This window comes from Collinsella sp. AF20-14LB (assembly GCF_003459505.1).
Lineage (GTDB): Bacteria > Actinomycetota > Coriobacteriia > Coriobacteriales > Coriobacteriaceae > Collinsella.
Genome location: NZ_QRWD01000021.1, coordinates 1 through 43,507 on the forward strand (window position 1 = coordinate 1; position 43,507 = coordinate 43,507).

The 43,507-nt window shown below is 57.2% G+C and carries 34 protein-coding genes and 1 tRNA gene; 13 read left to right on the top strand and 22 right to left on the bottom strand.

The features are described 5' to 3' along the window. Positions 1-82: 82 nt before the first annotated feature. Positions 83-2,611, bottom strand: a complete 2,529-nt coding sequence (locus tag DWX63_RS09680; RefSeq protein WP_117735687.1) for a phosphoketolase — start codon at positions 2,609-2,611, stop codon at positions 83-85. Between the two features lie 204 nt (positions 2,612-2,815). Then, a complete protein-coding gene (locus DWX63_RS09685) occupies positions 2,816-3,844 on the bottom strand; it encodes a LacI family DNA-binding transcriptional regulator (protein ID WP_055252182.1) in 1,029 nt (342 codons plus the stop codon). A gap of 183 nt (positions 3,845-4,027) precedes the next feature. Between DWX63_RS09685 and murB the strand changes: the two genes are divergently transcribed. Next, on the top strand, positions 4,028-4,990 hold the full coding sequence (murB, locus tag DWX63_RS09690) for a UDP-N-acetylmuramate dehydrogenase (protein WP_117843598.1): 963 nt from the start codon (positions 4,028-4,030) through the stop codon (positions 4,988-4,990). Between the two features lie 228 nt (positions 4,991-5,218). Here murB and DWX63_RS09695 read toward each other — a convergent pair whose 3' ends face one another. Continuing rightward, on the bottom strand, positions 5,219-6,424 hold the full coding sequence (locus tag DWX63_RS09695; RefSeq protein WP_055252180.1) for a hypothetical protein: 1,206 nt from the start codon (positions 6,422-6,424) through the stop codon (positions 5,219-5,221). A 266-nt stretch (positions 6,425-6,690) separates the two neighbouring features. On the opposite strand from DWX63_RS09695, the gene galE reads away from it, so the two are divergent. Further along, entirely contained in the window at positions 6,691-7,752 is a 1,062-nt protein-coding gene (gene galE, locus DWX63_RS09700) for a UDP-glucose 4-epimerase GalE (RefSeq protein ID WP_117843599.1), read from the top strand. Positions 7,753-7,840: 88 nt separating this feature from the next. Here galE and DWX63_RS09705 read toward each other — a convergent pair whose 3' ends face one another. Continuing rightward, positions 7,841-8,152, bottom strand: a complete 312-nt coding sequence (locus tag DWX63_RS09705) for a hypothetical protein (protein WP_117564855.1) — start codon at positions 8,150-8,152, stop codon at positions 7,841-7,843. A gap of 294 nt (positions 8,153-8,446) precedes the next feature. On the opposite strand from DWX63_RS09705, the gene DWX63_RS09715 reads away from it, so the two are divergent. Then, positions 8,447-9,745 carry an ATP-binding protein gene (locus DWX63_RS09715; RefSeq protein WP_035137751.1) on the top strand — a complete coding sequence of 433 codons (1,299 nt, stop codon included), beginning with the start codon at positions 8,447-8,449 and terminating at the stop codon, positions 9,743-9,745. 142 nt (positions 9,746-9,887) lie between these two features. Further along, positions 9,888-10,406, top strand: a complete 519-nt coding sequence (locus DWX63_RS09720) for a hypothetical protein (protein WP_124786586.1) — start codon at positions 9,888-9,890, stop codon at positions 10,404-10,406. Between the two features lie 899 nt (positions 10,407-11,305). Here the strand turns inward: DWX63_RS09720 and DWX63_RS09730 are convergent. From DWX63_RS09730 to DWX63_RS11690, 10 genes are all read right to left on the bottom strand, one after another. Further along, positions 11,306-12,940 carry an ABC transporter ATP-binding protein gene (locus tag DWX63_RS09730; protein WP_084591801.1) on the bottom strand — a complete coding sequence of 545 codons (1,635 nt, stop codon included), beginning with the start codon at positions 12,938-12,940 and terminating at the stop codon, positions 11,306-11,308. Beyond that, complete coding sequence (locus DWX63_RS09735) at positions 12,924-14,222, bottom strand: radical SAM/SPASM domain-containing protein (protein WP_117638255.1); 1,299 nt, start codon at positions 14,220-14,222, stop codon at positions 12,924-12,926. Before DWX63_RS09735 ends, DWX63_RS09730 begins: the two co-directional genes overlap by 17 nt. Before the next feature lie 66 nt (positions 14,223-14,288). Next, a complete protein-coding gene (locus DWX63_RS09740) occupies positions 14,289-15,077 on the bottom strand; it encodes a hypothetical protein (RefSeq protein ID WP_035137757.1) in 789 nt (262 codons plus the stop codon). After that, positions 15,074-15,892 (bottom strand): hypothetical protein, encoded by an 819-nt coding sequence (locus DWX63_RS09745; RefSeq protein ID WP_117564851.1) that lies wholly within the window; start codon positions 15,890-15,892, stop codon positions 15,074-15,076. The genes DWX63_RS09740 and DWX63_RS09745 overlap by 4 nt, the downstream gene beginning before the upstream one ends. Then, complete coding sequence (locus tag DWX63_RS09750; RefSeq protein WP_035137759.1) at positions 15,892-16,812, bottom strand: ABC transporter ATP-binding protein; 921 nt, start codon at positions 16,810-16,812, stop codon at positions 15,892-15,894. Before DWX63_RS09750 ends, DWX63_RS09745 begins: the two co-directional genes overlap by 1 nt. A 702-nt stretch (positions 16,813-17,514) precedes the next feature. Then, entirely contained in the window at positions 17,515-17,844 is a 330-nt protein-coding gene (locus DWX63_RS09755; protein ID WP_158548972.1) for a helix-turn-helix transcriptional regulator, read from the bottom strand. A gap of 8 nt (positions 17,845-17,852) precedes the next feature. Then, a complete protein-coding gene (locus DWX63_RS09760; RefSeq protein WP_035137761.1) occupies positions 17,853-18,389 on the bottom strand; it encodes a hypothetical protein in 537 nt (178 codons plus the stop codon). A gap of 120 nt (positions 18,390-18,509) precedes the next feature. After that, the gene (locus DWX63_RS11430) at positions 18,510-19,001 is read right to left on the bottom strand and encodes an ATP-binding cassette domain-containing protein (protein WP_233505134.1); all 492 of its coding nucleotides are present in this window, start codon (positions 18,999-19,001) and stop codon (positions 18,510-18,512) included. Between the two features lie 2 nt (positions 19,002-19,003). Then, a complete protein-coding gene (locus DWX63_RS09770) occupies positions 19,004-20,113 on the bottom strand; it encodes an ABC transporter ATP-binding protein (RefSeq protein ID WP_158559678.1) in 1,110 nt (369 codons plus the stop codon). 94 nt (positions 20,114-20,207) lie between these two features. After that, positions 20,208-20,567: a DUF3784 domain-containing protein gene (locus DWX63_RS11690; protein ID WP_117843601.1), complete on the bottom strand. Its 360-nt coding sequence runs from the start codon at positions 20,565-20,567 to the stop codon at positions 20,208-20,210. A gap of 83 nt (positions 20,568-20,650) precedes the next feature. Here DWX63_RS11690 and DWX63_RS11170 point away from each other — a divergent pair, with 83 nt between their 5' ends. The 3 genes from DWX63_RS11170 to DWX63_RS09785 are packed head-to-tail and all read left to right on the top strand — an operon-like array spanning position 20,651 to position 22,101. Continuing rightward, a complete protein-coding gene (locus DWX63_RS11170) occupies positions 20,651-20,860 on the top strand; it encodes a hypothetical protein (protein WP_147324162.1) in 210 nt (69 codons plus the stop codon). After that, a complete protein-coding gene (locus DWX63_RS09780) occupies positions 20,860-21,906 on the top strand; it encodes a radical SAM/SPASM domain-containing protein (RefSeq protein ID WP_117743778.1) in 1,047 nt (348 codons plus the stop codon). The genes DWX63_RS11170 and DWX63_RS09780 overlap by 1 nt, the downstream gene beginning before the upstream one ends. A gap of 12 nt (positions 21,907-21,918) precedes the next feature. After that, positions 21,919-22,101, top strand: a complete 183-nt coding sequence (locus DWX63_RS09785; RefSeq protein ID WP_117564844.1) for a hypothetical protein — start codon at positions 21,919-21,921, stop codon at positions 22,099-22,101. Between the two features lie 319 nt (positions 22,102-22,420). Here the strand turns inward: DWX63_RS09785 and DWX63_RS11175 are convergent, their stop codons facing one another. After that, positions 22,421-22,801 (bottom strand): hypothetical protein, encoded by a 381-nt coding sequence (locus tag DWX63_RS11175; protein ID WP_147325427.1) that lies wholly within the window; start codon positions 22,799-22,801, stop codon positions 22,421-22,423. Positions 22,802-23,420: 619 nt separating this feature from the next. On the opposite strand from DWX63_RS11175, the gene malQ reads away from it, so the two are divergent. Beyond that, positions 23,421-24,998, top strand: coding sequence for a 4-alpha-glucanotransferase (gene malQ, locus DWX63_RS09800; RefSeq protein WP_255413248.1), 1,578 nt, complete (start codon positions 23,421-23,423; stop codon positions 24,996-24,998). Between the two features lie 128 nt (positions 24,999-25,126). Next, entirely contained in the window at positions 25,127-27,394 is a 2,268-nt protein-coding gene (gene glgP, locus DWX63_RS09805) for a glycogen/starch/alpha-glucan family phosphorylase (protein ID WP_117843603.1), read from the top strand. Positions 27,395-27,930: 536 nt separating this feature from the next. Here glgP and DWX63_RS09810 read toward each other — a convergent pair. From DWX63_RS09810 to DWX63_RS09830, 5 genes are all read right to left on the bottom strand, one after another. After that, a complete protein-coding gene (locus DWX63_RS09810) occupies positions 27,931-29,130 on the bottom strand; it encodes an ABC transporter ATP-binding protein (RefSeq protein WP_117843604.1) in 1,200 nt (399 codons plus the stop codon). Positions 29,131-29,198: 68 nt separating this feature from the next. Continuing rightward, positions 29,199-30,038, bottom strand: a complete 840-nt coding sequence (locus DWX63_RS09815; protein WP_117584245.1) for a carbohydrate ABC transporter permease — start codon at positions 30,036-30,038, stop codon at positions 29,199-29,201. Next, positions 30,038-30,892 (bottom strand): carbohydrate ABC transporter permease, encoded by an 855-nt coding sequence (locus DWX63_RS09820; protein WP_099432301.1) that lies wholly within the window; start codon positions 30,890-30,892, stop codon positions 30,038-30,040. Before DWX63_RS09820 ends, DWX63_RS09815 begins: the two co-directional genes overlap by 1 nt. A gap of 87 nt (positions 30,893-30,979) precedes the next feature. Then, on the bottom strand, positions 30,980-32,296 hold the full coding sequence (locus DWX63_RS09825; RefSeq protein WP_055252173.1) for an ABC transporter substrate-binding protein: 1,317 nt from the start codon (positions 32,294-32,296) through the stop codon (positions 30,980-30,982). A gap of 309 nt (positions 32,297-32,605) precedes the next feature. Further along, on the bottom strand, positions 32,606-33,325 hold the full coding sequence (locus DWX63_RS09830; protein WP_117799369.1) for a GntR family transcriptional regulator: 720 nt from the start codon (positions 33,323-33,325) through the stop codon (positions 32,606-32,608). A gap of 257 nt (positions 33,326-33,582) precedes the next feature. Here DWX63_RS09830 and DWX63_RS11320 point away from each other — a divergent pair, with 257 nt between their 5' ends. From DWX63_RS11320 to DWX63_RS09850, 4 genes are all read left to right on the top strand, one after another. Continuing rightward, positions 33,583-36,000, top strand: coding sequence for a PTS transporter subunit EIIC (locus DWX63_RS11320; protein WP_255413249.1), 2,418 nt, complete (start codon positions 33,583-33,585; stop codon positions 35,998-36,000). A 127-nt stretch (positions 36,001-36,127) separates the two neighbouring features. Next, positions 36,128-37,141 carry a polyprenyl synthetase family protein gene (locus DWX63_RS09840; protein ID WP_117735677.1) on the top strand — a complete coding sequence of 338 codons (1,014 nt, stop codon included), beginning with the start codon at positions 36,128-36,130 and terminating at the stop codon, positions 37,139-37,141. A gap of 139 nt (positions 37,142-37,280) precedes the next feature. Continuing rightward, complete coding sequence (locus tag DWX63_RS09845; protein WP_199406666.1) at positions 37,281-38,186, top strand: peptidoglycan-binding protein; 906 nt, start codon at positions 37,281-37,283, stop codon at positions 38,184-38,186. 38 nt (positions 38,187-38,224) lie between these two features. Then, positions 38,225-38,299, top strand: a tRNA-Gln gene (locus DWX63_RS09850). A gap of 497 nt (positions 38,300-38,796) precedes the next feature. On the opposite strand, the gene DWX63_RS09855 is transcribed toward DWX63_RS09850, so the two are convergent. Then, on the bottom strand, positions 38,797-40,974 hold the full coding sequence (locus DWX63_RS09855) for a hypothetical protein (protein WP_117843605.1): 2,178 nt from the start codon (positions 40,972-40,974) through the stop codon (positions 38,797-38,799). 184 nt (positions 40,975-41,158) lie between these two features. Continuing rightward, positions 41,159-43,048, bottom strand: coding sequence for a carbon starvation protein A (locus tag DWX63_RS09860; protein WP_117743784.1), 1,890 nt, complete (start codon positions 43,046-43,048; stop codon positions 41,159-41,161). Positions 43,049-43,507 lie beyond the last annotated feature (459 nt).

The window sequence follows — 43,507 nt, forward strand, 5'->3', positions numbered from 1 at the left end:
TCCCCTGAGAAGTTCGCGAAGCCCACTTCTCAGGGGAAGGCGCCCGCCCGGAGGCGGCCCCAGCGCGAGACCGTCCCGGATGCTATTCGTTGTCGCCGGCAGTTAGCTGCGTTGCGGAGAGCACGCCGTCGGCTGCGGTTGCGGCAGCGGCGTCGGGCCAGACCCAGTCGGTAAAGGCCGGGTGATCGAAGCCCTCGTCGCACGCGAACTCAAAGGCCTCGGTGCGGAAGGCCTCCCACTCATCAATCTGCTCGGCAAACTTATCGGCGTCGACCATGCGCAGCACGTCGGCGGCCAGGGCCCAACGATCCATGTTGTTCAGGCGCAGCATGTCGAACGGCGTGGTCGTGGAGCCCTTCTCCTCGTAGCCGTGGACGCGGAACGCGTCGTGTCCGGGGCGGTTCCAGATCAGGCGGCGAATCGTGCCGGCATAGGCGTGGAACGCGAAGAGCACGGGCTTCTCGCCGCAGCCAAACAGCTCAGCCCAGCGCTCGTCGCTTATAGCCTGGTCGTTCTCGCAGACGTTCTGAATCTTGAGCAGATCGACCACGTTGACGAACCATACCTTAATGCCCAGCTCGCGCAGCATATCGGTTGCAGCCAGAGCCTCGAGCGTCGGCACGTCGCCACACGTGGCGACCACGACGTCGGCCTCGCCGAGCGAGTCGGCGGTCGATGCCCACTCCCAATTTGCGACGCCCTCGGCGAGCTCGGCCTTTGCCTCGTCGACCGTCTGGAAGGTCGGGGCGGGCTGCTTGCCGCAGAAGATGGCGTTGACGCAGTCGGTGGACTGGTAGACGCGCTCGGCCACGGCGAGAGCCATGTTAGCGTCGGCCGGATAGTAAGCGTTCACGATATGCGTGTCGTTGGCCTTGTTGAGCAGCAGGTCGATAAAGCCAGGATCCTGGTGCGAGAAGCCGTTGTGGTCCTGACGCCAAACATGGCTCGACAGCAAAATGTTGAGGCCGCTGATGGGGGCACGCCACGGAATCTCGCGCTTGGTAGCCTCGAGCCACTTGCAGTGCTGGTTGACCATGGAGTCGACCACATGGACAAAGCTCTCGTAGGAGCTCCACACGCCGGAGCGGCCGGTGAGCACATAGGCCTCGAGGAAGCCCTCGCACTGGTGCTCGGACAGCTGCTCGACAACCTTGCCGGAGCCAGCGAGCAGCTCGTCGTTGGCCTCGTCCTCGTAGAAGCCGGCATCCCACTGCTTCTTGGTCACCTTATAAGCGGCCTGCAGGCGGTTGGACGCGGTCTCGTCGGGACCGAAGATGCGGAAGTCGTCCATGTTCTTGGCCAGAACGTCGGCAGTGTACTCACCAAAGACGCGGGCAGCCTCGGTGGAGCCCCAACCATGGCCCTTCTCGGCGACGGGAATCTCGTGGGCGTGGATATCGGGCAGCTCGAGCTCGCGACGCACCTTGCCGCCGTTCGCGTTGGGGTTGGCGCCAATACGCAGCTCGCCGGTCGGCATAAAGGCCGTTACCTCGGGGCGCACCTGGCCCTCGGGCGTAAAGAGCTCCTCGGGCTTGTAGGAGCGCAGCCACTCGCGCAGCACGCGGAAGTGCTCGTGAGTGTCCTTGGCGCTTGCCAGCGGCACCTGATGGGCGCGCCAGGAGTCCTCGGTCTTCTTGCCGTCGATCTGCTTGGGGCAGGTCCAGCCCTTGGGCGTACGGAACACAATCATGGGATAGGCCGGGCGGACCACGGTCTCGCCCGCGGCAGCCTGGGCCTGCGCGGTGGCCTTGATGTCACAAATCTCGTCAAAGACCTGCTCAAACAGGGCGGCAAAGCGCTCATGGATGCTTGCGTGGCTCTCGTCGTCAAAGCCGGCGATAAAGAAGTGCGGCTTATAGCCCATACCCTCAAAGAACTTGGTGAGCTCTTCGTCGGACACGCGGGCGAGGATGGTGGGGTTGGCGATCTTGTAGCCGTTGAGGTGCAGGATCGGCAGGACGATACCGTCGGTTGCCGGGTTCACGAGCTTGTTGGACTGCCAAGAAGTCGCGAGCGGGCCGGTCTCGGACTCGCCGTCGCCCACCACGGCCACGGCCAGCAGGCTCGGGTTGTCCATGACGGCACCGTAAGCGTGGCTGAGCGTGTAGCCGAGCTCGCCGCCCTCGTGGATGGAGCCGGGCGTCTCGGGCGCAAAGTGGCTCGGGATGCCGCCGGGATAGGAGAACTGGCGGAAGAACTTCTGCAGGCCGGCCTCGTCATTGGTGATGTCGGGGCGGATCTCGCGGTAAGTACCGTCGAGCAGCGACTGGGCGGTGCCGGCGGGGCCACCGTGACCCGGGCCCATCAAGAAAATGGCGTTCTGGTTGTGATCGGCAATAAGGCGGTTGACGTGGCCGAACAGGAAGTTGATGCCGGGCGTAGTGCCCCAGTGACCAACCAGGCGATGCTTGACGTCCGGACGACCGAAGTCGCGCGCCTCGCCAGTCTTATCGTCGACAAAGTCAGCGCGCATCAGCGGGTTGGAGCGAAGGTAGATCTGACCGACGGACAGGTAGTTCGAAGCGCGCCAATACAGATCGACACCCTCGAGCTCGGAAGCCGGCACCTCGTGCCCCAGCTTTTGCCACGGCGTCCCCAGTGTTTTAGCCATTGTTTATGTCCCTTCGCTGCGCGGTCACCCTCCGATACGGCAACCATTCGTTGGGACTAGTATATTTGCTAAAACGTTTTATCATGGTGAAAAAACGTTTTACCATCTCTATCAAACACGCCAATTGGCAAAACGCAACATTCACCTGCGGCATTGCCTGTCACAGATGCTCCACATTCGATCTTCTCGAATTGATAAACATGTTTAGTTGTATTTAGTAAGTTCTAGAACGCTGCCCTTCACAATGAGAGCAGGCTCCAGAACCACTTCTTCGGCACGCCTGCCGCCCTTGCCGGCAAGACGTTTGGACATGCAACCAAAGGCATGCTCGGCAAGCACGCCCGGATCCTGCTCGATCGCGGTCAGCGCCGGCTCAAAGAGAACGTCGGCAGCCGAGTTGTCATAGCTCACCACCGAGATATCGCCCGGGATGCTCTTCCCCATCTCGTGCAAGCGCTTGAGCAAACCGAGGGCGATGTTGTCCGAACTTGCGAACACGGCGGTGGCATCGGTTGCGAGCACCGCCTCCGAGGCCTCGTAGGCACTCGGAATGTAGTACTCGCTCTCGAACTCCAAGCGCGCGTCGATGGGCAGGCCAACCTCGCGCAGCGCGCGTTCATAGCCGGCAAGTCGCTTGCGGCCCGTATTGGAGCGGCGCGCGTTAACCAGGCAGGCGATGCGACGGTGGCCCTGCTCAATCAGATATCGGGTAGCCATGTAGCCACCCATCTCGTGGTCAAACATCACCTTGTCGCACTCGAGCCCCTCAATGGCACGGTCGACCATTACAGCCGGGATGGGCAGGTGGCTGACTTCTTCGCGCAGGGCGCGGTCGTCGGAGAACTCGTCACCTACCACCAGGAAGACGCCATCAACGCCGCGCGTCACCAGCTGGCGCAGCAGCTCCAGATCGTCATCGGCGCTTCCGCCCGAGCTGGTAATAAAAAGCGCGTAGCCGTCCTCGCGGCAGCGCTTTTCCAAGCTGCCGGCGAGCGAGGCGAAAAAGCGGCTCTCGATGTTGGGGACGATAAGGCCCAGGGTGCGCGACTCGCGCATGACCAGGCTGCGCGCGATCTGGTTGGGAACATAGTGATTGCGCGCCGCAACCTCCTTGATGAGTTTGCGGTTTTCTTCCGAGATGCGACAGGGCCGATTATTGAGAACAAGCGAGACCGACGAAGGGGAAAGCCCCACCTCTTGGGCAATCTGCTTGAGGGTGACTTTGTTGGCCATCTCGCTCCTTCCGGGTTTACGCGCAATCTCTTGAAAGTATAGCGACTGCCCCTCTACCTCGATGATAAACACTTTATCAATCCGGTGGACGGCAGTTTTATCGCCGCCAGCGCACCAAATACATCCGGGTGGGGTATATTGCAATCGATTGATGAGAACGACCACCAAAAGGCGGATATTCGTATGCACGAGAACGACTTTTTTAACGAGGACCTGCTGTGCGCGCTCGCTGGCGTTGCCGGCGAGGACAACGTGTTGATGAGCGAGCCCATGCGCGAGCACACCACGTTTAAGATCGGTGGCCCGGCCGATGTCTTTGTCACGCCCGATACCGAGCAGGGCCTCGTCGCCACGCTTGACACCTGCTATCGCTGTGATCTGCCGCTCACCATCGTGGGCAACGGCTCGGACCTGCTCGTCGGAGACAAGGGCATCCGCGGCGTAGTCGTGGCGCTGGGCGAGGGCCTCTCCGACATTACGGTCGACGGCACGCACGTCACGGCGGCAGCCGGCGCCCTGCTTTCCGATGTCGCCGCGGCAGCAGCCGAGGCCGGCCTCACCGGCATGGAGCCCATCTCGGGCATCCCCGGATCGGTCGGCGGCGCCTGCTACATGAACGCCGGTGCCTATGGTGCCTGCATGGCCGATGTGCTGGAGTCTGTGCGTGTCTACAAGCCCGCCCGCATGTTCGACGACGGCACCCGCAGCAGCGGCAACATCATCGAGTTCGATGTCGATGAGCTCAACCTGGGCTATCGCAAGAGCCGCATTGCCGACGACGGCTTCATCGTTCTTTCGGCCACCTTCAATCTCGCCCCGGGCAACGCCGCGATGATCAAGGCCGACATGGACGACTACCGCCAGCGCCGCGAGGACAAGCAGCCGCTCGACATGCCGAGCGCCGGCTCCACCTTCAAGCGCCCCGAGGGCTACTTTGCCGGCAAGCTCATCATGGACGCCGGCCTGCGCGGCCATGCCGTCGGCGGTGCGCAGGTAAGCGAGAAGCACTGCGGTTTCATCGTCAACGCCGACCACGCCACCGCCGCCGATGTCGACGAACTCATCCGCCACATCCAAACAACCGTCAAAGACCAATTCGGAGTAGACCTAGAACCCGAAGTCCACCGAGTAGGCGAATTCCTCTAACAAAGAAGGCCCCGAAAGGGGCCTTCGCCATATTTATTCAGATAAACCAGTCCGGTATGTGACGTATTGGACCCGAGAGGTCCATAGCTGCCCGAAAGACATTAGGTTGATCGCAAGTTCCGCACGAGCCGGAGAGCACTTAATGTGCTCTCCGTGCGAGCAGGACTGTCCAAGCAGGCAACCTAATGCCTTTCGGGCAGCCACGGACCAACTTACTTCAAACCGCAGTTACGACAGCACCACGCCGCCAAGCCAGCCCCAACGCACGCCAGAGCCAGTGCCATAGAAGCTAATAAACGAGTCAAGCGACTTAGACGTAATGGCACCCTCGTTGCTCATAACGATGCCGCCGCCAACGTAGATACCCACATGACCGTAGATAAGACCCGGAGCACCCGTGCCGCTGTGCGAGGAGTCGGCCACGATCATGCCCACCTGCAGCGCCGAGCGGTCGGAGCTATAGCACCAGGCGTTAAACATATCGCACGCGTTACCGCCAAAGTAGCCAACGCCGGCGTTGCGGAAGACGTTGGTAACCCACGCTGCGCACCAGTTCTGACCCGGGGAAGGCGTGGAGTAGCACGCGTTGACGACGGCCTGCTGCTTGCCCGATCCGGCATTCTGCTGCGGAGTTCCGGGAGCATACGATCCGCCACCCGAGCTCGAACCGCCCGAGTAGGAATTGTTCTTGTTCGCGGCGGCGGCAGCGGCGGCGGCCTTCCTGGCAGCCTCCTCGGCCTGGGCGGCAGCGAGGATCTCGGAATCGCGCTGAGCCATGAGCTCCTTGACGTCGTCGGAAAGACCGTTCAGCACGGTCTGGACTTCTTGCTGCTTGGCCTGCATATCCTGCATCTGAGCCGTCTGCTGGTCCTTGAGCTTCTCCAAGTCGGCCTTTTGTGCTTCGAGCTCGGTCTTCTGTGCGTCGAGCTCAGCCTGAATCGTCTGGATATCCTCGATGGCATCGCGGTCGCTCTTGTTAATCTTCTCAACGTAATGCGCGTTGGCGACGAGTTCCTCAAACGAGCCTGAGGCCAGCAGCAGCGACAGGATGTTCGTGCCGCCGGACTTGTAGCTGGCGGCAACGCGATCGGAAAGATCGCCGCGTTTCTTTTTGAGCTCGGCCTTCTTCTCGTCAATCTGCGCCTGCGTGTCGTCGATCTGGCCCTGTACGCCCTCGATATCGTTGAGGGTCTGGGCATTCTTGCTGGCCAGCGCCGCGTATTCATTTGCGATGCTGTCGAGCTGGGCCTGAACCTCGTCGAGCTGGGCCTGGGCGGCATTCAGTTTATCGGTGGTTTCTTTGGAAGCCTCCGCCGCATGGGCGCGAGTGGGCAAGCCAAAAAGAACTGCCGCAGAAGCGGCGCCGAACAGGGCCTTGAGGACAGTGCGGCGCGAGAGCTCCTGGGAAAGGATGGGATCGCTGTTTGGTGACATATGTACTCCGTTACATGCTTATTTATATGTCGCTCAACTCATACATATTAGCGTACATATGGCGCGTCCCAACGATTTCCACGAACGGCAGGAAACTGCAAGGTCGACGGCTCGTAAGCAAATGCCAAAGATCAGGTTATGCGTACGCAAGCTCTTGTATGAGTACGTTAACATAATCCTCTGCTTTTCCTGCCGCGTACGTTTTTGGAACAACTGTCTGCGCTATACTCCCCTGAAGAAGTGTTCCTGATTCGATAGGAGACTACATGTCCAAAGCACTCGACCCCAAAGACACCTGCGTCCTCGTTACCGGTGGCGCCGGCTTTATCGGCTCGCACACCGTCGTTCAGCTGCTCGAGGGTGGCTACCAGGTCGTCATCGTCGATGATCTCTCCAACTCCAGCGCCGTCGCCGTCGACCGCGTCAAGACCATCGTGGGCGACGAGGCCGCCAAGAACCTCACCTTCTACGAGGCCAACGTGCTCGACCGCGATGCGATGAACAAGATCTTCGATACCCATCAGATTGACCGCGTCATCCACTTTGCCGGCTTTAAGGCCGTCGGCGAGTCGGTGAGCAAGCCCGTTGAGTACTACCACAACAACATCGAGAACACCCTGGTGCTCATCGACGTCATGCGCAACCATGGCTGCAAGTCCATCATCTTCTCGAGCTCCTCGACCGTCTACGGCGACCCGGACAACCCGCCCGTCACCGAGGAGGATCCTAAGAAGTCCGCGACCAACCCCTATGGTTGGACTAAGTGGATGATCGAGCAGATCCTTATGGACGTCCACACCGCCGACCCCGAGTGGGACGTCGTGCTGCTCCGCTACTTCAACCCCATCGGCGCCCATCCGTCGGGCCTGATCGGCGAGGACCCCAAGGGTATCCCCAACAACCTGGTGCCCTATGTCGCGCAGGTTGCCGTGGGCAAGCTCGAGGCCGTTCAGGTCTTTGGCAATGACTACCCCACTCCCGACGGCACGGGCGTGCGCGACTATATCCACGTTTGCGACCTGGCCTCGGGCCACGTTGCCGCCCTCAACTGGATGAACGGCAAGACCGGCGTCGAGATCTTTAACCTGGGCACCGGCACCGGCACCTCGGTGCTCGAGGTCGTTGCTGCCTTCTCCAAGGCGTGCGGCAAGGAGCTGCCCTACGTGATTCGCGAGCGCCGCGCCGGCGACATCGCCGCCAACTGGTGCGATGCCTCCAAGGCCGAGCGCATGATGGGTTGGAAGGCCCAGTACGATATCGCGGACATGTGCCGCGATAGCTGGAACTGGCAGAGCCACAACCCCAACGGCTTCGCCGACGCCGAGTAGCCACTCCCCCGTGCTAGGTTTTGTGGCATGCCTCAAAACCTAGCACGCGACATGCTCGGCACATGCCGCTTCCCGCATGGGTAGATTTCTAGACATGTCCCAAAAATCTACTGGCCCCGGCCTCCAATGTGAGGTCGGGGCTTTTTAGGAACTCGTTCTCGAGCTCGAGCTCGCGCATGCACTTGCGGGCGGCCCTCATCTCGGCGGTCTCGGTCTTGGCCGCGGCCGCCGCGACCGGGTGGTTGGCCAGTTCCTTCTTTCTGACCGTCACCCATCTTCCCAGGATCTTCTCATTGATGCCGAGGTCGGCGGCCACTTGGGCGATGGGCTTCCCCGACGCGACGGCGAAGTCTGCGGCCTCGGTGCGGTGCCCCGCTGTGCAGGAGAGCCTATCTGCCATGACTGAACACTCCTTTCTTTTTGGCGCTGAAACGATTATCGCCGCTCAACGCCATTCCTCTAAGTCAAGTGTCCTGGGATACAATACAGTTCAAATGGACGAGGAGGATCCGGCGCTCCTCTTGATGAGCCCGGAGAGGCCCCTGGTCGTCACCCTTCCCCGCGCGAACGCAAAGCGGACGGCGGCGAGCCATGTCCTCCCCGCGCGTTCCATTTAGGGAGTCCTCGAGAAGTCGATCTCCCTGTGCGATAATCGAGCTATTGAGTCTCGCGAGTTTAGAGCTGGTGATATGCATTGAAAATCAAGGTGAAAAACATCGGCAGGGTCGCTGAGGCCGATATCGAGATTAATGGCATTGCCGTGATCGCCGGGGAGAACGGGACGGGGAAAAGCACGGTTGGAAAAGCGCTTTATGCGGCCTTCAACAGCATGTCCGATTCGGAGAACAAAATCGACCGCATGAGGCGCAATAGTGTTGAACGCGCCATCAGGAAGGCATATGTGGGAGGCCCTCTCGACTCCACGTCTCGCCACAGGCGAACTGCTGGAAGAATGAATGGTTTCATCGACAGGGTTTTTTCGGGCGAGTGCACGAGGGACGAGCTTATTGATGAGATAAAGGAGTATTACGGGGAGGAGATCTCCCGTGAGATCGAATCCGATTTCACGAATGGCGTAGCAGGAGTTGCCGATCAGATTATCGAGATCATGGATATCTCCGATGATGAGGTATTTCGTGCGATTGCGACAAACAGGTTCCAAAGCGAGTTCAACGGCCAGATCAATTCGGTTTTCGGCGAAGAGCCCGGGAAGGTCGAACTCCAGATAAAGGACGCATCTACGGTTTTCTCGGTTGCAGGTGACGAGGTGGCGGAGGTGCACGATAGGAGGGTTTTGCGATTCAGGGCGCATTATCTGGACGACCCGTTCCTGATCGATTCTCTCGGAGGGCCCTACGGCCCCGCTTTTCGGTTCAGGCCCCTCCTTGGACACCAGGAGGAGCTGCGGCAAGATTTGATTCAGGCGACCATCCGTAACGATGACAGCGAGTCCTCGCTGTTCGACGAGATCGCGAAGGAGCGGCACCTGAAGGTTCTCATGGACAAGGTCTCCTCCTTATGTCCGGGGTATTTCGAGAGGAGCGAAAGTCGCGGTCACCTTACGTATCTCGAAGAGGGCTTCGCTCGGGGGTTGGAGCCTGGGAACCTTTCTGCTGGCTTGAAGACGTTCGCCATCATGAAGGTGCTCTTGAAGTCCGGCGCGCTAGATGCCGGAGGGACTATTATCCTCGATGAACCCGAGATTCATCTTCATCCTGCATGGCAGCTGGCCTTCGCCGAGATAATCGTGCTGCTCCAGAAAGAGCTCGGGATGCACGTCTTAATGAGCACCCATAGTCCATATTTCTTGAATGCGATCGAAGTGTATTCTAAGAAGCACGCTGTTGATGGATTGTGCTCATATTATCTTGCGGAGACCTGCGCTGATGGACGCTCTCGCTTTGCCGAAATAACCGGCTCGACTGAGGTCGCCTACGAGAAGCTGGCGGCTCCTTTTGATACGCTTGAGAGGGAGGAGTACGGCCTTGAGTAGCGACCTGTGCGCCTCCTGCCCTCATCCGAACTCTCCCGTGGTGCCAGATGGCAGCGATGGTTGCTCCCGTTGCAGGACCTGTATCCTAAGGGACTGCACGTCGACCATCTCCAAAACATCCAGAGACGGGAGCGTCTCTCTTGTGGATGACGATTTGCCTGTTGTCAATTTTGACTCTGTTAAAGAATGCTACTGCAAGAAGGTCAATAGGTGGATGCAACTCCCGCGCTCCGCCGATGCGCTGTATTGCGATCGGGAAACGTTATATCTAGTCGAATTTAAAAACGGCAGTCTGAAGGAGACGCTGGGGAAGAGGCTCAATCCCAAGGATGACGAAGAGCTTGGTATCAATCTTGGCCAAAGGGACGCCCTCATCGAGAAGTGCAAGGACAGCGTTTTGATCTGCTCGGACCTGTGGGGAAAGAGGACGAGATGGTTTCGCGAGCACTGCGTCTTTGTTTTGGTATACAACGAGGACAAGAACAAGACCGCGTTGAAGCGGGTTGCCAGCTCGATTAGGAAAAAAGCGCGTTTTGGGCTTCCTGACAAATTGAAAGGTTTTTGCGTGAAGGATGTCTTGACGCTAACCGAAAAGGAGTTTTCGACATCGCTCCTTTCAACTTGGCGAGACGCAGAAGAAATCGCGGAGGTCGACGCGTAGGAGACCGAAAAGCATCCGGTGGCTATTTGCTCCCGATATCGATCGTTCGTCTGCAGTCGGTTTTCTTTCCGCTGCGCCCACCAGTTTGCGATGAGTCGCGCACCGTGTGAAGCTCAACACGGATGAAATACAAATATAATCCCCCCCCTTGCACTGTGTTGATAAATATTGCTCGTCGAACTCATCTGAACTGGGCTTTCTTGCATAGAACTGCCTGAACCTGAGCGTTTTCGGGTATCGCATTGCCCGATCGAGCACCATCGCGACCTTCTCAAGCTTGTCCTCGGGCGGACTCATAGCCACAGCCCCGCATGTCGTCCCGGTTGGAGCCGGGATGAGCCCTCAGGAAGCACTGCATGAAGTAGCGCATCCGGTTCACGGGCCCCAGCGGGTTCTGGCCGTCGGGAACGCCCTTGAGCAGCTTCGCGTTGTAGTGCTGGCTCTTCAGTGACAGATTGTTGACGGGAGCCGTGTGGCGCCCGGCTCCATGTCGTGGATGAGCGTGGAGCCGGGCGCCACACGGCTCCCGAACGTCGCCAAGGTCTTCGCCCTGCTTGTCTTGCCAAGGCCCTCCCGGATGAAGATTGAATTGCCTGGCTCATCGCAGCCGAGCGCGACACGGCCTCTACCCGAGACCATCATCTCTACACATAGCCCATCATTCGACAAGAACGCGCAGTTTGTCCTGCATAGGCGCATGGTGTCCCCCTCCGCCGCAAGAGGTGAGCAAAAGAGAGGCTCCCCTCGCCACTACCGGACAAAGGGACCTCTCTGGGGAAACACGCTATAAAACCTTCTTGCCGGGCGGTCGAGTACAGCACCGACGGCGTACCCGTGGAGACCTACCCAGAGCCCACGCCATTTCAAGTTTCTTGGTCTTCAACGCCACAATCCGATAATCATCCAGCCGTCGAAATGACCTCGTCACAGGCGGCAAGCATCTCCTCGTCATGAGTGACAACGATTACAATATGGTCTCTCTTAATTTCATGAAGCAATTTGATCAGCGCGCCTCGACTCTTCGCATCAAGTGCTGAGGTCGGTTCATCAAAAAGCATAACGTCCGGCGATTTCAACAGCTGTCTCACAATTGCAATCTTTTGCTTCTCGCCGCCGGACACCCCTCCTTTCCCGCCGTCAAGCATCGCCGTTGCCCCGTTCTCCACAGAAGCAACCATTTCGTCTAGCCCCAATATGACAAGCATCCGGTTCAGCTTATCCATCTCGTAATCATCAGAAAGCAGCGTAAGATTATCGAGAATCGTCCCCTCAACGATAGGGGGTTCTTGCTCCGTAATGCTGACTCGACACCGCCGCAATGCATATCGATCGATGCAACGCTGTGACACCCCGTTGTAGCGAACGGCCCCTTCTGTGTCATCTGGATATAGCCCCAATATCACTGACAGCAGCGAGCTCTTCCCCGAACCATTCGGCCCCGAGATTCCATATAGCCGACCCCTGGAAAACGCGAGCCCCTCAATGCTTAACGCGACCCTTTCCGCCCCTGGATAACGTAGCTTGATGTTCTCTAGACGGATTTCCTCAATCGGACCAAGCGCCAATTTGCCATTCGCTTCCACCGGGACATCCCAAATTCTTTTCAGCCGCTCATAGCATACGCGATTAGTCTGGTAATCCCTTCCCCAGCCCAACAAATACTGTACCGCTGAGCTTAAGTTCGAATAATATCCAACAGCAGTCACGAGAAAACCAGGCAACAGTCTCCCGCCCATCACTTCAACCGCGCCCACAGCAAGAAGACATCCTTGAGCGGCGGAAGCGACCAACGCGTTGCCAAAGGTAAATCTAGACCCTACTTCCTGATTTGCTCTCATCGTTGGATAGAGCCCATTAAAAGCTTCGACCAGTACAGCGCGGGACCTATCGAACAAAGCATGTTTGCGGATGAAATCAACTTTCTCCAACTGATCTTGTAGACAGGAAAAAAACCTCGCGCTCTGCTCTTGTACGTCAAAACTTCTCTCAAACAGCCTTGCGCGTGAAACCGCATAAAAAGCGGCACTCGCTGCCGCAAGAACAAGGCAGACCACACTCAACTTGATATTCAGGCTACCGAGAACAAACAGGGCGGACAAAAGGGTGATAACGTTGCTTGAAACCCCCACAACCGAGTTGATTACGAAGATGACAAGGTCATTAGCGTCGTGATTGATTTGCTGGTTATAATACGACGCGTTGAAGCCCTCGAAGAATGCCTGGGGAAGGTGCTTCACGTGCTCAAGCGTATCCGCATTTAAGCCGAACCCCGCATGCGACTGAAGGTTGATGTACAGCATCTCTGAGCAATACACTAGTCCCGCTCGAACCGCTTGGACCGCAACCAAAATAAGGCAACAAACGAGAACGGCGGCAAGATCGGCGCTGGCCGGCATCGCCAATCGGTTTACCACTATGCCGGTAAGAAAGGGACCCGCAAGCGCAAGCAGCCCGACCAAAACTGTTACGACAAGATAGGCGTAGAATCGACCGCCCAGTATATATTTTCTACAGAGATTAAGCATCAGCCTCATTTTGCCCCGCACCCCGTTTTGCCGTATTCATCATCTGGGAGAGCAGCATTTTTTGCTCGGCATCATACCGGAAGGAAACGCAACGTTTCCCCTCACCGTTTAAGGCGTGGTTGGGGCACCCTCCCATGCACATGGGAAAAGCAAAGCACTCTTGGCATTCCGGGTCATCCGGCTCATATGCCATCCAGTTAATCATGTTCTTGCTCAACATTGGCGGCTCGAAAATAGTTCCGACCCTCCGCTCCTTCATTCCAATGTCATCCCAGCACTTATACAAATCTCCGACGGGATCAACCACGTACGAGTTGATTCCAACGGCGCAACATATCCCGAAATTCGTCCCACCAAAAGGTTGAACTTTGAAGCCCCGCGCAATTGCCCTTTTATAAAACTCAGTCTCCTCATACGAGAACTCTTTTACAGTAAAGCAGTGGCTGTCGTTCGCACATACCTGATTGATATCGTCAACAGGGGCTAAATAGAAGTGAACCTTATTCATCAGGCCATTTAGCTCGAGATAATCCAATAGCTCTTGAGCGGCCTCGATGTTGGTCTTGTCGACGTTGCTCCTTATCGAAATATCGATGATGTCGGCACACTCTTTGACGTTCTTGAGAATACGTTCGTATGTAGGGCTTCCGTCGTGAAGAATCCTTCTCGAATCGTGATCCGACTTCGATCCATCTATAGTCACTTGCGCGCTCGTCACACCACATGCCGCGAGCCTCCTTGCAACATCAGGCGTCAGCAGATAGCCATTTGTCACTATCGATGCGGAATATTCACACGTTGGCCCCACGACATCTTTCAGATCCGACGTAATCCGTTCGATCATCTTCATTCCGAGCAGAGGCTCGCCGCCGTACCATCCAACTGAGAGACTTGCGATACCAGGATAGTAATCTTTCACGAACTTGGAGAGCTGTGTCAAAACCTCCTCGCCCATCGTCGTGTACGCCTGTCCCTTTTCATAGCAGTAGGGACAGCAAAAGTTGCAAGCCATCGTTGGCGCAATGGTAAGGGACAGAGCAGTATTCGCAAAGCGCGCGGCGCGACTTTGCAACCTGATCTCCCCAAGCTCGTCCCTCTCCTCATTGACTAGGATGCCTCCCCTTATCAGCTCCGCGACAAGATCATCGGCATCTCGAACGTCCCCTTCTTGAATCCTTTTGAATTTCTGCGCGTATTCCGGATTTAACGACAGGATGCCGCCGGTTCGCGCATTCATGATAAGAAGACTTCCGTTATGTTCATGCACCACATTAAATTGCGACAGTTTCACTTCGCACCATCTCCATTTCCAATCAAATCCATATCGACCCTCAGACGCTGCGCATACGCCAGCGCACTACCTTCTTCGATAAAAACTGCACGAAAGCAGCAATAGACATGCGAGCGACACGATGACCGCATGGCCGCATGCAGCCATCAGGACCGTCCCGCCGGCAGCCCCGCACGCCCTCATCCAATAAGCCATGTGAACCGGGGGTAAAACGGTTGGGAAACTCATCGCGATAACAAGGCCCGCGAACGTTGCGACCAGCAAGGCTCCCGACACAAGAGATCTGATCCTGAACACCTCATATGCAACCGCAACCATCAGCGTATAAGCGGCGTCTATAACGATATTCGACAGGAGTGCCGAGGTCACATTACCAACCGTAAGGCTGTCTAGACCGCTTCCGGAGCACACGGCAAAGACCGCAGCGACACCGAGAGTAAACACGATGTAGGGGCACAGCGTATACACTTCGCAAGCCAATGTCTTTGCCGCAAACAGCTGCCAGCTGCGGAAGCCCCGAGCAATCGAAACTCCCCTTGCCGACACGCTCGTCGCATCACCGAATAGCGTCCCCGCCACAACAACAGAGACGATTGGGAAGAACACCGTATGCGCCATGGAGACGACACTTAGCCAGGAAGAGATACCCGTTGGCCCAACCCCTATCGAGAAAAGATAGCCCGGATCGGCGGAAAAGCCAAAGAACTGGCCCTCTCCCCCTGCGGAGACCCATGCGCCGGACCCGGCAAACACATAAATCCCCGCGATGCCCAAATACATCAGCGCTATTATCACGGCGAGTTTCATTCTCCTTGCGCGGAACAGTTCCGCCCTGACCGACATCCCAAGATTCATCGAACCGCCGTCCTTACAAATAGCGAGACGAGCGCAACTCCAACCGACACAAGCACAGTGCCGCCCGCATACAGCAAAACCTGAATTACCCCAACATTCTGCATACTCAGGGAACACAGGTTCATCAGGTAATACACGGGCGAGAGCATGAGCAGCAAGCTGGGCTGACCGCTTCCGTATGTACTTGGGAACCACACCATCACAAATGTCGAAACCGCTATTGCAACGACGCTGCTCGCCACCACACTCCTCGTGAGCAAATACAGGGCGAAGGTAGCGGCGTACATCGAAATGAGCAGCAGCGCGATCATCAGCGCAATCGATACAAATTGGGCAAACCCTGAGCACGAGGCCCCAACGTCCCATTGGGCCATCTTGGTTAAATACAGCGCAGTCGTAGAAAGAAGATACACGGCACCGACCAGAGTGCAGTTCACCAACAGCTTCGTGATCACAATCGCCGCCTGCGACACCCCTCGCGATCTCGATACGGCGTAAGCCACGGATTCAAAGTCTCTCGACGTAGCGTAAACCGCGTAGAGAATCGTCACCGGAATCCAGACCACTGTAGACGCAAAAGACGTCCGGGCAACAGAGCCCAAAACGTCCCCTGCATCCACTAGGTTTCCAATAAAACCTATAGCCCCTCCAAGCGTATACGGGTCATCACCGGCGACCATGATCAGCACCTCAGACGAAGTCGCAGCCGCAACCACATACAGCACAGCCGCAAGCGCAATCATCAGAGCGGTCGCCGGGTGCCTGGCGAGCAACCATACCTCGCTCCGAAAAGCTGAGATGAACTCGCGTTTCATCACAGCTCGCTCTCTCGACCGATGAGCTCCGAATAAAACTCCTCAAGGCTCTTCCTATGAGAATACGCCTCCGCAACCCTCACACCTGCGGTCGAGAGCGCTTCGATTGCAATGCCCCGCCCTTCCTTTTTCTCCTCATAGCGCATAAGGACGCTGCCGTCCGGCAGAAAAGAATGTGAGGTCTCATCTCCGAGAACCGATCTCGTTCGCTCCAGATCGTCCACATGCAACACGAAACCACCGCGGCATGACTTTTCCAGCTGAGGTGCGGTCATCCTTCGAATGAGGCGACCATGACTTATGAAGAGGTAATCAGTTGCCAGCTTGTGCATCTCCTCAAGATTGTGGCTGGATACGAGAATCGTTTTACCTTGATCTTTGTTAAGATGCGTAAGGATTTTTCTTACTTCGACTATCCCCATCGGATCCAGGCCGTTTGTCGGCTCGTCCAGGATCAACAGCTCCGGATCGCCCAGCAACGCTATGGCCAGATCGAGACGCCTCCTCATTCCCATTGAGAAGTTCTTCACTTTCTTCCCGCCGGCCTCCCCCAAACCGACGGTTGATAACACACCGTCGATGGAACGATCGGTGGGAAGCCCCCACTCAATACAGCGAACGACCAAGTTGTCTCGCGCGGTCAGATTAGGATACGAAGCATTGAGGTCGGGCATATAACCCAGCCTTTCCCTGCAGCTCCGTATTTCACGTCTCCCGGTTTGCCCAAACATCGAGATCGTTCCTGACGATGGCTCCGAAAGCCCCGTGATCAATCGAATTAACGTGCTCTTGCCGGCACCATTCTCCCCAATGAGTGCACACAGCTCGCCTTCCATTAAAGAGAACGAGACTGATTTAACCGCTTCAAACCCGCCATATCTCTTGGATATGGCACGCAATTCAACTGGGACTTCCCGCATGGACGACATCCTCCCCGTCAATAAAAAGGGACGACATGGCAATTGTGCGGGGTTATAGGTAACGTCGGTTCGCCCCCCCATATTGCAATGCCACATCGCCCCTCAGGCGCTGCTGGCCAAAATATCTTTGAACAGTCTGTGCACGCCGTACGGCGTGCACTATCCGCTTTTAGCGGATAGTGCACTCCTGTGAAGAACACTTGGTGCTGCAGCTGCCGTGCGCGTAAAAGAAGCAATTGTTGCACATGGGCTCAGCCCCGGCTGACGGCTCGGTAATCCATTCCATTTCATTCCCCTCCTTTCGCGGTAGAAAGCCAGTTCATCTCTGCCCCCTAGAAACGGAACGTGCAGGACTGATTGGGGCACCTCTTCGTGCATCCCCCGTGCGCGTAGAAGAAGCAGTTGCCGCACGCGGGTGCAACGCCTTCCTCCGGCTCGTTAATCCAATCCATCTCTCCCTCCTTTCCTTGCATACCGAATTGATAATGTTATTCTAATTCAATATGTATCATATTTCAATATAAGCTTATTTATATATTACACAAGGTAAGCACACCCCTGCATCCAGCACAGGAAATGACTCTCTCGTTCCCCAGTGACGCGGCGAGAAATACAGGCCACTGCAGGACGTTGAATGAACAGCCCGTGAAAACCGTTGTTTTCACGGGCTGCACCTGCTCAATACTTTTTTATTCTCCAGCCTCAGTCGTCTCTAAGATCGACCACGTAAACATGATCTGACTCCAGGACCGGGTCATCATCCGTCGCGGTCGCCCTGCTCAGCGCGTTGCGGGCGCGCCGCGTCGCCAGTTCCTCAAGTTCTCTTTCGTTGACGCGCTTAATAAGATCGCCAGGCTGGCAATCAAGCTCTACGCAAATATCCAGCAATGTCTTTAACCTAATTGCCTTCACCTTGCCATTTCGTATTTTTGAGATACTTGCCGGTGTGTGCCCGGTCGCCCGAATGATATCCGTACTCGTCTTTCCGCGTCGAAGCAATAAGCTTTCAAGCTCAATAATCAGATAGTCCATGCCGCCCCTCACACCAAATCCTCGGTCTGGTCTTGAAGCAGAGCTCCGTAGCGCCATATCGCAGAAATCGAGAAGCAGCAAACGGCCCCCAGCACAGCACCAATATCTATGGGCAGGGCCAGGTTTTCAAACATCGAATAGGCGTTCCCCAGCAAGTCGAAGGGGCCAATCACTATCGAAAGAAACCCCGGAGAAAACAAGAGGTCACCTATTGCTGCTGCAACAAACAGCCACCCGATAATCGAGATTCTTCGAGCATGCGAAAGGGTAAAGGGCGATTCGCCATGAGCCATGTCCATGCTGATTCCCCGCAGGGTCCATGTGGCCCCTCCGGAAATCAGAAGATACATCAAAGGAACCACTACGGAAACCGTCTTTGATGGATCATATAGGTTTCCTTGAGCAGCCATAAGCCCAATGGAAATAACCACCACCACCGAACAGCAACACACCGCTATAAACAGCGCCGTAAACAGAATCCCAAGCCTTCTTCCGAGAGTCATCATCTTCTGGATGGACTTATCGATCTTCTGGGCGCTATTCACCACAGCTCCTCCTAAAGCAATCAGAGGTCTTCTTACTTACTGTTTTTCCTACATTGTAACGAACTCGATAAGAAGAGGGTCGCTTCACGCCGCGCAATCCCGAACTCCAAGCGTTTCTCATCAGCATTGCCCATCTTTCGAGTCGAAATTTAAATCCAGTTTCTTATCGCATGCCAAAATCAAATCCTGATCGTGGCTTACAACAAGAATTAGCTGATTAAAGGGGTTTCGAGAGACATACTCCGTGAACTCCCGACGGCTTTCTTCGTCTAAATCATTCGTCGGCTCGTCAAACACAAGCACTTCCGGTTGCCTGCAAAGTGCTGAGATTATCCTTAGCTTCCGATACTCTCCACCAGAAAGGTCCCTACAATTCTTACCTTTTAACGATTCGACGGTTCGGCAGAAACTCGGCACAAGCTCGCAGAGATGCTCGCCCGTTCCCCGAATCGATGCCCTCTCAAGATAGTGTTCCACCGTTTCATTCGGAATAAAGAGCTTTTGCGGGCACACCGCAAACAGGTCATGTCGGATCGTCTCCATATCGAGCTCTTCATATGGCACCGACCCCAAAGTCCGATGTCCCCCAGCAGAATATAGTCCAAGAAGCACCTTCAGAAACGTGCTTTTGCCGCATCTGTTCGGCCCGGTAATGGTATAGGTTTCCCCCTCTCGACCTCCACGGAGAGATCGCGGTACAAGTAGGGCTTTCCCGCATATCGGTACGCGATGTTGGACAACGATATGCTCTCCACGTGCCCAACCGAGATGGTGCCGCGGTCCTCGGCGCCTTCCGACAGAGCCTCCAATCGGTCGAACGAGGCCCTCGCGTCCTGATATGATTTGAAATAATTCAAATAATATTTGAAGCATCCGAACGCCATCGAGTAATACGAGTTCACCATTGTGAACTCGCCAATGCTCATTCTTCCGCTTAATATTTCCATTCCGGAGATCACAAGCAACGCTCCCCGGAACACAGATGAGATCAGGCCGTCGCTCGAGGTGGCCAGATTCGAGACCCTACTTGCTTTCATGTAAATCGGGTAGTACCCCTCGAATACCCCCTTGAGCGTACGGGCACTCTGGTCATATGCCCCATCGCACTTAATGTCAAACAACTGCGACAGCTCGCCGCTCACGGATGCGAACAGCTTGCTCAACCCCTCTTTGTTCGCAAGCGAACTGTTGTACAGCGGCTTTTTCAACACCCTAAATAAAATGAAGTATGCCCCAAGCGAACATGTACTTAACGCCAGAAACACCGGGTTAATTGAAAACAGAATGATGAAAATAAACACAATCAGAATGATGTTAAGCCCGATTGTCAGGAAGTTGTTCACGACAAACGATGACACCGCATTCGAATCCGCATACACCCTCTGCGTTGTATAGGATGAATCCGCCTGCTCCCCCTTTTCCAAGGGCCCTCGTTCAAACGACTCACACGTGGCCCCCATCAGTCTCGTAGTCATCTCCAAAATGACGCGCGATACGTTCACGCCCATCGCATACGACATGAAGGAAGCAGATATCCCTATGCCCGCAACAAAAGCCGCAAACCATACGACGCGAGATGGATCCCTATTCGTCACGAGAAAATCTACAAACCCACCGTTTAAGGCGGGCATGACGCACGAGAGAGCATAATTCACCGACATGAGAATCACGAAAAGCCGCGACCCTTTACAGCGAAATAACTCGTTAACCGTCTTCTTAAACATGCCAGCCCCCATCAAGCGACCTTTTATCCAAAACTGAATTAGTTCGCCGCTTAATCGCTCCCATACACTCCTTATTGTTAATCCTCGCAAAACACTATCGCGGGTTGCGATGCCCAGGATTCCGTTTCGCCTTGATATACATACGAATAGACTCCCTATTTACATAGGCAAGTGCGGCGATTATTACGGCAGCCACCATCAGACCGAAAATCGCCCTTTTGTCCGGAAAAAGGGACGAGAGAAAAAGGCATATTGCGGAGAAAACTATAGCCACCCCCATCATTCGGTTTACACCTAGAGTCTCGGCCGTCCGCTTTGCCTCCTCTAAACGCCCTCCCGATAGCGATGACATTCCAGCAAGCAATCCCGTGAGCTTGCCTCGATACATCATTATTCCGAACACCAGCAGCAGGCATGACCCCACCATTGGAACTATAACGTCCGACATCGCCATCACTCAAGTCCACTCCTTCAATAACAGCCTAATCGTCAAACAACAAAACGTCTTACAATTGCAGCCCTACGCTGCTTGCCAGCGTGCTCGACCGTCTTGCAGAATACTACGAATCTTCCGCTCCCAAAGCCTACCGCACGCTCAGAATAGATGCGCCTAATTCCACCCCAATTGCCGAGCAACTTGACCGTTCCAGCCAGCACCTTGGCTTCTTCTTAGTCGGCACCCTGCCCGACGAACTCGACTCGGGCGACGTCAAGCTATTTGTTCGTCCGCTCGATAAGGAGCAATAATGAGCATGACAGCAATAATCGGAGCGCCTCACAGCGTTGCGCTCGACATTACAAACAAATGCAACCTTCGTTGTCTACACTGCTTCAACAACAGTGGAGAAAACGACGTCCTCGCAAACGAATTATCCGATAGCGAAGTCCTCGAACTCGTCGACTCGATTTGTCAAATGCACCCCTTTAGCTTCTGCTTCTGCGGAGGCGAGACCCTTCTGCGCAAGAATCTTGTCGTCGAATCTTTGCGGCGGCTCAGCACATCTGGCGTCAAATGCAACCTCGTGTCAAACGGACTGCTCGCAAGCTCAATTACTTGGCATGAGCTCGAACATACCGGTTTAAACGGCATACAGTTTAGCCTCGATGGCCTACGTGATTCTCATGAACATATGCGGGGGTTCCCGGGGCTATACGACCGGGTACTAGACGCCATCGATATCACGCTGAACGAAACTTCGCTGCACCTTTCGATTGCCTTTTGTCCAACATCATTTAATGTCGACGATTTCAAACCAGTTTGCACGATGCTCCGGGACAAGCTGAAATCGTCGAGCAGGACCGACCGAATTGACCTTCGAGTTCAGCCACTTATGCTCCTCGGCAGAGCCCGAAAAAACCGCACAATTCGCCCTTCAAATAATCAATACCGTCGGTTGGTCAACACGATCAACGACCTTCGATACGATCCAGGCTATCGAGGCTACTTCATGTTTGAGTGGGGCGACCCCATCGACCACTTGGTCAGATTCCCCCAGCTGCAGATGCAATTTGACCAAGTGGCCATCCACGCCAATGGCGATATCGTCGTATCCCCCTATATACCTCTCATCATTGGAAACGTTCGCAAACACAGTCTTCAGGAATACTACGATGCCGGAATGGCAACCGTTTGGGATAAACCCGTTATTACCGCGTTGGCCAATCGCATGCACTCGATTGACGAGATGGAAGAGATCTCATCGTTGATTGCAGACATCAATATGGACGGCGACCTCTATATCGACCTAATCGATGACGATCTAGGCGACCTGAGCGTCCTGTCCCAACTCTAAGGAGATGTTCCCATGTACGAGACCCCAGAAGTAGAGAAGATGGATTCCAAAACCGGCCCCATTCCCGTTGTAGTCAACTTCGCAGCCGTCGTGGATAACGTAGTTGCAGCCGTCTACGATGCCGTCGTTGCGGCCTACGCATTCTGGTACTCGGCAGATAACGACGGCACCGGGGCAAGTACGGCACAAAACTAGTCGCCAACCCATCGAGCAATCACCTCGCCTATCGCTGCATGCGATTGACTGCGCAGCCCTAGCCAACGCCCAGAGCGCCTTGAAGAGCTGCTTGTAAAATTCGCTCATTCAACAACGCGATCTCTTCACCAATCTCGGCCGGCCCGACAGAACTGCACACCAGTCGGACCGGCCAGACCCATAAAACGCTGCGTCCCGTCCACACCACACCTCACGAAACTCGCACTGCCACCACATGGGCGATTCGCGCCTCGATGTTGCGGCGCGATACTATCACGAATAGTCCCCGTCCAACAAGGCTATCCCTTCCACAGGCGTTTCAACTGTCAGTGGTAGCATTAAACTGAACGGTGAAAAATACACTAACACTAACAGCGGAGATGACGACGTCGATGCCCTTCATGCAGCTGAGCACGTCCATCGTCGGCTTCCATCGGGGCTGTTCCGACTGGGACTCCACCTTGGATTCCAGGTCCTTCTTCTCGTCTACCGCCCGCTTGACGCGCTCCTTATAGCAGTCGAGGGTCTGCTGGGCCGTGGGGTCGGCCATCTCCGCGGCTTCGATCCAGGCCCAGTGCGCCCTGGTCCACGTCCCGAGCCTCCTTCTCTGGTCGTCTCCGCCGGGGTGGCACTGCCCATTCCTGGGCAGGTACTTGGAGAGGCGCTGCTTGACGGTAACACGGTAACCTCTCCCGGGCATCGGCGGGGGCCTGGGAGAGGTCCCTGGCGCCCTCGCACTCGCAGTCGGGGACGTGGACCTCGACGATTTCGTGCAGTGCGAGCTGCTTGGCCGAAAACTCGGCGTCGCGCTTGTCGGTCTTGCGTCGCTTGTCGGCCGCGGGCCTCTGCATCTTGGAGACCGCGCCGATGACGCAGTCCACGCCGAGGCAGCGCGGCTCCCTGCAGAAGGGAAAGCCGGTGACGCCGGACTCGTAGACTGCCCCGGGCGACTCGATAGAAAGGATCGAGTCGGCGACGGAGGCGGGGTCGTAGGAGAAAGGGCTTCCCGCCGATCTCGCCCGTGAACGGATTGAAGGCGCATCCTTTGATGCTGCGGGCGTGCACCTCAAGGCCAATAGAGGCAACATGTGGCATTGTGAGCCAGTCTCGCATTGTGGCAACCTGGCTGGCTGCCGGATTTTAATGACGACGACCATTGTCAGCCTTGGCCCACGAATCAAAAGACGATACGAAGCAGGGGCTCACATTGTTCTGCTCATATCGTCTTTATGGCGCACTACCATTCACCGAAATTCGGCAACTTTTTCATTCTCTATATACATGTTTAAACAACATGTTCTACAATAGGGACAATAGAAATGGAAACTCGGGACGAGCCGTCTATCCATCTACGGCGCAGCCCCTTATTCAAAAGGACGGTGAGTGCATCCATGGAGCGTGCAAGCGGTGTTCTGATGCCCGTTTCGTCATTGCCCGGGCCTTACGGCATCGGCGGCTTTGGCTGGAATGCCTACGACTTCGTCGATTTTCTTGCCTCGTGCAAACAACATTACTGGCAGATTCTGCCCCTTACGACGACGAGCTATGGCGACTCGCCCTATCAGTCGTTCTCGGCCCGTGCGGGCAACCCCAACTTTATCGACTTTGCCGAGCTTATCGAGGCCGGCTATCTGGAGCAGCACGATATCGACGGCGTGTACCTGGGCTCCGATCCCAGCAATGTCGACTACGGTGCTATCTTTGGCGGCCGCCGTCAGATTCTCGACCGAGCCGCTGAGCGCTTTGCTGCCGACAAGCCGGCCGATTTTGATGACTTTATCCAGGCCAACGAGGACTGGCTCATCCCCTACTGTGAGTTCATGACCGTCAAAGAGGAGTGCGGTCTCAAGGCGTTTTGGGAGTGGCCCGCGGAGCTCCGTACCCGCGGCGAGTCTTCCGCCAAGGTCTGCGCCGACCATCCGGCGCGCATGCTCTACCACCAGATGACGCAGTACTTCTTCGATCGCCAGTGGAGCCGCCTCAAGGCCTATGCCAACGAGCGCGACATTCTCATCATCGGCGACCTGCCCATTTATGTCTCGCGCGACTCCGTCGAGATGTGGGCGACACCTGAGCTCTTTAAGATCGACGCCGCCGGCAATCCCGTGAGCGTCGCCGGCACGCCGCCCGACCAGTTCTCGGCCACCGGCCAGTACTGGGGCAACCCCATCTACGACTGGGACGCCATGGAGGCCGACGGCTTCTCCTGGTGGGAGGGCCGCATTCGCGCCGCCCTCGACATGTACGACGTCATCCGCCTGGATCACTTCCGCGGCTTCGAGGCCTATTGGGAGGTGCCGTTCTCCTCGCCTGATTCGTCCTACGGTTCGTGGACGCAGGGTCCCGGCCTCAAGCTCTTCAAGACACTCGAGGAAAAGCTCGGCACGCTGCCCATCATCGCCGAGGACCTGGGCTTCCTCACCCCCGGCGTCATCGATATGCGCGACAACTCGGGCTTCCCCGGCATGAAGATCCTGCAGTTTGCCTTTGAGGGCACCAACTCGTACTACCTGCCGCACAACTACATTGCCAACACCGTCGCCTACGTGGGCACTCACGACAACGAGACGGCACGCGGCTGGTTTGAAGGAACGGCTACCCCGCGTCAGCGCGAGCAGACAGCCCTGTACACCCATCAGCAGGCCGGCGAACCCATCTCCGACGCGCTCAACCGAACCATCGCAGCCAGCGTGAGCGACACGTGCATCTACACCATGCAGGACCTGCTCAACTTGAGCAACGAGGCGCGCATCAACACCCCTGCCACGCTGGGCGGCAACTGGACCTGGCGCATGCTCGACGGCGCCATCACCCGCGAGCTCGAGCACAAACTCACCGACTGGACCGAGACCTACTTCCGCATCCCGTCGGAAGCCGAAATCGAGCTTCCTCAATAGGAGCTACCGCGCCCGACCCCTCCCCACCGTGCGGACGCGCTTGCTTACCCGCGCGAGGCCACCCCAATCCCCTCGCGCGGGATTCTTATGAATTGCAGACATGTAATCAACCCATTACAGGAGGAAACATGCCCCAAATTAACCTCATGGAACTCGCCGAGCAGTCTTTTGGCACCTCGCTCGAGCAGCTCGACGACCGTCGCATTTACAAGCTGCTGGTCAAGCTCGTGCAGGAGCGCTCTTCCGCCTGCCCGCTCAACAATGGCAAGAAAAAGCTCTACTACATCTCTGCCGAGTTTTTGATTGGCAAGCTGCTCATCAACAACATGATCGACCTTGGCATCTACGACGAGGTTAAGGATCAGCTCACTGCCGCCGGTCACGACCTCAACAAGATCGAGGAGTTTGAGGTCGAGCCGTCGCTGGGCAACGGTGGCTTGGGCCGTCTGGCCGCATGCTTCCTGGATTCCATCGCCACGCTGGGCCTTACCGGAGACGGTGTGGGCCTCAACTACCATTACGGCCTGTTCCGCCAGCGCTTTGTCGATAAGCAGCAGAAGGCCGTCCCCGATGAGTGGCTTGGCGAGCAGGACATCCTGGTCGATGACGACCGCTCCTACACCGTTGAGTTTGACGATTTTGCCGTCACCTCCAAGCTCGTCAACATCGATGTGCCTGGTTACGGCCAGCCCACCAAGAACCGCCTGCGCCTGTTTGACCTGGCAAGTGTCGACGATGGCCTGGTACCCGGCAGCTCCATCGACTTCGATAAGACCGAGATCGCCAAGAACCTCACCCTGTTCCTCTATCCGGATGATTCCGACGAGCAGGGCCGTCTGCTTCGCATCTACCAGGAGTACTTCATGGTGAGCAACGCTGCCCAGCTCCTGATCGACGAGGCTGTCGAGCGCGGCAGTAACCTGCACGATCTGGCCGACTACGCCGTGGTCCAGATCAACGATACGCATCCCACCATGGTCATTCCCGAGCTCGTTCGCTTGCTCACCACCGAGCATGGCATCGAGTTTGACGAGGCCGTGACCATCGTACGCTCCATGGTCGCCTACACTAACCACACGATTCTTGCCGAGGCCCTCGAGAAGTGGCCGCTCGCCAGCCTGCAGAAGGTCTCCCCTGCCATCGCCGACATTATCGTCAAGCTCGATGAGATCGCGAAGGCCGAGCACGATGACCCGCGCGTCGCCATCATCGACGAATACAACACCGTCCACATGGCCCACATGGACATCCACTTTGGCTTCTCCATCAACGGCGTAGCCGCCCTCCACACCAAGATACTTGAGGACACCGAGCTTCATCCGTTCTACGAGATCTATCCCGAGAAGTTCTCCAACAAGACCAACGGCATCACCTTCCGCCGCTGGATCCATGGTGCCAACCCCGCGCTCGCCAGCCTGCTCGACGATGTGATCGGCACCGATTGGCGCAGCACCGGCGATCTGAGCAAGCTCGCCGAATTCGCCGACGACAAGGACGTTCTTGAGCGCCTGGCTGCCACCAAAGTCGAGGCCAAGAGCATCATGCGCCAGTTCATGGCGCTCGAGCAGGGCGTGACCATTCCCTCCAACGCCATCATCGATGTTCAGGTCAAGCGCATCCACGAGTATAAGCGCCAGCAGATGCTCGCGCTCTACATCATCTGGAAGTATCTCGACATCAAGAACGGCAACAAGCCCGCTCACCCCGTCACCATCATCTTTGGCGGCAAGGCGGCACCTGCCTACACCATCGCCCAGGACATCATTCACCTGATCCTGACGCTGTCGCAGTGGATTGCAAACGACCCCGACGTGGCTCCCTACCTGCAGGTTGTCATGATCGAGAACTATAACGTCACCGCCGCCGAGCGCGTGATCCCCGCCGCTGACATCTCCGAGCAGATCAGCCTGGCCTCCAAGGAGGCAAGCGGCACCTCCAACATGAAGTTCATGCTCAACGGCGCCCTAACCCTGTGCACGCTCGACGGTGCCAACGTGGAGATTGCCGAGCTCGTGGGCGACGAGAACATCTACACCTTTGGCGCCTCGTCCAAGCAGGTCGAGCAGCTCTACGCCGACGGCACCTACGATGCCGGCGCACTCTACCGCAAGCCCGGCATCAAACTGCTGGTGGACTTCATCACCAACCCCGCCTTTATGGCGACCGGCAACGCGGAGCGCCTGCAGCGTCTGCACGACGACATCAAGGGCAAGGACTGGTTTATGGCCCTGCTCGACATTGAGGAGTACATCCAGACCAAGGAGCGCGTGCTGGCCGACTACGAGGACCAGGACGCTTGGATGCGCAAGGCGCTCATCAATATCGCCAACGCCGGCACCTTCTCGTCCGACCGTACGATCTCCCAGTACAACGACGAGATCTGGCACCTGAGCTAGCTCATTCCCCTTACCCATCCTCTTGAGAAACGGAGTCGTGGCAACACGGCTCCGTTTTTTGTGCCCGCACGTTACCCTGTGACCCGACTCTGCCAAACAATCTCGATCTGTAACAACTAGCCAGCAGAATTGGCACCGCCCGTTACAGAACGAGACAATCAAAACCGTCCATCTGAGTTCATCTCAATCTGTAACATCTGGCACCTAAAATTGCTTCTTCCTGTTACAGATCGAGACAAACGGAATCGTCCCGCAGCAATATCTCAATCTGTAACATCTAGCAGCTGAAATTCGTCTTTGGTGTTACAGATTTAGATGAAATGGTTAGCTCAGCGGAACCGTCTCGATCTGTAACATCTAACGTCCGAAATCGGCCCCACCTGTTACAGATCGAGACAAACGACCGGCCAGACAGCCCCAACACAAAGAAAGGCTCCCCTCTCGCCCAGTGGACGGGAGGGGAGCCTTATATGTGACCGCGGCAAAAGGATGGTAATACCGCAGTCGCCCAAAGGGAGGGCCTGGATGCACCGGGCCTAGATAAGGTTCTTGCCAGAGACCTTATCGAAGAGGTGGGTCGCATTCTTCTCGAACTTGAACCAGATGGGGTTGCCCGCCTTGAGCGCGCCCTTGGCCTCGAGGTCGACGACGGGGATAATCAGGACAAACTGGCCGTCGGGAGCGGTCACGTGGACATGCTCGGTCGAGCCCATGAGCTCGGTCACCTCGACGGTGCCCTGGAGCGCACCCTCCTCGCCCTTGTCGGCAAGCAGGATCTGCTCGGGACGCACGCCGGCCGTAATCTCCTTCACGTCGCCGCCGTCCCAGTTGAGGGCAAGCTGTGCGCAAGTCTCGGGGGCGAGCGCCACGTTCATATCCTCGGTCTTGACGGTAAAGCCGTTGCCCGAGCGCACCAGCTGGGCATCGAAGAAGTTCATCTGCGGCACGCCGATGAAGCCGGCGACGAAGATGTTCGCGGGATGGTTGAAGACCTCCTGCGGCGTGGCGATCTGCTGGACGACGCCGTCCTTCATGACCACGATACGGTCGCCGAGGGTCATAGCCTCGGTCTGGTCGTGGGTAACGTAGATGAAGGTACCCTTGATCTCGTGACGCAGCTTAATGAGCTCGGCGCGCATCTGGTTACGCAACTTGGCGTCCAGGTTGGACAGCGGCTCGTCCATCAGGAAGACCTTGGGGTCACGCACGATGGCTCGGCCGATGGCGACGCGCTGACGCTGACCGCCCGAAAGCGCCTTGGGCTTACGGTCGAGGTACTCGGTAATACCCAGGATCTCGGCAGCGGAGCGGACCTTGCGGTCGATCTCGTCCTTGGGGACTTTCTTGAGCTCGAGCGTAAACGCCATGTTCTCGTACACCGTCATATTGGGATACAGAGCATAGCTCTGGAACACCATGGCGATGTCGCGGTCCTTGGGAGCGACGTCGTTGACGCGCTTGCCATCGATGAGCACATCGCCCGAGGTGATGTCCTCCAGGCCGGCGATCATGCGCATCGTCGTGGACTTACCGCAGCCAGAGGGGCCAACGAGGACGATGAACTCCTGGTCGTGAACGGTGAGGTTGAAGTCCTCTACAGCAAGCACACCGTCCTCGGTAACCTTAAGGTTGTGCTTCTTCTCCTCGGTCTTCTTCTTTTTGCCAAAGAAGCCCTTCTTTTTTGACTCGTTGTTGGGATACACCTTCTGAACATGTTTGAGAACGATCTCGGCCATGTCTTTACCTTTCGATACGCGGCGCCGCGCTGAGGGGCGCCGCCAAAACTTGCAAAACAGTTACGGCATCAGCCCTTGACGGCACCTGCCACAACGCCGTCAATGATGTACTTCTGGCAGAAGATGTACATGATGACGATGGGGATGACGACCATCATGATGCATGCCATCATGGGGCCGAGCTCGACGTGGCCATAGCCGCCACGGAAGTACTGGATCAAGATAGGAATGGTCTTGTACTTGGTGGAGTCGAGCGTAAGGTAGGGCAGCAGATAGTCGTTCCAGACCCACATGGTCTCAAGGATACCGACCGAAAGATAGGTGGGCTTCATAATGGGAAGGACGATCTTAAAGAACACCTGGACCGGGTTGCAGCCGTCGATCATGGCCGCCTCTTCGATCTCGAGCGGGATGTTCTTTACAAAGCCGGCGAACATAAAGACCGCGAGGCCCGCGCCAAAACCAAGGTAGATGAAGCAGATGTTAAACGGCGTGTTAAAGCCGATGCGGTCCGCGAGGTTGGACAGCGTGAACATGAGCATCTGGAAGGGCACGACCATCGAGAAGACGAACAGGTAATAGAAGAAGTTCGAGATCTTGCTGTTGACGCGCACCACGTACCAAGCGCACATGGAGCAGCACACCAAGATCAGCACGACCGACGTGACCGTGATGATGAGCGAATACATAAATGCCGAGGCAAAGCCCTGCTCGTTCAGAGCGTGCACGTAGTTTGCGAGGCCGTTGAACGTCTCGGGCGTGAGCAGATCGAACGCCGTGGTGGTGCTGATTGCGGTCGCTTTCTTAAAGGAATTGAGCGCAATCATGAACACGGGGTAGATCCATGCGAGCGACAGGATCGTAAAGAAGATCGAGAGCGCGCGGTTGATAGCCTTATCGCGTTTCATTACTGCTGCACCTCCTTGGACCTCGTGGCCTTAAGCTGGATCATAGAAATAGCGACAACCAGGATGCAGAAGATAACTGCCTTGGCCTGACCGATGCCCTGCCATGCGATGCCAGCACGCGAATAGAACGTGTTGTAGATGTTCAGGGCGAGCATCTCGGTGGAGTGCGCCGGAGCGCCACCGGTAAGGGCGAGGTTCTGGTCGAACAGCTTAAAGCCGTTGGTGATGGACAGGAACAGGCAGATGGTGATGGTCGGCATCAGGTTGGGGATCTTAACCTTCCAAAACGTCTGCCATGCCGTAGCGCCATCGACCTTGGCGGCCTCGATGTAGTCAGACGGGATGGACTGCAGACCGGCGATGTAGATGATCATCATGTAGCCGACCTGTTGCCACAGGGTCAGGATGATAAGGCCCCAGAAGCCAGCGGCGGAGTTGAGGGCGATAAGCTGGGCACCCACGTTGGAGAGCAGGCAGTTGATCAGAATCTGCCAAATGTAACCCAGCACAATGCCGCCGATCAGGTTAGGCATAAAGAAAATCGTACGGAAGATGTTGGTGCCCTTGAGCGCCTTGCGGGTGAGCGCCTGCGCAATGGCCAGCGCGATCACGTTGATGAGCACCGTCGACAGGAAGGCAAACGCCACGGTAAAGAAGAACGACGTGGAGAACTGCGGGTCGGTCAGTGCGCGCACGTAGTTCTCGATACCGACAAAGTGCGCGTTATTGATGGTAATAAACTGGCAGAACGAGAGATAGAAACCCTGGATAAAGGGAATCACGAACCCGATCATAAACGCCAGGCACGTGGGCAGCATAAAGAGCGGCCACCAGCGCTTGAGTGCTTTGCCCATAGAAGGGTCCTTTCAATATGCAGGGGGCGGGCAAACCTACGTCTGCCCGCCCCCTGTCGCTAATCAGATAGCTTGGGCAGCAACTGCTTACTCGGAAGCAGCCTTCTCGGTCTTCCAGCCATCGACGAAGGCATTCTTGACGCCGTCCCACTTGGTGTTGTCGGCAGCATAAGCGATGAGAGCCTGCTTGAGGTTCTTCTTCCACTCCTCAGAGGGGATGTAAACGAAGTCCCAAGCAACGGTCTTCTTGCCATCCTTGGCCATAGCAACGGCCTGCTGCGAGAAGACGTTGGTGGTCTCCTTAGCGCTCTTGAACGGGGCGGTCAGACCCATCTTGTCAGCGATGATGCTGGTGGCGGTGTCAGAAGTGACGCACCAATACATGAAGTCCTCGGTGGCCTTCTGGGCATCCTCGGAAGCCTGGGAGCTGACGCACCAGTAGTTCTCGCCGCCGGAGCACAGGCCCTGGTTCTCCTCGCCGTCGACGCCGATGTAGATCGGCAGCATGCCGAGCTGGTCGTCGGTCATACCGGCCTTGGTGAGGTCGGCGTAGGCCCAAGAGCCGTTCTGGTAGAAGACGGCCTTGCCGGTTGCGAACTCGTTAGTGGCGTCGTCACCGGTCTTGGAGGCGAGCTGCGAAGGATCGCAGGTGGAGTCGGTGATGTACAGGTCGAAGATCTGCTTAAAGTTGTCGAGATACTCGCCCTTGATCTCGTCGTCCTCCTGGTTGTGCTCCTTCTCGAACTCGTAGTAGAGCGGGAGGTTGGCGAGGTGGGTGGTGTAGCGCCAGCTGGAGGAGTCATCCATGCCGGCGGAAGTGAAGGCACCGTCAACGCCGAGCTCGTCCTTGCGGGCCTGGATGTCATCGGCGCAAGCCTTCAGCTTGTCGAAGGAGTTGATGTCCTCGGCCTTGTAGCCAGCCTTCTCGAGGAGCTCCTTGTTGTAGATGATGCCGTAGCTCTCCTGAACCCAGTCGATACCCAGATCCTTGCCGTCGGACTGCAGAGCCAGGGAGTCGTCGATGAGCTCGCCGCGGAGCTTGGTGTCGGACAGATCGGCGCAGTAATCCTTCCAGTTCTTAAGACCGGTGGGGCCGTTGACCTGGAACAGCGTCGGAGCGGAGCTCTTGGACATCTCGGACTTGAGCTTCTCCTCGTAGGTGTTGGAGGCGGCGGTCACGATCTTGACCTCGACGCCCTTCTCCTTCTTGTACGCCTTGGCGATCTCCTTCCACTCCTTGTCGACCTCGGGCTTGAATTGGAGGAAGTAGACCTCGGCAGCGTCACCAGAAGCAGAGGAGCCGGAGCCGGCGGAGCCACCGCAGCCCACAAGACCCAGACCAAGAACCGCAGCCGCGGAACCAGCGAAGCCCAGGAACTGCCTTCTGCTCATTTCGTTCTTCATTACAATCCACCCTTTCACACCGTGGCGGCACCCTTTGCCGCCGCCTTCGGAGATTGGCTCGGGGACTTTGCCCCTTTTGCTGTTTTGTACGATACGCTATTTAGAAAGTTGTTTGAACAAGTATTACTAGAGCGGTAGAAAAACTTCGGTAAACGGTAATTTCAACTTGATACTTGACAAGTTTTGTATAAACAATTATTTGTTATCGAATGCAGAGAAAACGCCCGGTCAAGCCGATGCATCGTCGGTTTGACCGGGCGTTTTCTCTTTGGGGGCATGAGTAGTCTCGTCAGGCTGCGAGCTAGCCGGCTATCGCTTGGAGTTGACGCGGTAGTGGAAGATCTCGGGATGCGTGCGGGCATGCGTGACCTCGAACAAGATGCCGTCCGAGGTGTACGACTGGCTCTCCATGACAGCGACACAGTTGTACTTGCCAAGGTCCAAGTAGCTGCAGTCCTCATCGTTGGCAAGCTCGACGCTCACCGTACGGCGGCTCGCCATCACTTTGACGCCGCGCTTGTGCTCCAGATAGCCGTAGATAGAATCCGCCGCGATCTCGGGGGTCAGGCCCTTGGCGATCGACGCCAAAAAGTAGCCATGGTCCACTTGGCGCGCACTGCCGTTGAGGCTTCGGACACGCACTACGCGAATCAACTCCTCGCCCACCTTAAAGCCCAGGCGACGAGAGAGTTGCTCGGTGCAAATCAAATGTTCAAAAGACTTGACCTCGGTCGATGCAACGGCATTGTTGCGTTTTGCGAACTCGCCAAACGACTCAACCTCTTCGAGTGCGCCCAACATGTCGGTTTCGCCCTTAAGCCAAATAACGCGCACGCCCTTGCCGTGTATGGGCTGCACAAACATCCCGTCGGCCAGCATACCCAAGGCGCGACGGACGGTATTGCGAGTACATCCGAACTCCGCGGTCAACTCAGCTTCGGTTGGCAGCATCTCCTGAAACGCATAGGTCCCATTAATGATGCGCGAGCGTATTTCTCGGTAGATTCCTTCGTATATCGCTTTTGGCATGACTTCACCTCTAATGAATATGTATGGCTAGGCACGATAGCATTTCTTTGGGTTGTTTAAACCGATTATCGGTAAAGCACGGATTATTTACCGTCGACGGTTCCCCCGAAACCCAAATCGGACCGAATCAAAACCGTCAATGCGGCAAGCAGCCAGTCCTCTACAATGAGTTCATTGTTTAAACGTTCTTGCTCGCACAGCATGTTGCATCCGGAAGGCATATTATGCTGCAGAAAATCCAACGTTTTGGCGGAGCCATGTTCGCGCCCGCCATGCTGTTTTCTATATCAGGCCTCATGGTCGGCATCTCCGCCCTCGCCACGACCGTGGATATCGTCGGCGACCTCGCCGTATACGGAACCCCCTGGTACGTTTTCTGGACTATCATTCAGCGCGGCTCGTGGACGGTCTTTAAGCGCCTTCCACTCCTTTTTGCCGTAGCGCTGCCCATCGGCCTTGCCCAAAAGCAACCGGCACGCTGCTGCCTCGAGGCGCTCGTAGCCTATTTTGCCTACTGTTTCTTTTTGAGCGAGATCATTAAGCTGAGCGGCGACAACCTTGGACTTAAGTACCCGTCGTCTTTAACCCCCGCCAGCGGCATCACCGTCATCGACGGCATCAAGACGCTCGACACCGGCATTATCGGCCCGCTGGCGGTATCGGCAACCGTCGTCGCCATCCATGACCGCTTCTACGATGCCAAGGTTCCCGATTGGCTCGGCACCTTCTCGGGTTCCTCGCTGGTCTACCTCATCAGCTTTTTTGCCGTGTTTGCCCTTGCCGCCATCTCGGCCGCCATCGTGCCCTTCGCATACGCTGTAACCGAAACGCTGCGCCACGCACTTGCGGGCGTCGGCCCCTTCGGCGTGGGCATCTTTGTGTTTTTGGAGCGAGCACTCGAGCCCATGGGGCTGCACCACCTGCTCTATATGCCCATCTATTACGACAATCTGGTCATTCACGACGGTATTTACGCCACGTGGACCAACCTGCTCCCCATTCTCTCCCATAGCACGCGCCCTTTAAATGAACTTGCGCCCTGGGCAGGTTTTACCGCCACCGGCTGGGGCAAGCTCTTTGGCCTTCCCGCCATCGCGGCAGCATTCTATTTCACCGCCAAACCCGAACGCCGCGCCGGCCTTAAGGTCATCCTTTTGCCCGCCATCGTCGCCTCGGTGGTCTGCGGTGTCACCGAGCCGCTCGAGTTTCTCTTTATGTTCACCTATCCTGGACTCTTTTTGCTCTACGCCGTCCTATCCTCCTGCCTTGCCATGACCATGAACTTCTTTGGCATCGTCGGCATCTTCTCGGGCGGTCTCATGGAAATGACGGCCTTCAACTTCATCCCACTCATGCGAATGCATGCCAGCTCCTACCTTTTGGCGCTCGGTATCGGTCTTGCCTTTAGCCTCATCTTTTTTGTTAGTTTTCGAGCACTCATCTTGGTCTATGACCTTAAGACGCCGGGCCGCGAGGATCATGCCTCCAATCGCGCGGCAATCGATCGTTTAACGGGAAGCGGCTTTGTCAAAGAGCAATCTCCCAATGGCGAGGTCAGTATTCAATCCGATCAAGATCACGTCCTCGCTGAGCGGGTAATTCAGCTTTTAGGTGGCGTTGGCAATATCGTGGGCGCAACCAACTGCGCCACGCGCCTGCGCGTCGAGGTCGCAGACCCTTCCATCGTTGCAGATAATGCGTCGTTTGTCGCGGTGGGCGCCAAGGGCCTCATCATTACGGGCAAGACCGCCCAGGTGATTATCGGCATCTCCGTTCCCCGCGTTAAAGAGCATTTTGACCAGATCATGGGCCTCGAGCCGGGATTTGTGCCCACCACCTCGGCCTCCCCTGCCGCCAGCGCAGCCCATAAGCGCGGCGATATCTGCTTCTTCGATATCGACGGAACACTCGCCTGGCAAGACCCTCGAGTGGCACAAGAGCTTCCCGAGGGCGAGCGAGACCTCTCCCCCTATCCCAATGAAGCGGTCTCGCAAGCCATCCGTGATTTTGTCGCCAAGGACAATATGGCGTTTATCTGCACAGGGCGCACGCTGAGCTGCATCCATCCAAAGCTGCTCGAGCTGCCCTGGACCGGCATCGTCTGCCTCGCGGGTGGCTATGTCGAACTTGAGGGACACGTGATTCGCGATTTGGCGATGACGCCCGGCATGCTGCAGCGCCTTGCTCCCATTCTTGAGCAATCGGACGAAGTGATTCGTTTTGAGGGACTCAATGGCGTCGTTCGCATGAGTGCCGATGCGCCCGACGCCCCCGGATACGCCCGCACCGTGGGCGATGCAATTACGCAGCTGCAACATTACAGCGCCTACAAGATCTTAATGTCTACGTCGCTTGCCAACCGCATCGCTCAGGATCAAGCGTTTGAGCCGCTGCTCTGCTTTAACGAGCTCGAGCTCGAAGTGACCGAGATTTCGCCTCGCGAATGCACCAAGCGCGAGGGTATCCAGTCCGTACTCGACGCTCTCGACCCCAACCATGGAACGGTGTATGGCATCGGTGATGCCAGCAATGACATCTCGCTGATGAACGCCGTCGATGTCGGTATCGCCATGGGCAACGCACCGGACTTCCTCAAGGAAAAGGCCGACTATGTCACCGACAGCATCGACCACGACGGCGTCGTCACCGCGCTCGAACACTTTGGGCTTATCTAGCCAAGCCCCTACCGCACTTGCGGCCGCATGGACCAATCGTCTTCAACCGCCGCGCTCGACGCCCTAATGTGGCAATATGTTGTCTGCATAATGCAACGATGCAACCTATCAAAGAATGCGAGAACCCGTGTCCAGTCCGTTTACTAGCTTTTTAGCCCAGCACTTTGACCAGATTAACGACTATCTGGCCACGTTCTTTGACGGACAGGCGACTTCCGCCGATATCGAGCGCTACCTGTATACCCCGCTCTCGGCATTTACGGCAAACGCTGGCAAGCGCCACCGCCCGCTCATCTGCATGCTCGCCGCCACCGCGGTAGGCGGCAGCTTTGAGAGCGCCCGCAGCGCCGCGGCAGCCATCGAGCATTTCCAGTCGGGCGCGCTAATCCACGACGACATCGCCGACAACGGACAGCTTCGTCGAGGCAAGCCCTGCATGCACCTTACCGAGGGCACGGGCCTTGCCATCAATTGTGGCGACCTAGCGCTCACCATGGTCACCAAGACGGTTCTCGACGACCCCACGCTGGAGTCCAACGTGAAGGTGCGCGTGCTCCACGAGCTTACCGAGATGATCGTCCGCACCATCGAGGGCCAAGCGCTCGACCTGGGTTGGGTCCGTGATGAGCGCTTTGATATCTCGGTTGATGACTACCTGGACATGGCGACGCACAAGACCGCGTTTTACAGCGGAGCGACGCCGCTTGCCGCCGGAGCCATTATTGGCGGCGGCAGCGATGAGCAAATCGAGGCGCTGCGCACCTTTGGCCTGCACACCGGTCTTGCCTTCCAAATCCAGGACGACCTGCTCAACCTTGTTGGCACCAAGGAAACCGCCAATAAGGACTTCCGTACCGACATCACCGAGGGCAAGCGTACGCTCGTCGCCGTACACGCCCTCTCTGATGAGCGCCACCACAACGAGGTCGAGGCGATTCTTTCCTCGGGCACCGATGATCCCGCGCAGCTCGCACGCGCCGTGGAGATCTTCCAGGAGACCGGCTCCATCGATTACGCCCACACCTACGCGCTGGACCTGACCGCTAAGGCCAAGGCCGCCATCGAAGGCGTCGAGCTCGACCCGCATGCACGCGAGCTATTCCTCTCCATGGCAGATTTCTTTGTGGAGCGCCTTAACTAGCGGGGGTTATAAAACCTGTCAGCAGCGTATTTGGGTACAACTTGCTACACTGTTGAGTGCATGTTTATAAATTGTCTCGCGTTGTCTATCCGACACACGCTCAAAATAGTACGAATGGTACGCCGAAAGGGGTTCGTTCATGGAACCTATTACTACGGGCATGCAGGGAGCAGCCGTCGAGGACGTCCAGTCCCGCCTTCTGCAGCTCGGCTATACAATCGACGACGCCGAGGTCGCCGACAAGCGCTTTGGCACCACCACCGAGCAGGCTGTTGGCACCTTTAGGCTCGATAGCGGCCTTGCCGCCGGCAGCGCCGTCGATATCCCCTGCTGGAGCGCCCTGGTAGACGCCTCGTATAAGCTGGGCGACCGCACCCTCTATCTGCGCATGCCCAATTTCCATGGCGCCGATGTGCAGGCCCTGCAGCGCGCTCTGAACGTTTTGGGCTTTGCCTGCGGCGAGGACGACGGCTACTTTGGCCCGCATACCGAGGCCGCCCTGCAGCAGTTCCAGGAAAATGTCGGTCTGTTTGCCGACGGCATGGCCTTCCAGGACACCTACGCCTACATCAACCGCCTGCACCATGTGTGGGAGGGTAAGCCCTCGGTCACCGAGGCCGAGTCGCGTATCGGTTTTGCCCGTGCCGCCAATGTGCTTGAGCGCTTTCAGATTGCCGTTATCGGCGAGGACCCCATCGCACGCAGCGTTGCGTCGCGCATGTGGAATATCGCCACGGCAACGACCGACAACAGCGGCATGATGCTCTGCGACTCCGAGGTCCCAACCGACGTTGACCTGGTGCTCGAAATCGCAAGCGACGAGCTGCCCGCCGACGCCGCACCGCGCGCCACGATTGCCCTCGCCGAGTGCCACAACCTGGCCCAGCGCATCCGCACCGCCAATGTCGCCGCGCAGCAGAAGCCGGCTCGCATTCGCATTGAGCTCACGGGCATGACGCGCTACAACGGCACCTTCACGGCCAGCGACGCGCAGACGCTCGCCGTACGCCTGCTCGATGGCGTTTGCGATGCCCTCGCAGATTAGGTAAACTAGACGAGTTGCTTTTGGGCAACACCACACATTGGGACGTAGTTCAACGGTAGAACTCCGGTTTTTGGTGCCGGCTGTTGGGGGTTCGAATCCCTCCGTCCCAGCCAAGGTAACTGAGCGCCCTGAGCTTTCATCAGCCCAGGGCGCTTTCTTGTGAGCAAACGGAGGGATTCGAACCCGCAAGGGTGCGGAGCTGAGGAAACGCGAAGCGTTTTCCAGCGCAGCACGCAAGGAGCGAAGCGACGCAGCGGGACGCGGCCGCCGAAAAGGCGGACGCGGAATCCCTCCGTCCCATACCAGCAACGGGCTCCCCGCATCTCGACTTTCCAGCCAAACCGGCACTTAGGGACGCTCCCAAAGTGCCGGTCATAGCTTCTCCTACAGAACGAAAAGTTGCAAAAGGTAGATTTTCAGGCATGTCCCAAAAATCCACCCTCAAAATACAGGCGCCCCAAGCCCATTAGAACCAAGAGCGCCTTACATCTAGAAAATATCAGCCCAGTTCCGCACGAACAGGAGGCCACTTAATGTGGCCTCCATCGTGAGCAGGACTCTAGAGCAGGAAACCTAAGTCGGTGTCCCCGCTCTCCCGGGGCCGGCGGAACTAATTGTTCAGCATGCGGTCGAAGCTTCCCGAGTCGCCATCCCGATAGTCAGCGGTCATCAGGATCTCCTGCGGAATGCGCCCGCCTTCGCGCAGCACGTTGCGGAACTGCACGCGCGTAACCATGGGCAGGTCTTTGATCGTGGCCGCCAGGTTCTGCGGCACGCCCTGGTTGGCAGCCGCGGGCTCGCACTCGCCGCCGGCCTTCACGCGACGTTTATGCTCGGCGAGCATGGCGCGGTACATGCCGGCATGCAGGCGAATCTCAACCACATTGGCATTGCGAGTCTGCTCGACGATGCGCGCGCCCTCGCGATCGATATCGCCCACGTAGTAGACGTAGTTAAAGCGATAGCCAATCTCGGCCAGATAATCGTCCAGGGCATGCGAGACGCTCGCCTTGCATCCGCCGCCAAAAATCACGCCGCCCACCTTGATGCCAAAGAGCTTGGCGTGCTTGCGGCCACGCAGCAGCTTGACGATCTCGTCGTAGGTGTCCAGGTTCTCGACCATAATGAACGGCTTGTCGGCGCCCAGCGTAAAGAAACCCGTAAAGTGCACGGGGCGGTTGGGGGCAACCTTAATCGCCTGCATGCTGATGCCCTTTTCGGCCATGCGCTTAATCAGGCGCTCACCGTGCTTACCGTCAAAGGCCTTCTCGTCGTTAAAGATCTGGTAGGCGCGCTGGCGACGCGAAGCGACCGGCGTGTCGGCACCTCGGTTCTGCTCAATCCAAGCCTGGATGGTCGCAATCTCCTCGGCAATCTTGCGGTTGGACATCTCGTTGTGCTGAGCGCGCTGCGGAGCCTTTTTGCCGTCCTTGCCCTCGACCTTTACGATCTGTGTCTGCTGCTCCTTGATCTTAGAGAGCGCCATAGGCGTAGGGACAACTTTGAGCAGCTGCCTGCCTAAAACGCGGGCAAGAGCAAACGCCGAGACCTCGCCGTGGGCTGCCGACTCGGGCTGCTGGGCAGCAGTATCTACTGCGGCAGACTCCGGCTTCTTCTGAGACTTGCGCTTAGAATCGCCTTGGGAATTGCGCTCGCGCTTCGGCATAGACGCCTGCTTCTGCGGACGATCGGACTTGCTCTCCTTCGCTGGCTGGCGCTTAGGCTGCCCCGCAGAAACCTCGGCCTTCACATCCTCGTCCCGCGGCGTGATCTTCTCGGTTGCAGTCTCGGCATGGGAACTGCGGCCCCCACGATGGCGACGGCGGCGAGGCTTGCTCGATGCGCCCTGCTCCGTCTGCTCATCAGTAGACTGCTGGCCCTGGGTCTCCGTATCGGACGCAACCTGCTCATCAACAGGCTTCTGTTCACGAACTTCCGACTCGGCAGGCTTCACGGCCTTCTCGGCCCGCACCTCCGGAACCTGATTAACCTTCTCCTGGCGCTTTATGGGGTACGCGCGACCTGCAAAGCCGCGACCGGGACGACACGAGTCTGAGGCCTTCTTGGCCGGCTTCTCGGAATCGTCCGCAACCTCGGCAGTCTCTTCGGCCTCGAGCGCAACATCCTGCTGCTCGGCCCTAAAATGCGCACCGCGGCGACGCTTGGGCTCCTGGATCTCAGCATGCTCTTGAGTGCGAGTCGGCTCCCGCATCCCGACGGGCTTTTCCTCGACGGCCTCGACATCCGTCTCACCCTTTTGAGCTACGGCGCGGCGGAAGCGCTCCTGCTGGGCGCGGCGCTGCGCATCGCGCTTGCCACCCCCGCCAAAACCGCCGCGTCCCGCCTTGGCCGTAAAGGCGCGAACGACGTTCTCGTCAAGCAGCTCGTCGGTATCGACATGCTCGCGCGGAGCTATTGCCGCCTCAGCAGGCACCTCGACAACGTCCTCGACGACCTCTTCGGCAGCCTCGGCAAGCTGTTCCTGAACATCGCGAATCTCGGCATTGATGGTATAGAACGCCGGACGCCCGTTAATGCCGCTACCCTCAATCTTGGTCACGATATTTGCCGCGATAAGCTCATCGCGCATCGCCTTGGTGTCGCATTCCTTATCGACGGAGCGGAAAATCTGCGCCAGCGCGCTCGACTTGATCTTGAGCGCCTTGCGGCAGAGCAGGTCGTAGGCAACCAGCTTGGCGCGCTCGGCAGAAAGCGACGTCTGGCTGCTCAGGCGCTCAGCCAAAGCATCGACATTGTTTTGATTATCGGAATATACCGTCTTGGCCACGGGGCCCCTTTCATATGTACACATATACGTTTATATGGTACAACGCGCGCCCTTATTCACGCAAAACATCTGCGAGAACACTCGAGCGTCACCCGCTTTCGCATGAAAAAAAGACCGAGCCCGCGAAGTCGCGGACCCGGTCTTTCCGAGTCATATGGATGGAACGGTTAGTCCATCAAGCTGACTAGGCCTTGGCGGCCTCGGCGTCGGCAGGAGCTTCAGCGGCAGCGGCGCGACCGTACTCGGCCTTGCCCATCTCGGACCACTCGGGCTCCTCGTCGGGCATGGAGCCGGCCTCCTTGCCGAAGAACTCCTTGAGGCAGTTGACGGCGACGATGAGGCCCAGGACCATCAGCAGGACGGCGAAGACGAGCTGCAGGCCCTTGGTGGCGGCGACGGAGACGGCGGCCGTGGTGGCGGTAGCCGGGATGGTGCCGAAGAAGCCGTAGGCCTGGACGGCGGTCATGCAGCCCATGGCGCTCTGGACCAGCGAGGTGAAGGTGCAGCAGAGCAGGAAGGCGACGGGCACGTAGAGCATCCAGCCCTTGCGGCCGGTGCACTTGCAGAACACGGCGAGGGTGATCATGGTCATACCGCCGAGCAGCTGGTTGGAAGCACCAAAGAGCGGCCAGATGTTGGCATAGCCACCAAAGGCGAGGGCGAGGCCAGGAAGCAGGGTAACGACCGTGGCGAACCAGGGATTGCCGAGGACCTTCATGTAGCCGGCCTTGGACTCGATGGCCAAGGCGTCGTTGGTCTGGGCAAAGAACTCGGAGAACGAGGTGCGGGCGATGCGGGCAACGGCATCGAGCGAGGTCAGGGCCAGTGCGGAGACGTTCATGGTCATGAAGACGGTTGCGAGCGTGCCGTTAACGCCGAAGGCCTGCATACCGCGGGAGATGCCAGCGGCGAAGATCTGGAACGGGGTGGAAGCGACGCCGGCGTTGAGGGCGCCGGTACCGGCGGTGTTCATGTCGGAGAACATGATGCCGGCGACGATGATGGCAAGGATGCCGACGAAGGACTCGACGATCATGGCGCCGTAACCAACCTTGACGGCGTCCTGCTCCTTCTCGACCTGCTTGGAGGAGGTACCGGAAGAAACGAGGCTGTGGAAACCAGAGAGAGCGCCGCAGGCAACGGAGACAAACAGGACCGGGAACATCATGCCAGAAGCGCTAGAGAAGCCGGTAAAGGCCGGAGCGGTGATAGTGGCCTGGCCGTTGACGCCCAGGACGACGATGCCGAGGACAGCGCAGGCGATCATGACGATCATCATGATCGAGGTGAGGTAGTCACGCGGGGTCTTGAGCATCTGGATGGGCATGGCGCCGGCAAAGACCAGGTAGACCATGACGACGGCGAACCACTGGAACTTATCCAGGTAGACCGGGAACTGCATACCGACGGCAAACATGAGAACCATGAGCACCACGCCGGTGACGAACTCGGCAGCGCCGGTGAGGTTGAACTTCTTCTGAGCCCAACCAAAGGCGATCGCGACGAAGGTGAACAGGATGGAGATGGTACCAGCGCAGCCGGCGGCATAGGACTTGGTGAAGTCGATGGCACCGGTAGCAGCACCAGAAGCGTCAACGGCCGGGGTGAACATGAACGTCTTGCAGACCATGTCGGTGAAAGCGGCGATGACGATGATGCAGAACAGCCAGCAGAACAGCAGGAACAGGCGACGACCGGTCTTGCCGATGTACTTCTCGATGAGCTGAGCCAGGGACTTGCCGTTGTTCTTCATCGAGGCGTACAGGGCGCCAAAGTCGTGGACGGCGCCAAAGAAGATGCCGCCGACGAGAACCCAAAGCACGACGGGCAGCCAGCCAAAGGCCATGGCGACAATCGTGCCCGTGACAGGGCCGGCACCGCAGATCGAGCTGAACTGGTGCGAGAACGCGGTGAAGGCGGAAACGGGCGAGAAGCTCTTGCCGTCCTTCATGCGCTTGGCCGGCGTGAGGGCATCCTTGTCAACGCCCCACTTATTTGCCAGCCAGCGACCGTAGCCCAGATAGCCACAGGCGAGCACCGCCGCGGCCACAACCATGAGCAAAACTCCGTTCATTACATTTCCTCCTCTAAAAAGAACTTCCTAGACATAAAAAATGAGGGCCGTCGGTTGCGCTCGACGGCCCTCATCTTCATCAGCCGCCCGTTATCGTACGGGCTAGCTGTATGTGCTAACCCGCATCAGATAATTACTACGCTGATAATGTTTAGCTGATGCGTGAACATGTCTAAGAAATCCTCTTCGATCATGATGTGAACGTTCCGTGCGTGTTCACATCCCCCAGTGGATGAAAAGCAGTATGAAACTTTAGTTACCTAAAGTCAACGTACAAATGTAATGAATTTTCAACTTTTTTGAAATTTACGGTATAGAACGCCATTAACCTCGGACTTTATCAGACAAAAGTTTTTGCATGAGAGATACCCCTGAGAGTCGCGGGAGCCGGGCGGCGCACATGAACTTTCCTGCTCTACAGTCCTGCGCAAGACGGAAAGCACATTAAGTGCTTTCCTT

Excerpts from the sequence above, each read along its gene's own strand:
- DWX63_RS09860 (WP_117743784.1), bottom strand. The coding sequence starts at position 43,048 with ATGAACGGAGTTTTGCTCATGGTTGTGGCCGCGGCGGTGCTCGCCTGT.
- DWX63_RS09685 (WP_055252182.1), bottom strand. The coding sequence starts at position 3,844 with ATGGCCAACAAAGTCACCCTCAAGCAGATTGCCCAAGAGGTGGGGCTT.
- DWX63_RS09825 (WP_055252173.1), bottom strand. The coding sequence starts at position 32,296 with ATGAAGAACGAAATGAGCAGAAGGCAGTTCCTGGGCTTCGCTGGTTCC.
- glgP (WP_117843603.1), top strand. The coding sequence starts at position 25,127 with ATGCCCCAAATTAACCTCATGGAACTCGCCGAGCAGTCTTTTGGCACC.
- DWX63_RS11175 (WP_147325427.1), bottom strand. The coding sequence starts at position 22,801 with ATGCCCGGGAGAGGTTACCGTGTTACCGTCAAGCAGCGCCTCTCCAAG.
- DWX63_RS09820 (WP_099432301.1), bottom strand. The coding sequence starts at position 30,892 with ATGGGCAAAGCACTCAAGCGCTGGTGGCCGCTCTTTATGCTGCCCACG.
- DWX63_RS11320 (WP_255413249.1), top strand. The coding sequence starts at position 33,583 with ATGTTCGCGCCCGCCATGCTGTTTTCTATATCAGGCCTCATGGTCGGC.
- DWX63_RS09785 (WP_117564844.1), top strand. The coding sequence starts at position 21,919 with ATGTACGAGACCCCAGAAGTAGAGAAGATGGATTCCAAAACCGGCCCC.
- DWX63_RS09830 (WP_117799369.1), bottom strand. The coding sequence starts at position 33,325 with ATGCCAAAAGCGATATACGAAGGAATCTACCGAGAAATACGCTCGCGC.
- DWX63_RS09740 (WP_035137757.1), bottom strand. The coding sequence starts at position 15,077 with ATGAATCTTGGGATGTCGGTCAGGGCGGAACTGTTCCGCGCAAGGAGA.
- DWX63_RS09705 (WP_117564855.1), bottom strand. The coding sequence starts at position 8,152 with ATGGCAGATAGGCTCTCCTGCACAGCGGGGCACCGCACCGAGGCCGCA.
- DWX63_RS09780 (WP_117743778.1), top strand. The coding sequence starts at position 20,860 with ATGAGCATGACAGCAATAATCGGAGCGCCTCACAGCGTTGCGCTCGAC.
- DWX63_RS09845 (WP_199406666.1), top strand. The coding sequence starts at position 37,281 with ATGGAACCTATTACTACGGGCATGCAGGGAGCAGCCGTCGAGGACGTC.
- DWX63_RS09745 (WP_117564851.1), bottom strand. The coding sequence starts at position 15,892 with ATGAAACGCGAGTTCATCTCAGCTTTTCGGAGCGAGGTATGGTTGCTC.
- murB (WP_117843598.1), top strand. The coding sequence starts at position 4,028 with ATGCACGAGAACGACTTTTTTAACGAGGACCTGCTGTGCGCGCTCGCT.
- DWX63_RS09730 (WP_084591801.1), bottom strand. The coding sequence starts at position 12,940 with ATGAGGCTGATGCTTAATCTCTGTAGAAAATATATACTGGGCGGTCGA.
- DWX63_RS09815 (WP_117584245.1), bottom strand. The coding sequence starts at position 30,038 with ATGAAACGCGATAAGGCTATCAACCGCGCGCTCTCGATCTTCTTTACG.
- DWX63_RS11690 (WP_117843601.1), bottom strand. The coding sequence starts at position 20,567 with ATGGCGATGTCGGACGTTATAGTTCCAATGGTGGGGTCATGCCTGCTG.
- galE (WP_117843599.1), top strand. The coding sequence starts at position 6,691 with ATGTCCAAAGCACTCGACCCCAAAGACACCTGCGTCCTCGTTACCGGT.
- DWX63_RS09755 (WP_158548972.1), bottom strand. The coding sequence starts at position 17,844 with ATGGACTATCTGATTATTGAGCTTGAAAGCTTATTGCTTCGACGCGGA.
- DWX63_RS09750 (WP_035137759.1), bottom strand. The coding sequence starts at position 16,812 with ATGCGGGAAGTCCCAGTTGAATTGCGTGCCATATCCAAGAGATATGGC.
- DWX63_RS09680 (WP_117735687.1), bottom strand. The coding sequence starts at position 2,611 with ATGGCTAAAACACTGGGGACGCCGTGGCAAAAGCTGGGGCACGAGGTG.
- malQ (WP_255413248.1), top strand. The coding sequence starts at position 23,421 with ATGGAAACTCGGGACGAGCCGTCTATCCATCTACGGCGCAGCCCCTTA.
- DWX63_RS09770 (WP_158559678.1), bottom strand. The coding sequence starts at position 20,113 with ATGTTTAAGAAGACGGTTAACGAGTTATTTCGCTGTAAAGGGTCGCGG.
- DWX63_RS09695 (WP_055252180.1), bottom strand. The coding sequence starts at position 6,424 with ATGTCACCAAACAGCGATCCCATCCTTTCCCAGGAGCTCTCGCGCCGC.
- DWX63_RS09810 (WP_117843604.1), bottom strand. The coding sequence starts at position 29,130 with ATGGCCGAGATCGTTCTCAAACATGTTCAGAAGGTGTATCCCAACAAC.